This window comes from Adlercreutzia caecimuris B7 (genome assembly GCF_000403355.2).
In the GTDB taxonomy this organism is placed as follows: domain Bacteria; phylum Actinomycetota; class Coriobacteriia; order Coriobacteriales; family Eggerthellaceae; genus Adlercreutzia; species Adlercreutzia caecimuris.
Map to the genome: position 1 here is coordinate 2,893,331 of NZ_KE159646.1, position 46,167 is coordinate 2,939,497.

Consider the following 46,167-nt stretch of genomic DNA (forward strand, 5'->3'; position numbering starts at 1 on the left):
AGGCAGCGTCCACCTGCTCGCCGCTCTTGTTGAGGTTCGCCTGGCCATGCAAGCCCTCGGCGGCCAGCACGTCTACTAGATGCCGCGTCGCCCGCAGGCTCACGAAGCGGCTGGAGACGCCGATGCACAAATCGTTTCCGCAGGTGCACAGGATGAAGTTCAGGCCGGCCGGCGAGGTGAGCGCGCTGATGCCCTCCACGTAGGGAGTCACCGCGTCGTCCAGCTGCACGCGGCCCAGGCTGGATACGGTGCAGGTTACCTCGCGGGCGGCTCGCCAGGCGGCGAAGTCGAGGGCCGCATCCTTTACGATGAGGGGCACCGCGCGTACGAGCGGGTTCTTCTCCAGCTTCACCATGCGCATCATGCGGCGCTTGAGCGAGGCTGGCCGGGTGCCCGCGGCCAGCTGCTCCTGCACGCGGGCGGCCACCTCGGCCAGGGGCTCGTCGGCATCCCCCGGCACGTAGGTGACATAGGCCAGGCCGAAGAAGTTGCGCAGGGTGGTGGAGCCGAAGAGCGCGCGCAGGTCCACGGGCACGTCCATGTGGATGGCGCGCTGCCGTTCGGCCCCGTGCATCTCGCGGCGCAGGGCGCAGACGACCGCCGCCACCAGGTAGCTCGTGACGGTGGCACCGCAGGCCTTGGCGGCGGCGTGCACGGCGTCGGCGGGATAGTGCAGTTCCAGGTAGGTGGGATCCACGTCGGTCTTCCAGCCTGTCAGGCGGAACACTTGCGGCTGTGCATCGGCGCCGGCAGCGGCGCGATCGTAGTGGGCCGAGAAACTGTCCTCGGTCTTGGCGGCCTCGGTGCCGGCGTAGGGCGCCCGGTCGACGGCAACGTTGTAGCGCGCTTCCACGTAGGCCGCGAGCAGCACCCTCACGAATTCCAAGGTGCCGCGGCCGTCCGAGATGATGTGGGACACTTCCACGTTGATACGCCGACGATGGTAGGTGACGCGGAAGAGCACGCTTGCGGGCCCGGTGTGCAGGCTGAAGCACACCGGCAGCGTCTCCGGCTCGACGCGGGGCGGTGCGGGCGCGGGCACCAGGTAGTGCCAGAACAGGCCGTTTCTCAGGCACACGTTGAAGCCGGGGAAGAGCGCCACAGCCGCATCGAGCGCCTGCTGCAGGGCGTGGGCATCCACCTCGTCGGCCATGGTGGCGGCGATGCGGAAGACGGTCTGGGTGCCCCCACCGGCCTGGGCGGCGTAGAACTTGCCGACGTTGTCTAGTCGGTACCAAGCAGGGGCGTCCATGGGAGCTTGCCTTCGGTGGGAATGGGGTCGTCGTCGAGGAAATGCGCGATGAGCCGGTAGGTGTCGCGCACGAGCGAGAGCACCGAGGGGTACAGGAAGTAGCCGTGCACGCCGTCGGTCATGCGGAAGCAGGCCACCTCGCTTCCCTCGGCATCGAGCCGGGCCGCGAAGGCCTCGCCCTCGTCGCGCAGCGGGTCGTACTCGGCGGTGATGACCAGCGTGCGGGGCATGTCGGCCAACGACGTCGCGATGAGCGGCGCGAAACGGGAATCGTGGAAGTCCTCGGGCGTGCGCAGGTACAGCTCGATGTAGTCCACGATGGCCTGGCGGGTGAGGATGTAGTCCTCGCCGTTCTCGCGCACCGAATCGAACAGGGTGCTCTCGCTGTGGTCGTTGTAGGTGAGCGGATACAGCAGGATCTGCGTGCGGGGGCGGAACTCGCCGCGCTCGCGGGCCAGAAGGCCCACCCCGGCCGTGAGGTTGCCGCCGGCCGAGTCGCCCATGAGCACGATGTGCTCGGGATCAGCATCGGGGATGACCTCGCCGGCGAACAGGGCCCGGGCCACGGCGTAGCAGTCCTCCAGCGGTACGGGGAAGCGGCACTCGGGGCTGCGACGGTAGTCAACGGCGATGACTCGGCGCTCCAGCTTCAGGGCCGTACGCATGCAGGCGTCGCTGTAGAAGTCCACGTCGCCGTTGGCCCAGCCGCCGCCGTGCATATACAGGATGGTGCCGCGATGATCCTCGTTCACGTGGAGCCCCGCCTTCAGCGAGAAGTCGATGTCGAGCGGGGTGAACACGCGCAGGGGTATCTCGTAGCCGTCGTCGGCGGTGGCAGTGATCTCATCGATGCGGCAGCGCGGATCGGCGATGGTGAGCTTGCCGGCGGCGTCTTCCACCTTGCGCTGGGCATCCCACGAGGAGGCCACGTCGGGCTGCACGAGCGTGATGGCTTTTATCACGGCCTGGACCACGGGGTTCATGGGCATGGCTGCTCCTTTACTCGTTGACGGTGCGTAAATGATGAGGCCCATGCTAAGCGATAAGGCCTTCCGACGGCTACCGCCGGAAGGCCTTGGCATCAAACGGTTAACGGAGCGACACGCGGCCAGCCTTTCGAGTTCACGACGCGTGAATGTGCAGGGCCCGGTATGCGCTGGTGGAGGCCAGCAGAAGATCCTGCGGCCTTCTGCCGGCAAACCGATGGGCACAGGCGGGAAAACGGGAGTCTGTGAACATCTTGTGGAGGTCGGTGTGCTGCGGCGATGCGGAGCGCAAAAGTGCCGCTAGCATAGCCTCCCCACCTTGACGTCGGTGTTTCTCACGCCTCCGACCTCTCAGGTTTCCCGAACGGGGCCTCCGCGGCCGAGCCGTTCGCACGAGACGAAACCTTGGAAGAGGAAGGAGCGGGACGTGACGGTGCCCACTATGCCCCTGCGGGTCAACGACCATCACCAGGCAAACGATATCGAAGAGGCGGAGCGTGCCCATCTTGCGGCGGTGCTCGGACAGGTGCGCGCCGCCGTGGCGCGGTCCGGGGCCTTGGCGGCGCGCACCGAGGAGAGCCATCGGGAGGCCGGCGCGCAGCTGGCCGCCTCGCGCGGGGAACTTGCCCCGGAGGAGGCGCACCTGTCGGCCTTCGAGCTGAACCGTCTGGACGCCCAGGCCGCCGTGGCCGCCCGTTCGCACCGGCGCTTGGAGAAGCTGCTGGCCTCCCCCTACTTCGCGCGGGTGGACTTCCTCGATGGGGATGACGCGGATGGCGGAGCGTCGGGGGCGAGCGAACAGGGGACCGCCGCGGACTCCGATGCATCGGCCGGCCCCGACGCGGGCGGCACGGTGTCCGCTGGCGGCGCCCCCGAGGTGACCTATATCGGGCGATTCGCCTTCACCTGGGAGAACAAGGCCGTCGTATCCGATTGGCGCAGCCCGGTGGCGGCGCTGTTCTACGATTTCGAGCCGGGCCCCGTGGCCTTTCAGGCGCCGGCGGGCGAGCGGCGCGGAACCCTGGTGCGCAAGCGGCAAGTCGCCGTGGAGGAGGGGCGGCTCGTCTACGCCGTCGATTCCTCGTCGAGCGTGCGCGACGAGGTGCTGGCCCAGGCGCTTTCCCGCTCGTCGGATGCGAAGATGCACGACATCGTGGCCTCCATCCAGCGCGAGCAGAACGCCGTTATCCGCGACGAGGCGCCGGGCACGCTCGTCATCCAGGGGGTGGCGGGCTCCGGCAAGACCTCCATCGCCCTGCACCGGGTGGCCTATCTGCTCTACCGCCAGAAGGAGCGGCTCTCCTCGCAGTCGGTGGCCATCCTGTCGCCGAGCCGGGTGTTCTCCGACTACATCTCGGGCGTGCTCCCGGAGCTCGGCGAGGAGCCGGTGCGCTCGTGGAGCCTGCACGAGCTGGCGAGCCTGCTTCTGGAGGGCATCGCGAAGGTGGCGCCTGCCCGCTCGTTCGCCGACGAGGCCGACGCCGTTCGCGCCGAGCGCGCCCAGGTGAAGGGCACCGAAAAGTTCGCGCAATCGCTCGCTGCGTGGCTCGACGGACAGCTGGCTGCGGGCGGGGCGCTGTTCGAGCCGCACGACCTGCCCGTCGGCGGGGATGTGGCCGAGGCCGCCTGGCTTGCCGAGCGCTTCTCGGCCTACGCGCCCGTGCCCTTCGAGGAGCGGCTCGACCTCGTAGCGGGCGACGCCCTGGAGCTCGCCCATGGCAAGACCTTCGGCCGCTACGCCCACGCGATGCCGACCCGCCGCGAGCTGCGGTCGCGCCTGCTGCGCATGATGCGCGCGAAGAACCCGCTTGCCCTGTACCGGCGCTTTCTGGCCGATACGGGCCGAAGCGCGCTTCTCAAGATGGCGGCGAAGGGCACGGTGGAATGGGAGGATGCCTTCCCGCTCGTGCTATGCGCCTGGGCCTTCCGGGGCTCCGACGGCTTTGCCGCCGCCGCGCCAGTGCGCCACCTGGTGATCGACGAGATGCAGGATCTGTCGCCAGCGGCCCACGAGGCCGTCTCGCGGCTTTTCCGCTGCGACAAGACGCTGCTGGGCGACGCGAACCAGCTCGTGGACGGTCGCGTTGCCGCCCCTCCCGAGACGGTGGCGGCCCATTACCCCGGCGCCCGCGTGGTGCGTCTCATGACGAGCTACCGTTCCACCTTCGAGATTACCGAGCTGGCGCGGCGCGTGCTGCCCGTGGGCGGCTTGGTGGCGGTCGAGCGCCACGGCGATGAGCCCCGCTTCGTGCGCTGCGGGGACACCGCGGGCGTGCTGGGGGCGGTAGATGCGGCGGTGGGGCGGTGGCGTGCGGCCGGGCGGCGCACGCTGGGCATCATCGCGAAGTCCGACTTTCTCGCCGCCCGCTACGCCGAGCTCATCGGCCGCGTCCACGAGGTCGCCCTGATCACCGACGAGACCGACACGTACCCGGGCGGCATCGTGGTCACCTCGGTGCGCCTGGCGAAGGGCCTGGAATTCGACGAGGCGGTGCTGCTGGACGCCGACGGCCGCCAGTACGCCACCGAGGCCGACCGCCACCTCTTGTACGTGGCCGTCACTCGCGCCATGCACGGGCTGACCATCCTCTACCGCGACGAGCCGAGCCCGTTTCTGCGTTGAGGCTCGGGGCCGGCCTACCCTCGCTGCTCGCGCTCGGCGCGGTAACGGGCGAGGGCCGCGTCGAAGCTGCCGACGGTACGACGGTAGTAGACGGTGTAGCCGGCGGTGATGGCGGCGAGCGTGATCAGGTAGATGACGACGAAGGTGACCCAGGCACCGGCGTTGTCCGCCGGGAACCAGCCGCCGAGGGCCGCGCAGAGCGCCAGGGCGGGCAGGGCCGTCAGGCCGTAGCCGGCGATGCGCGCGGGGTAGCTCGGCCGGGCGAACACGGTCTCGGTGAACCACAGGACTTGCAGTGCGACGAGCAGCAGGCAGGCGGCCAGGAGCGAGAGCGTGATGACGATGCCCTCCACGGGGCCGGCGAAGACGAGGCCGAGCGCGCACCACAGGGCCATGGCGGCGGTGAAGGCGACGCAGACGCGGACGAGGGCGCTTTTCAGGATGCGGTTCATAGGGCTTCCTTTCCTTGGGTGGGCGGGGTTCGAGAGGCTGGGTGCGGCGGCTGCCGGTCGACCGGCTACAGGCCGATCTTGCGCTTGATGGCGGGCGCGTACTGGCGGGAGGCGATGAGATGCTCGCCGTTTTCCAGAATGAGCTCGATCCGGGCGTTGGGGTAGGGGCGCAGGCCCCGCACCGCGTCGAAATTCACGAGCAGGGACTTCGACGCCCGAACGAACTCGCTGCCGGCCAGCTCCGCTTCCAGCTCGTAAAGTCGCAGCGGGCTTTCCAGCACGCGGTCGCGCCCATAGAGGAAAGACCTCCCGTCCACCGATTCCGCGTAGAGCACCTGGGCGGGCTCCAGGATGAACGTGCCCTGCTCGTTGGCGCCGAGCAGACGCCGCTCGGCGGCGTTCGCCGCGGCCACGATGGCCTCTACGCGCCGGTCGATGGAGGGGCAGCGGATGTCCACCTCGATATCGGGCAGGCCGGGGTGCTCTTCAACGGTCAGTTTCATGGGGCTTCCTTCGGTATCGCTCAGACATGGTGTTCGAACGATGCCAGTGTGCCCGCTTCACGGCACCGGCGCAAGGCCTGTGGGCCTCAGTTGCACGGGGCGGCCGCTATGTTGCAAGAGGCAGTGGCTGAGGGGAAGCGCGCGGGTTACTCGGCGAGAACGGAGGGGTGTTCGGCGCCCACGGCGGCAGGGCCCGCGTTTCGGTCTGCCGTGCGGACATCGCTCGGCGCGGCGGCGCTCCCGTCCTCTTCGGCAAGGTCGCGCAGGGTGTGGGTGGTAAGCGCCCAGATTGTGGCCACGCCCCAGCAGACGGCGAGGGCGAGCGCCGCTGCGCCTGCGCCCCACGCTTCCACGATCAGCGAGGTGGCGAACACGGCCACCGGCGCCGCGGCCAAGGTGAGCGAGTTCTGGGTGCCCAGGGCGCTGCCGCGGTTGCCCTCGGGAATGCGGTCGAAGATGTAGAAGCCGAGCAAGGCCGACAGGGGACCGGCGAACAGCCCGAGCAGCAGCGCGCCGGCCAGCAGCAAAGGGAAGGAGGGCAGCAGCCCCAAGGCCAGCACGCCGACGGCCATGCCGGCGAGCGAGATGATGAACCAGGTGCGGCGGCGCAGCTTAGAGGCGAGCGCCGCGTAGGCCAGCGAGCTTACCAGCATGCCCGCCGACATGGCCGACAGCACGTAGCCCAGCAGTTCGGGCGTGCCGGCGGCGGTGAAGTGCACGGGCAGCACGAGGCCCTGCAGCGACCCCAGGATCATGACGATGCCGAAGCTTACGAGCATGCAGGAGCGCAGAAGCTCGTCGCGCACGAACAGCACGGCGACCCCCGACTTCAGCGAAGCCCAGGCCTCGGCGACAAGGCCGGGGCCCGCGGTAGCGGTGGCGATGGCGGCTGCCGAGCCGGCCAGGGCGCGCTCGTTGCCGGTACGGCCGACGGTTCGGGGCAGCGTGAGCGTGACGAGGGCCGCCCCCGCTGACATGACGGCGGTGAACCACAGGGCGTTCACCGCTCCGGCCGCGCCCATGAGGAAGGCGGCCAGGGCGGGCCCGACGATGACCACGAGGGAATCGAGGGACTGGGTCAGCCCCATGAACTTCTGCAGGCTGCGCCCGTCGCGCTCGCATACGGCGGGGGCCAGCGCGTCGCGGGCCGTCATGCCGGGAATGTCGCCGACGGCTCCCAGAAGGCCGAGGGCCACAAACCAGCCGAAGGACAATCCCCAGATCATGTCCACGACAGGCAGCAGGGCCACGCTGGCCGCCGACAGCATGTCGGAGACGATGGACACGTTGCGGCGGTTGAAGCGGTCGATGAGCGCGCCGCCGACAAGCCCGATGAGGAACTGGGGCGCCGCGCAGATGAGCGCCAGGGTGCCCGCGGCCAGGGCGTCGCCGGTGGTGGCGAGCAGCACGAGCGGCAGCACGACGCCGGCCACCGAGTTGCCGAGCAGGGAAAGCGCGCAGGAGAGCAGGTAGCGCGGAGCGACCTTGCGAGGACGATGGGGCGGGCGGGGCGTGCGGGCCTGAGGGGCGGCAAGGGACATGGGGGGCCTTTCTCGAAAGTGCGGAACTTCGGGAAGGCAGTTAAAACTATGACGTTGCGTCGGGGTCAAGGGGGGCGGGAAAAGAAATCGGCCGCCCGGCCGCCCGGTCCTCTCCAGGGCGGCCCGTGCTCAGGTCCGGGGTGCCCGCTCGGCTTCCACGCGGGCTTCCATGATGGCCTCGATGCCCGCCTCGATACGGTGGTAGACGTCCTGTTGGGCGGCATTGTGGCCCTCGAAGGCGATGCGGTCGAGGAACTGCTCGCGGTCGGTCGAGGGGCGCAGCCAGTTCGCCGTGTCGAAGCAGGCGATGACGGGCTTCAGGGCCTCCAGGGATTCGGCGGCCAGCTCGGCCCGCTCGGCTTCGGAGGCGTCGGACGGAAGGGCGGTCAGCTGCTGATCGAGGTGCAGCATGGTCTCGGTGAGGTCGTCGCTGGCGATGCGCCTGACGACGCGCTCCAACTCGCCGAGCTCCTCCTCGTCGTAGAGGTGTCCCGCCACGATGAGGGCAGTGCGGTTATCGGGGGAGGCGTCGGCTAGGGTGTCCACGCCGGGCAGCATGCGCAGGATGCGCGCGAAGCGCACGGGGAGGTCGGGGTCGAGGTTTTCCCGGCGCAGCGCGGCGATGATGCGGCGCTGCTCTTCCAAACGCTCGATCTCCAGGGCCAGCTCGCGGTCGAGCTCCTCCAAAGCGCTCGCGCCGGACCGGCCCGGCGCGTCCATCTCGTCGAGGATGGCGCCGATGCGTGCGAGGGGGAAACCGAGGGAGGCCAGCCGCTTTATCCGCAGCACACGGGCCACGTCGGTCGCCGCGTAGTCGCGGTAGCCGTTCTCGGAACGCTCGGGCTCGGCGAGCAGCCCCAGCTGATGATAATGTCGCAAGGTGCGCACCGTCACCCCCGCCAGCTTCGCCACCTCGTTACTGCGCATCGTCCTTCCTTTCGCTTGGGAACTGCTCCCATGCTAGCACGGCTTGCCCCAGTAAAATACCCTCTTGAAAAAGAACATATGTTTGGGTATGATAAAGGAAACAGATGTTCCAAAGGCTGGGTGCGTTCCCTAACTTCCATCGCATGAAGGACAGCCGTCCGAAGTAGAGGAGGCTGTCGTGGGTCGCTATCCCTCACATTTTCTCAGACGATTTCAGCGGGGCAACGCTTGCCGGGAGTTGTTGCCTCGCCTCTCGCCCTGCATTATAATTTCGTTTAACGAAAGTAGGACGCTATGATCGAAATCGTTGTACATGACCATGCTCTGAAGCATGGATTGACCGAAGAAGACGTACTGTATGCGTGGAATAATTTCGTAAGAAAGCAAAGAAGGAAAGTGCCTCGGGAGGATGAAATACTTGTCGTTGGCTTCGATAGCAACATGCGCGCGATGCAGATAGTTGGATGTGACAGAGGGGATAGGGTCATCATTTTTCATGCGTTAACACCACCGACGGAAAAGGCTCTTCGTGAGCTTGGTTTGGCTAGGAGGTAGCTCTATGAAGACCGATAAGGAAATTGAGGAGATGTTCGGGCTAACCCGCGAGGATATCGAGGAGCTTGCTGCTCCCTGGGAGGCGGGGGAGATTCCGGGAGTGCCGGTCGGCGAGGTCATCGTTGGTCGGCCGCTGAAGTTCGGCGAGCATTTGAAGCTCGTGGGCTTCAAGGAGACTGAGCAGAAGATTGAGCGCATGGACAAGCGGGCTGACAGCTTGGGTATGAAGCGCTCCGACTATCTGCGATGGCTTGTCGACAGGGACCTCGCTGCCGCCGGCATCGCCTAGTCTTTTCGAGCAAGGGAAAGAAGGTCGTAATGAACGATGGCGAGCGGTTGGCGCGGTTCGAGGCGGCGTTGGCGGCTTTGGCGGAGGAGCGGGAGTCGGTGATCGCGACCTTGGACGATCTGCGCGCTCACGGCAAGACGCGCACGGCAACCTACCAGCAGCTGGCGGCACGCAAGCTTGTGCTGAAGGCCGCCCTGGCCCCCTTCGAGGAAGCGGGGCTCTTGTGAGAGCGGCTCAGAAATCTGCCGCGCTCGGGATGTTCTCCGAGGCCACGCGAGCTTGGTTCGCCGCTGCACTGGGCGAGCCGACCGAGGTGCAGGCGCGGGCGTGGGAGGCCATCGCGCGGGGCGAGAACGCGCTCGTGATCGCGCCGACGGGCTCGGGCAAGACGCTGGCGGCGTTCCTGTGGGCCATCGACGCCCTCATGGCCGAGAAGGCGCGCGCAGCCGCGGCGGGGGAGAAGTGGGCCCGGGGCGTGCGCGTGCTGTATGTGTCGCCTTTGAAGGCCCTCGGCGCCGACGTGGACCGCAACTTGCAAGGGCCCCTTGCGGCCATAGCGGAGCTGGCGGGGGCCCGGGCGCAGCAGGCGGGCGCGAAGGCGCCCGAGATCCGCACGGCCATGCGCACGGGCGACACCACGCCCGACGAGCGCCGCAAGATCGTGCGCAATCCGCCGGACATCCTCATCACCACGCCCGAGTCGCTCTACCTCATGCTCACCTCGGCGGCGCGCGAGGTGCTGCAAAGCGTGGAGACAGTCATCGTGGACGAGGTGCACGCGCTGGCCGGCGACAAGCGTGGAGCCCATTTGTCACTGTCGCTGGAGCGGCTCGACGATCTGTTGGAAGCACCCGCCCAGCGCATCGGCCTGTCGGCTACGGTGCGGCCGCGCGATGCGGTGGCGCGCTTCCTCGGCGGCGCGCACCCGGTGACGGTGGTAGCCCAGGAGGCGCCCCCGGCGCTGGATCTGGCGGTGCGCGTGCCCGTGCAGGACATGACGGCGGTTCCCGCGTTCGGGGGCTTTTGCGGTGCGGGCGACGGAACGCGCGAGCGGGGCGGCGGCCCCCGGAGAGCGGCCGTCGAGAACGCATGGAAGTCGGATCGGGCGATGCGGGCCGTCATGGCCGCCGAGTCGGGGGCGGCCCCGAAGGCGGCACCTCACCCCGACAGTCGCCTGGGCACGGCATCCATCTGGCCGCACATCGAGGCGGCCATCCTCGACGAGGTGCTCGCCCATACCTCCACCATCGTGTTCGTGAACTCGCGGGGCCTGTCCGAGAAGCTGACGGCACGCCTGAACGAGCTGTACGCCAAACGGCTTGGTCTGGACGGGCCCCGCGCGGAGTCGGCGGGCTACTGGAGCGATGCGGGCAGCGCCGGCGGCGGCAATGGCGCCGAGGCCGCGGCGTCCCCGCGGGCGGCCGCCACCTTGCGCGGGGTGGTCGCGGGGACCGATGCCATGCGTGCGGCTCCGGGCACGGGCTTCCGCTCGGACATCGGCTCCACCACGGCGCTCGTGACCGAGCCGCCGGTGCTCATCGCGAAGGCCCACCATGGTTCGGTCTCCAAGGAGAAGCGCCTGCAGGTGGAGCGCGAGCTGAAGGCCGGCGAGCTGCCCTGTGTGGTGGCCACCTCCAGCCTGGAGCTCGGCATCGACATGGGCTCCATCGATTTGGTGCTGCAGGTGGCCGCGCCCCCTTCGGTGGCAAGCGGCTTGCAGCGGGTGGGCCGGGCGAACCACCAGGTGGGAGGCCGGTCCCAAGGCGTCATCTTCCCGCGCACCCGCGTGGAGGTGATCGACGCGGCCGTCATGGCCGAGGGCATGGAGTCCGGTGCCATCGAGAGCACGAGGCTCGTGGAGAACGCGCTCGATGTGCTGGCCCAGCAGACGGTGGCAGCAGTGTCTGCGGCCCCCGATGGCCTTCCCGCGGATGCGTGGCTGGCCACGGTGCGCCGCTCGGCCTGCTATGCCGATTTAGGTGCGCGCTCCTTCGAGGGCGTGCTCGACATGCTCGCCGGGCGCTACGCCTCGGGCGAGGTGGCCGAGTTCTCGCCCCGCATCCTGTGGGATCGCGAGACGGGGCTCCTGAAGCCGCGCCCTGCGTCTCAGCGGCTCGCGGTGACTGCCTCGGGCGCCATTCCCGACCGCGGCATGTTCTCGGTGGTGTTGCCCGAGGGCGACGCGAGGCAGGGACGCCGCCGCGTGGGCGAGCTCGACGAGGAGATGGTGATGGAATCGCGCGTGGGCGATATCATCGCGCTGGGCACGAGCACGTGGCGCATCAAGGAGATCGGCGCCGACCGCGTCATCGTGGAAGCGGCCCCGGGCCGTGCGGGGCGCCTGCCTTTCTGGCACGGCGACGCTCCCTCGCGTCCCTTCGAGGCCGGGTGCGCCCGCGGTGCCTTCGTGCGGGCCCTCGACGGCGGCGTGGGGCGCGGTGCGTCGGAGGATGATGCGTGCGAGAGCACCGAGCATGCGTCCCGGGTGCAGGCCGCCTCGGACGGGGAGGATCCCCTCTTGTCCACGGCTCTGCGCGAGCGGTTGTGCGCCGACGGGTTGGACGAAAGCGCGCGGCGCAACCTGGCCGCTCTCATCGCTGCCCAGCGGGAGAGCACGGGCGCGGTGCCTACGGACAGACGGCTTGTTGTGGAGCGCTGTGAGGACGAGACGGGCGACTGGCGCCTTATCCTGCACGCGCCCTTCGGCCGGCGCGTGCACGAGCCCTGGGCCCTGGCCGTGGCCCATCGCATAACCACCACGCTGGGCTTCGATCCCCAGGTCTCAGCGGCCGATGACGGCATCCTGATCCGCGTGCCCCTCGATGAAGACTCCCTGCCCGGCCCCGAACTGTTCCTGTTCGATCCCGACGAGCTGGAGGCCATCGTGCGCGAGCGCGTGGGCTTCACGGCGCTGTTCGCTGCGCGCTTTCGCGAGTGCGCGGCCCGTGCCCTGCTTATGTCGCCTACGGCTCCGGGCAAGCGGGCGCCTTTGTGGCAGCAGCGCCTGAAGGGAGGCCAGCTTCTGGAGGCCGCGCGACAGGAAGAGGATTTCCCCATCATCCTGGAGGCCCTGCGGGAATGCCTGCGAGACGTGTTCGACCTGCCGGCGCTGAGGGAGGTGATGGACGGCTTGCGATCAGGCGCCATCAAGATGAGCGAGGCGCGCACGGGCGTGCCGTCGCCCTTCGCGGCGCCGCTTGTGTTCGGCTATCTGGGCGAGCACCTCTACGAGGGAGATTTGCCCCATGCGGAGCGCCAGGCGTCGCTGCTCGCGGTGGATCCCGCGCTGCTCGGCGAGCTGGTGGGCGCCGGGGCAATCGAGGACGTTCTCGATGACGGGGTTGTGGCCCAGGTTCTTGCCGAGCTGCAGCGCACGGCAGCGGGCTGGCAGGTGCGCGGCGCCGAGGGCGTGGTCGACCTTTTGCGCGAGCTGGGGCCGCTGACCGTGGAAGAGGTGGCTGCGCGTCTCGAGCTGCCGGAGGGCGCCGTGGCGCCGGCGGAGGCTGCTGCCCAGATGCTAACCCAGCTGAACGCCGAACGGCGGACCTTCCCGCTTGCCCTCGGCGGGGCGCGAAAGTGGGCGGCGGGCGACGACGGGCCGCGCCTGCGGGCGGTGCTCGGCGTGCCGGTGCCGTCATGGGCTCTTGTTCCCGGAGTTGGGCCACGGGACGGGAAAGCGTGGAAGGATGCCGGCGACAAGCTCCTCGACGGCCTTGTCGCCCGCTTCGCGCGCACCCATACGCTGTTCGGCACCGGGGATGCCGCCGCGGCGTTGGGTCTCGGCCCTGCATTGGCGGCGGAGTCCCTCGAGCGTCTTGCGGCAGCGGGCCGGCTTACGCGGCTGGGAGCGGATCGCTGGGTCGACGGCGGGGTGCTGCGGCGTTTGCGGTCGCGGTCGCTGGCCCGGGCTCGCGAGGCGGTGCGGCCGGTGGATGCGAGCGCCTACGTGCGCTTTTTGCTGGCGCGCCAGGAAGTGGTTCGTCCCGGCGAGCCGGCGCTTTCCGGCATCGACGGCGTGGCTGCGGTGATCGCCCAGTTCGAGGGCGCCGCACTTTCCATGGCGCAGTGGGAAGGCGACGTGTTCCCCGCGCGGGTGCCCGACTACCGGCCCGGCATGCTCGACGAGCTCGTCGCTTCGGGGGAGGTGCTGTGGGCAGCCTCCACGGTGGCAGGGTCGCGCGTCGTCGCATTCTATCCGACCGATTCCCTCTTGGCTCCGCTGCCGGTGGATGGGGAGGCGGGGCTGGCATCGCCCATGATCTCCGAGCCTGGGTGCTCCGAAGGGGGCGCGTCTTCCCTCGATGCGGTCGTGCAGCGCGTGCTGGCAGATGCCGGCCCCGTGCCCTTCCGCCTGCTCGCCGAGCATGTGGCGCGCACTGCGGGCGCGCCGGCCCCGACTGACCGGGAAGTGGCCGAGGCGCTCGAGCGGCTCGTCTGGGCGGGGGAAGCGGCCAGCGATGCCCTCGGCTTCCCGCGAGCCGGCGGTTTGGCGCGCGGGGATGGTTCCGCGTCTTCGCCAGCAGGTCAGGCGCCCCCGCCCTCCCGTCGCCGGGCGAGCAGCCGTCGGGGCCGCTCGCTGTACCGCGAGGCGCGGTCCCAGGCCCGGGCGGCGGTGGTTGCGCGGCAAGGGGCGGCATCGGCCTTCGACGCCGCGCTGGCCGGTCGCTGGTTCGCGCTCGCTCCCTCGGGCCAGAGTCCCACGGTGCAGGCGATGGGGCTCGTGGAGTCGCTGCTCGACCGCTACGGGGTCATCACGCGCGATGTTGCCCTTGCGGCCGGCGTGCCGGGAGGCCTCACGCCGCTCTATCCCGTGCTGCGGGCCATGGAGGACGCCGGCGAGCTGACGCGCGGCATGTTCGTGGAGGACATGGGCCCGGCGCAGTTCGCCGCGCGGGAGACCGTGGAGGCGCTGAGGGCATGGGCTGCCGAGCCCGAAGGTGATCGAGTCTGCACTGGCGAGCCGGAAGGCGCGCACCATCGGGCCGCCGGGCTGGAAGGTGCGCGCGGTGGTCCGGCGGCACCCGCGCCCTGCGTGGTGCTTCCCGCCGATGACCCGGCCTGCCTGTTCGGCGCCGGTATCCCGTGGCCCGAAGTGGCCTGGGAGGCGGCCGGGGCTGCGCCCGCTGTGGACGCCGCCCTCGTGGCCGCCAAGCCGAGCCGTCGAGAAGGGGCGCTTGTGGTCGTTGCCGAGGGGCATGCGGTGCTATGGGCCGCGCCGCGGCTGAAGGCGCTGCTCGCCTTCACCAGCGATGGGGCGCTCCTCGCGGCGGCGGTGAAGGCGCTGGCGGCATTCGTGCGCGCCCAGCTGAAGCGGGAAGGCTCTGCCGCCGCGCGCCGCAAGCTTACGGTGGAGCACTTCAACGGCCGCGACGTGCTGGCCACGCCTCTGGCCGACCTGCTCCAGAAGGAGGGCTTTGCCCGCCTGCCCGACGGTATGCGCTGGTACGCGAGTCCGTTCTAAGGCCTTCTCGTTCGGCTCTGGGAGGCGCTTGCCGCGGGGGGTCGCGGGCGGCGGGAGGGGGGCTGTTGCTCGCAAGCCTGTTCGCCGCAGGGAGACTGCCGTGCAACGTGGCTCGGTTCCGCGACGAAAACAAGAGGGGCGCCGCGTCTCTTTCGTGACGCGGCGCCCTGTTTGCGTGCGGTTGCGCGCTCCCCTGAAGCGCGCAACCTATCCCAGTGAGTGGAAGGAAGCGGGCGGCGGCCAGAAAGGAGAGCCGCCGCCCTCGGGCGTCCGGCGCTGTCGTCCGGGTGCCCGCAAAGCCCTTGACGGAGGCGGAGCGGCCCGACCTCAATGGCCCCAAAAAAGCCGCGCCGCTGGGAGTCCGCCTCCAAAGAGGAACAACGACACTATAGGCCGCCCTGCCACCCTTCGCCATCGCCGCTCTTGGGTAACCGCATCGCGCTTTTTGGGTATTGCCCGCTCAAAGCCTCTGTTGTCGAGTTGTCCACGGGTTATGAGGTGAGCGCTGGGCTCGCAGGTCAGGTGCTAGAATCGAATCGTCAAGGAGGTGCGGGACGCTCGGCGGCGGCGAAGTTTGCCGCGGCACCTGCGCCGCCTATGCGAGAGGAACTACCGGGCCGAGCGGAAGAACAGGGGGGCGAGGGCCCATGGCTAACGTCGAGAAAGACCGAGCTGCGGCGGGAGCGTTCGCGCGGCTCGCGGAGCTGCGCCCTCGTCACGGCGCCCTCTGCGCCTTTGCGACGACCTTGCTCAGCTGCATGCCCGTCATCGTCGTTCTCGGTGGGGTGCCGCGCTACGCTGCCTTGGGTGACTCGTTTTTGCTCTGTCTGCTTTTGGCTGCGGTGGCGTCGGGGGCCTTCCTCTGCGCCCGCGCGCTCCGAGGCGCCCCTCGCGATGGCAATCGTCTCGCGAGGGGCGCGGTGGTCGCCTACTTGGCGGCGGCCCTCGCCTTCATCGTCCTGCTCGTGGCTCCCGACCCGTGGCCTCTCGGGGCCGCCGGCGCGGGTCTCGTGGCCGGAGGCGCCCTGCCGGCGGTGCTGTGCGCGTGGGCGCGGGCGGTGGCCGCTCCCATGGACCGGTCGCTCGCCCTGTGCGCGCTCGTGGGAGGCGGCGCGGCCCTCGCGGGTTGGATTCTCGCACTGCTTCCCTTGCCACTGCTTCTGCCGGCGTTTTGCGTGCTGGTGGTTGCGGGCACCGTGCCCCTGCTGCTCATAGAGTCCGAGGATTCCCCGGATGAGGCGGATGCCCCGCAGGCCGTGCCGGTCGCTTGCGGCAAGGGCGCGCTCGGTCGCCTGCTCTCGGTCACTTGGCTTCCTCTGCTAGGTTTGGCGGCCTATGTGTTCATGACGGGGCTGGTGGCCCACGGCGCGTTCGGAACGATGCCGGCGACGTATCTGGGGTCGCTGCCCGAGGCGGCTCTCGTGCTTCTCGTCTGCGCGCGGTGGGGGCGCCGTCCGCTTCTGCCGTGGTGCTATCGCGTGCTCGTGCCCCTTCTGGCCGCGGTGTTCGTGGTGCTGGGGGCCTTTCCTGCAGGCACCTTCCCCCAGGAGGCGTCGGTGACGGTGCTCTACGGGTTCTACCTCGTGCTGGCCATGATCGGCTGTGCGCTCTTTCTGGCTGTGACGCATAGCCGCGAGGTCGCTCCAGAGCTGACGTGCTCGTTCGCCACGGCGGTGACGGCCGCCGCGGCCCTTCTCGCGCAGGTCCTGTCGGCGGCGATGCCCGGCTCCGACTTCTCCTCGTGGTTGCCGGTTGTCACGGGGCTGTTCGTGGCCGTGCTGTTGCTCTTTCTTGGGCGCACAGCCTGGGATGGGCTCGTTACCCCTCAGGGCGGTGCATTGGGGGCGGAAGGGGCCGCCGGTGGCGAAGGGGTCTCGGCCGGCTGCGCGCCCGCATCGGCGGCCGACGGCGCCCGTGTGCCCGCGCGGGTGGCCGACGGCGTGCCCGCGCCGAAGGCGGTGGGTGCCGCAGGTTTCGGGGCAGTGGCGGCCGCTTCTCCGGCAACGCCGACCGCCCCCGAGCCCTCCCTGCGCGACACGCTCGAGGCCCGCTGCGCTGAAGTGTCGGCCGCCCGGAGCCTCTCGCCCCGCGAGGCCGAGGTGCTCGTGTATCTGGCCCGCGGCTTCACACCGGCCTACATCGCGAAGTCGCTCGTGCTCTCCATCAGCACCGTGCGCACCCACGTGCGCAACATCTACCGCAAGCTCGGTATCAACAAGCGCGAGGAGCTTTTGCACCTCATCGACGAGGGGTGACTGGCGGCACGCTTGTAGGAGTCAACCGCGATGGGGGTTGTCCCGCGCGGGATTGTCCGCTTCCCTCGGAGGTCTCCTTGACGGTTTTTTGCATCTTCTGCAACTTTTGCCAAGGAGTTGGGGGGATGGCTTTGGCTGCCCCCGATACCTCCGCCCATCCATAGGGGACGGCTTCGGCCGTCCCGTCGCAACCGCGTCCGCTTCTACGAGGGCGGTTCTCAGGCTTCTTCCGCGATCTTCTCGTAGAGGGCGTGCAGCTCGGGGAAGGTGCGTTTGAGGCTCACGGGCCTGAACGTGTCGCGCTCCACGACGCAGAGGGTCACGAGCGCGTCCACGAGCGGGGTGGCGCCCTCGCGCAGGAGCGGCTCGCCGGCCTCGTCGGCGCCCGCGGCGTCGTCGGCGCGGAAGACCTGCTGGCGGTATACGGTGCGCATGGGCAGGCTCTTCGCCACCGAGGTGCGCACGAAGGCGGCCTCGCCGTAGCGCAAGGGACTGCGGTAGTGGATTTCCACGTCGTGGATGGGGCTCATGTAGCCCTGCTGCTCGATGCGCTCGTTGTAGGAGAACCCCACCGCGTCCAGGAAGTCGATGCGCGCGTCCTCGAAGTACAGCAGGTAGTTCGCGTGGTAGACCACCCCCATCATGTCCGTCTCGCCGTACCGCACGGTAATGGGGGTGTGCACATGCATGATCTCGCTCGCTTCCGCCGACTCGTTTTCGATTTCAGCGGTCAATTATAGTGAAGATGACGGAGCAGTGCGCCGCTTTGGACAAAACGGCACGGTTCTCGTAGTTTCAGTCGCGATCTTGCGAGAACCGAAAAGCTATGACCTGGGAAAACGCCTGTGATGGGGTGCCCGTTCAAGCGGATGGGCTACGAGAACCGTGTTGTTTTGACCATAGGAGCTAATCCAGGTGGAACAGCACGGGCAGGTCAACCGAGACGGGGGAGTTGTCTTCGTTGGTCTCCATGATGTCGGCCATGAAGTCCCACCATTTGCGGTTGACGGCCGTGTCGGCCCCGGCGGCCCACCGCTCAGGGTCGTCGATCTCGATGTAGCCGAACAGCGTGAGCGTGTCCGGGTCCAACGCGATGGTGTAGTTGCGGCCCCCGTGGGCGTGGATCATATCCACCATCTCGGGCCACAGCTCGTTATGGCGCCGCTCGTATTCCTCTTCCATGCCGGGGTAGAGCTTCATCTTGAACGTCTTGATCATGGGTGCTCCTTCTGCGCTCCTTCGCGATTGCCGGATACACCCAGTATAGGAAGCGGCCCGCCCTCCGAAGGGGGAGGGCGGGCCGTTGGTGCGACGCTGTAGGATTTCGCGGGCTCACGAGCGCCGGAGCCGCAGGCTGGGAAACCAGAGAGATGAAAGGAACGCCTCTAGTTCTTCAGCGAGTTCAAGGGCGCGGGCATGCGTCCGCCGCGGTGGGCGAACACGGTGCCGGCGTGGGGGTTCACGGGCATGACCGGGGCATAGCCCAGAAGACCGCCGAAGTCCAGCTGGTCGCCCACCTGCTTGCCGATGGCGGGAATGAGACGCACGGCGGTGGTCTTGTTGTTGATCATGCCGATGGCGCATTCGTCGGCGATGATGCCGAAGATGGCTTCCTGGGTGGTGTCTCCCGGCACGGCGATCATGTCCAGGCCCACGGAGCACACACACGTCATGGCCTCCAGCTTCTCGATGGAAAGCGCCCCGTCCTCGGCGGCGCGGATCATGCCGGCGTCCTCGGACACGGGGATGAAGGCGCCCGACAGGCCGCCCACGGAAGACGACGCCATGACGCCGCCCTTCTTCACGGCGTCGTTGAGCATGGCCAGCGCCGCCGTGGTGCCGGGGCCGCCGCACTGGCCCACGCCGATGGCCTCCAAGATCTCGGCCACCGAGTCGCCCTCGGCCGGGGTGGGGGCCAGCGACAGGTCCAGAATGCCCTGCTGCACGCCGAGGCGGCGGGAGGCCTCGCGGGCCATGAGCTCGCCGGCGCGGGTGATCTTGAAGGCGGTGGCCTTGATGGCCTCGGCCACGGTGGTAAGGTCGGCCTCCTTCGGCAGGTCGGCCAGCACCGCCCGCACCACGCCGGGGCCCGATACGCCCACGTTCACCACTTCGTCGGCCTCGCCCGAGCCGTGGAAGGCGCCGGCCATGAAGGGGTTGTCCTCCACGGCGTTGCAGAACACTACGAGCTTGCCGGCGCCGATGCACTGGCGGTCGGCGGTGAGCTCGGCGGCGCGCTTCACGATGCCGGCCATCAGATAGGCAGCGTCCATGTTGATGCCGGCCCGCGTGCTGCCCACGTTCACGCTGGCGCACACGCGGTCGGTGGTGGCCAGCGCCTCGGGAATGGAATCCATCAGCTTGTGGTCGGCCCGCGTGGCGCCCTTGTGCACGAGCGCCGAGAAGCCGCCCACGAAATCGACGCCCACCTCGGCTCCGGCGCGGTCCATGGCCCGCGCGATGGGGGAGAGGTCGTCGGTGGTCACGGCGGCGCAGATCTCCGCGATGGGGGTGACCGAAATGCGCTTGTTCACGATGGGAATGCCGAACTCGCGCTCGAGCTGCTCGGCTGTGGGCACCAGGTGTTCGGCGGCGGTGGTCATGCGGTCGTATACCTTGCGGGCCAGCGCGTCCACATCGGCATCCACGCAGCCGCGCAGGTTGATGCCCAACGTGATGGTGCGGATGTCCAGGTTCTGCTTGGACACCATGGCCAGTGTCTCGGCAACTTCAGCGGGGGTAATCTGCATAACGGCTCCTCGCTCGCGATGGCTGACAGGGCGCGGGTTCGCGCCCTTGCGGTTGTTCCGGTTCAGTCTACCAAATCACTTGCATGCTTGCTGCTGTACAGACGTGGACGGCCCTAATCGCTTCTAGTCAAGGAAAGGAGTGCGGGTATTTCTGGAATGAGCTAGTGCTGATTATCTCGATCACGATAACCGTATGGAAAATCCGATAAATTATCGCGCTCGCGATAATAATGGGGAACGGGGAGGCCCATGGCTGTTCGGAACGCGTGGGGTATCGAGGTGTTCGCGCGAGTGCAGATCGGCCGGTTTGGTGCCAGGAGCGCATAGCGGGCGTGCGGACCGCTCGATTTCCAACTGGCTTGTCTTTGGCCCGCTCATGGATGCGCCTCTTTGCTCGGCATGCTTGTTCGGGCCATCATAGGGTTGGTAAGCGAGTTTGGTTGCGAGAGAGGAGAGCTATGGGTGGCGAGGATACCGGGAAGATGGTGGCGGGGCGGCCCGCGGCTGTAACCTACACGGCCGACGACTACGATGTTGACGCCCATGTGCCGGCAGCGGCGGCCCTGGAGCGTTTGCGGGCGGGCAACCGCATCTACGTGGAGGCCCTCGATCACGAGCGCGATCTGTCGCCGGAGCGCATTGCCGATCTGTTCGAGAACGGCCAGCGTCCCTTCGCCTGCGTCATCGCCTGCGCCGACTCCCGGGTGGTGCCCGAGCACATCTTCATGACGGGTTTAGGCGAGCTGTTCGTTATCCGTGTGGCCGGCAACATCGTGGGACCCATCGAGCTGGCCAGCGTGGTGTACGCTTGCGAGCATTTGCACACCCGCCTCGTGCTCGTGCTCGGCCACACCCACTGCGGCGCCATCAAGGCGGCCCTCGATGGGGAAGCGGGTCCTGTGGCCGCCATCACCGAGCGCATCAGCGAGGCCCTGGGAGAGGTGCGCGATCCCTATGGGGCCAGCGTGGTGAATGCTCGGGCCGCGGCCGCCGCGCTCGCGGAAAGCCCCGAGCTCGCCCGCCTTATGGCCGAGCACGACTTGGACATCCGCTGCGCCGTCTACCACACCCACTGCGGCGTGGTGGACTTTTTGGAAGGATGTGACTGATAGGATCAGGGGTATATAAAACTAGAGGGTTTCCCTTTCGAGAAACCCTCGTACAAAACGATCGCTCGTTTTTCGATGCCGCCCCATCATAGCAGAAAAATGATGGGGCGCCCCGGGAAGTTGCAATTGTGCGTATGCTGTTGGTAAGAAGGGGTGTGCCTGGGGCGGCGAGATCGCTCGATGACTATAGCGGCCCGTGCTTGTCGGCCTCTGGAATCGGGTACCATGATTTAACAAGGGCATCGATAAACTTAAATCCAGATCTGATCTGGTTGTTTCCATTGTAGTAATCGATGTTCTTCTTCATCCGCTCAGTGAAGCTGTGCATATCTTCGGCACGGTGTTCTAGGATACCGGCCGAAGCTCTTTCTTTGTGGAGGTATAGCGTCGCGACGATTTGGCGTAGGCGGTCGTTGCTCAGTTTGGAGCGGCGCTGCCCGGAACCGATCGAATCAACGGCGGAAACTGCTTGAGAGATTGCATCGTTGGGGCGCCGTCCGCCCGGCTTCGCACCCATGTCGTTGATAATGCAGTTGTTGTGAGCGCAAGCATTGCGCAGAGATCGGACATCCTGGAGAAGATAAAAATCATTCACAAGGACTTTGTCGCTAAAGCGCTCGGCGCAAAATTTCGTGAAATAGTTGAAGCTGCCGAAGGAGATAACCTCTTGGAAAGCCCAGACGGGGAAGCAATAATCTGGAAAAGCGGCAATAAGGTCTTTTGTGTAGGGACTGTTTTTCCCTCGATCGATTTCTTGTTTCAATCGATTAACTGTTTTGCCGCCCTTCGAATGGTCGTAGCTTGCCACGAAATCTTGAACGAGCTGGTATCCGTCTTCGCGGTGCCCTTCGATGTGAGCGAGGAGCATGACTTTTGAGAAATGTTCGATATCCAAGGTAAGCCGTAGCATCTCATAGCGAAGAAGCATGTCGATAATCGACAGATCGACGAGCATTTTAAAGTCGAGGTTGGCGAATTGTCCTTTGCGCTTGCCTTCTTCCACTTTAGCGAATCCCTGGCGATAGGATCGCAATCGAAAGAAGTTGTTGTTCTTTGCCAGATACGAAGTTGCATCATTCTCGCTCATGAGATCGAATCGGACTCCTTGGTTTCGCAGGTGCTCCACCTGTTCCTGGGGCGTCAACCAAGGTTTCTTTTTGAGACTTGCGCCATTTTCGAAGGGATTGCCATCCAATTGACTCGTGTCTGCTTTGCCCACAGATATGCTCCTCAGCCTAAGTTCTTGAATGGATTCATTATAGAGCTGTCGAAAGGATTATGCTGGAAGCGAGTTGGTGGCCGAGCACGACTTGGACATCCGTTGCGCCGTCTACCACACCCACTGCGGCGTGGTGGACTTTTTGGAAGGATAGGGCCCTGATTCGGGCGAGGCGGTTCGCGTCCGTTTCCGTAGGGTCGCGTTTTCCAACTTATTATCGCTATATCTTGCGATATAGCGACGAAGGGAATACACTGGTGCCGCACTCGATCAGCGTCCCTCGCGGGGAAGGGCGCGGAAAGCAGGGGAGGCGGGTTGTTCAGCGAGTTGGCCATAGCCTATCTGTTCTTCGGGGGAACCGGTGCCGGCGCATGCGTCGTGCTCGGTCTTCTGGAATGCGCCAACATCGGCCGCTACGGCATGCGTCCGGCTCCCTCCATTCTCGGCCTCGGTGCCTCGGCATCGGCTTCGTCTGCTTCCCGCCTCGGCGTCCCGGCGCCCAGTCGCCGCGCAGGCGGCTCCTTTGCGGTGCCCCACGAGCTCATGGCTCGCGGATGGTCCCTGGGCCTGCTGTTCCTGACCACAGGCGCCCTCTGCCTTATGGCCGACCTTGGCCGTCCCGAGCGCATGATCGCTCTGTGGATCGCCCCGCGTCCCACGGTGGTCACTCTGGGCGCTTGGGCGCTTCTGATAACGCTTCTGGCCGCGACCTTCTTCGCCGTGGCCGCGAACGGGGGCTGCTCGCGCATGGCCCCGGGGCTCGTGCTGGCCGTGGCCGCCGTGGCCGTTATCGCCGGAGCGGTCACTACGGCCTACACGGGGGTGCTGCTCGGCTCGCTGCCCTCGGTGGTGGCCTTCGCCTCGCCGCTCGTGCCCGTGCTGTTCTGCCTCTCGTCGCTCTCGTGCGGGGTGGCCGTCGTCTTCGCCGCCGCCTCCTTCGTTAATTCTCGCAGCCCCTTCGGGGGCGCCCTGCGGCGCTTGGCCCGTATCGATGGGGCGCTCATCGGGGCCGAGGGCGCGGCGCTGGCCCTCTACGCCGCCCACCTGTTCGCCCAGCCGGCCACGCTGACCGGGGCCCGGGCCCTCGTGCAGGGGGAGATGGCCGTGCTCTTCTGGGTGGTGCTCGTGGCCGGCGGCCTGGTGGCGCCCCTCATTCTGGAACGGCGCTACCCAGCGGGCGACCGTCGGGTGAAGGGGCTCTGGATCGCCTTCTGCGTGCTGCTCGGCGGCGTGGCCCTGCGCCTGTGCGTGACGGATCTGGCGGCCTTCGACCTGTCCCAGATGCCGGAGCTCGCCTTCGGTTTGGTTGCGCTGCCCGGCACCTAGGGTGCGCGGGCGGAAGGGCAAGGCGGCCGCAGGTCGCATAGGGTAACGGAATCCGGCCGTTCGGGCCGGCGATGAAAGGAAGGGGAGAGGCCATGGCTCTCAATCGAAGGGGCCCGCGCGACCGGGCGCGGCGCGCGGGCGACTTTGCACCGGTCACCGACAACGAGGCCGAGATGTTCGCCGCCACGTCCTATGTGCCGCGTAAGTCGTCGCGCAACGGGGCGCTCGTGTTCAGCGTGGCGGTCTTCCTCGCCGGCGCTGCTGCGGCCCTGACTGCCGGCGTGCTCGTGGAAGGGCGCATCTCGCTCACGGGCATTCTGGCCGCCCTGGCCCTGGGGCTTCTGGCCGCCTCGTCTTTGCACATCGCCCTGGGATGGGAGAAGGTGGTGGTGCTGCGCCTCGGCAAGCTGCACCGCGTGGTGGGGCCCGGCTTCTACGGCACTATCCCCATTCTGGAGTACGGTACCATCCGCGTGGATCAGCGCACCATCGCTACCCCCTTCCGCGCCGAGCGCACGCTCACGGCCGACCTCGTGCCCGTGAACATCGACGCGGTGCTGTTCTGGGTGGTGTGGGATGCCGAGAAGGCTTGCGTGGAGGTGGAAGACTACTACGCGGCCATCTCGTACCTCGCCCAGACGTCCCTGCGCGAGGCCGTGGGCCGCTCCACTGTGGCCGAGGTGGCCTTGCGCCGCGATCAGCTGGACACCGAGATCAAGGCCGACATCGAGAAGGAAGCGGCCAGCTGGGGCGTGGACATCATCTCGGTAAAAGTGCGCGACATCGTCATTCCTCCCGATCTGCAGAACGTCATGTCCCTGGAGGCCCAGGCCGACCGCGAGCGCAACGCTCGCATGACCGTAGCCAGCGCCGAAGCCGACCTGGCTGAGATGCTCACCGAAGCGGCCCAGGTCTATGGTGATCCGGAAGCGGCCCTGAAGCTGCGCACTATGCTCATGCAGTACGAGACCGTGAAGGAATCGGGCAGTGCGGTGGTGACCGTGCCCACGGCCGTGAGCGATGGTTTTGCGGAAGGGGTTTGCCGCGAGAGTGCCAGAGTCTGATAGGATACTGCCGTACCTCCCACTGAAAGAGAAACCATGAGCGCCCTCGAAACCTTTGCCCTCGACCATACGTCCGGCCTGCCCGTCTGGATCCAGATCAAGAACCGCATCGCCTACCTCATCGGCTCCGGTGCCTACGGGCCCGGCGACCGCCTGCCCACGGTGCGGGCGCTGGCGGTGGATCTGGACATCAGCTACAACACGGTGAATCGGGCCTACATGGACTTGGAGCGCGAGGGCTATATCTCCACCCGCAAGGGCCGGGGCACGTTTGTGGCCGAGCGCCACGACCTGGGGGCGCGTACCGCATCGGATTCTCCCATCGAGCTCGTGATCGACGACATGATCCGAGTCTGCGCGAACGCGGGCTTGGCCGATGATGACATCGTGGCCATGGTGGAGGCCCGCCTGGCCCACCGCGACCTTATGCGCTAGGGGGCGGTTATCGCGCAAGGTCCGGGGTCTTGCCAAAGTTCCCTTGGAAAATTGCCAAAAGAATGTAAAGTTCCCTTGAAAAAATGTAAACTCCACTATAAAGTTCCCTTGGAAAATTGCCAAATCAGCCGTAAAGTTCCCTTGAAAAAGAGGGACAGCTCGCTATACTTTGCATTGCAAATAAGAAAAAGGAGCCTATGAGAGGCGGTTTCAATGCATCGCGACATCATGGGGAAACTGTCCCAGTGGGCTACAAGAGCGCACCGCATGCCCCTTGTCCTCTGCGGTGCCCGTCAGGTGGGCAAGACGTATGTCTTGGACCAGCTGGGTGAAACGTTCGAGCATTACGCCTATGTGAATCTCATGGCGGAAGAGGCCCGTGCGCTTTTCGAGCTCGGATACAATGCCCAACGGGTTCTCGAGAATATTTCGATCTATACGGGATCCCCCATTGAACCAGGCAAGACCCTCGTTGTCATCGACGAGATACAGGAGGAGCCCAAAGCCCTCACCTTGATGAAGGCGTTTTGCGAGGAGGTGCCCCGCCTGCATGTTGCAGCGGCCGGCTCGTATCTCGGCATGACCCATCACGCTGGATCCTCCTTTCCGGTGGGCAAGGTGGAGATGGTTGACATGTATCCGATGACGCTCGTCGAATTCATTCGGGCTTCCGGCGAAGAGCAGCTTGCCGACCTCCTTCGCTCGCTTGATTTCGATCGGTTGGCTATTTTCAAGGATCGTCTCGAACGCCTCCTGCGGCGTTACTACTATGTGGGCGGCATGCCGAAAGCCGTTTACGATTTCATCCAAGGTGGCGAAGACTATGATGCTGCCCGTCGGGTTCAGCGTCAGCTGCTTGCCAATTACGACAGCGATTTCTCTAAGCATATCCCGGATGATCGCGAGGTCGAGCGCGTCCGGTTGGCGTTCGATTCCATTCCCGCCCATTTGGGGCGCGAGAACCACAAGTTCGTATTCGGCCATATTGCGAAAGGAGCCCGTGCGAGAGATTTCGAGACGGCCATCCAGTGGATAGTGAACTCGGGGCTCGCAACGCGGGTTCATCGCGTCGACAAGCTGGCTCTTCCGTTGAAGTTCTACCGAGACCTCTCTGCCTTCAAACTGTACCTTTTGGACGTGGGGCTTCTCGGATGCGCTATGGAAACGGAACCGAAAGATGTCATTTTGAGCAATAAGGCTCTCGTGGAATACAAAGGGGCGCTTGCTGAGCAGTACGTGTGCCAGCAGTTGGTGGCCGGGGGCGTTGATCCCTATTACTGGACATCAACCAGCGGCGGTGCGGAACTGGATTTCGTCGTGCGTTACGAGGGGGAGGTTGCTCCTTTAGAAGTGAAAGCGGAAGAGAACCTACGGGCAAAAAGCCTTCGTATGGCATGCGACCATTATCACTTATATGGATATCGCACGTCGATGTCGAGCTACCGTCGTCAGGACTGGATGGCGAACATCCCTCTGTGGGCAGTGGGGGAGTATTTCCGCGCGTAGTTTTCTCGGGAAGGCGCATCGAAATCTGATCTTAAACTCAGGTATGGACAAACTTATCGCAAAAAATTGCGACAATATCTTTATTGTCGCAAGCCATTATGATAATGTGACAGCATGTCAGGAACGCCCGCTGCGGGCGGGTGCTGTGTCCACGTTGTCAGGGGGAATGATGGCGAACGAGATGGCACGGGAAGCGCAAGCCGAGCACGGGGCGCGTCATCGCGCGATTGACAGGTATTGCGCCATCGAAGACGAGTTCATGGCCGGCCTGGAAGCGACGGGCATTGCCTTTGCTGTTCGCGATGAGGAGCGGGCTGAGCGCACACGGCTCCACGTCGCCCTGAAGGAGGCGGGGGCGCGTATCCGCAACGGCGGTGCGTCGGTGGCCCTCGGCCCTCTGAGCGTGGGCTGCGTTGCCTGCACCGGCCCCTGTGTCAGTCGCAGTTTTGCGTTGACGAACAACTGCCATCGTGATTGCTTCTTCTGCTTCAATCCCAACCAGGAGGACTTCGCCTATTGGTGCGAGCACCCCTTTCCCTGGCGCCGGCAGCTGGACGAGCTGGCGGCCGAGCCGGAGGCACCGGCCTGCATCGCGCTGACGGGTGGCGAACCTTTGCTCATGGCCGACGAGGCCGTGGCGTTCTTCGCCCGGGCTGCGGAGCTGTTTCCCCGAGCCCACTTGCGGCTGTACACGTCTGGCGATCTGCTGACGCGGGAGCTGATCGACCGCTTGGCGAAGGCGGGTCTCGATGAGATTCGCTTCTCGGTCAAGCAAGACGACGAGCCTCCCATGCTCGAGAAGGTATGCGAGCGCATGGCCTGGGCTCGGGAGGTTATCCCTACGATCATGGTGGAGATGCCCGTTATTCCCGGTACTGAGATCTTTATGGAGAGACTGCTCGTTCGTCTCGATAGGTTGGGGGTTGACGGCGTCAACCTGTTGGAATTCGCCTACGCCATGTGGAACTGGCCGGTGTTCGAGTCGCTCGGCCTGACCCTGCGCAACCCGCCGCGTCGGGTGCTGTTCGACTACACCTATGCCGGGGCCCTGGCGGTACAAGGCAGCGAGGAGGCCTGTCTGGGCCTGATGCTCTGGGCTCGCCAGCGCGGCCTGAGGTTGTCGCTGCACTACTGCTCGCTGGAGAACAAGCATCGGGCCCAGGTGCGCAACATGAACGAGGCCTCCGCCCGCATCCACCCCTGCTACGGCTTCGATTATGACGACTACTTCCTGAAGACCGCCCTGGCGTTCGGGGCCGGTCGGGAGCCGGTGCGCCGTGCCCTGCGTGCGGCCGGCTGCACGGCCCTGCGCGACGATCCGGAGGAGCAGGCGCTGTCGTTTCATCCGCGCTGGATCCCCGAGGCCCGGCGTGCCTTGGGCTCGGAGGCCGCCCTCTGCCTCTCGACGAACGTGATAGCGCAGCGGGACGGCGTTCCCTATCTGCGCGAGCTCAAGGTAGAGCCGTTGTCCTCAGCGCCGCTTCGGCTCGATCCCGTCACGGATGAAGCCGACGAGGGTGCCCCCTGCCTGGGCGGTTATCCCACAACGGACATATTCTGTTCGATCTCGGCAGCTTCCTCTTCCGCTGAAATCGTTTGCGTTGGCACCCCAGCAAGTAAGCTGAAATAATTTGTCGCAATGTATTGCGACAAGCAGACAAAGAGACTATACTGCGCAGTAAGAGCAGGGAGGGGCCGACCCTGCGAGAGAGGACGGGCGCTCATGCATGGCGTCCAAACCAAGAGGGGGAGGCTCGAGTCTTCCCCGCGGTAAGGAAAGAGGAGGAACAATGGCGGAACTGAAAACCCCGGTCAAGGGCATTTCCCGCAGAAGTTTTCTCAAAACGACGGCGGCGGTAGCCGGCACGGCGGCGGTGGCGGGGACCACGACGGTGGCGCTCGCAGCCAACGATGGAACTGCCGATGTCGACGAGCACGAGGTGGTCTGCGTGTGCGGCTGCAACTGCCAGGGCAACTGCTCCATGGTGGCGACGGTACGCGAGGGCAAGATGGTCAACATCCGATCCAATGAGAATTTGCCCTATCCGTCCTATGAGCGCATCTGCATGCGCGGGTTCAGCCATGCGAATCGCATGTACGACTTCAACCGCGTGCTGTATCCCATGAAGCGGAAGACCTGGAGCTTGGAAGAGCCCCATGTCGAGAATCGCGGCACCGATGAGTGGGAGCGCTTGTCGTGGGACGAGGCGATCCAGCTCGTTGCCGACACCCTCACCTACAACACGGAAAACTACGGCGTGCGCTCGAACTGCGTGCTCGTGTCCGCCGGCAACTCCTTCGCCGCCTACGGCGGCCTGATCGCCGGCCTCGGCTTCGCGAACGCCTTCGGGTTCCAGGGGCTGGACGTGTGCCTCGACTACGGCGACTTGGTCGGCATCGGCGAGGTGACTGGCAGCGGCTGGGACTTCAACCAGCGCAATATGGCCGGCGACTACCGATATGCCAAAACGATTTTAATCTGGGACACGAATCCGCCCAACTCGCAGCCCCATAGCTGGCACTTCTGCATGGAGGCCAAGGATGCGGGCGCCAACCTGGTCGTCATCGACCCCACCTACACCATCGCGGCCCAGCAGGCCACAAAATGGGTGCCCATCAAGCCCGGTACCGACCCGGCCCTCGGCATGGCCATGCTCAACGCCATCATCGATAACGAGTGGTACGATCTGGACTTCATGCGCGAGAAGACGTGCGCGCCCCTTCTCGTGCGCGAGGACAACGGCCACTTCCTTCGGGCGACGGACTTCGACGAGGCAGGTCCGGCGGAGCTTCCCGAGTACCCGTTCTTCGGCACGCTTCTGCTTCAGGGCGTTAAGGCCGGCAAGGTGCCCACGCTGGAAGAGACAGCTCACTATGTGGTGTGGGATGCCGATAAGAATGCTTGGGGCCTCATCAACGAGGTAGCCAATCCCGCCATGGAGGGCAGCTTCGAAGTCAACGGAGTAAAGGTCACGACGGCCTGGTCGCTGTTCAAGGAGCACATGGCCGCCTGCACGCCGGAATGGGCCGAGGGGATCACCGAGGTTCCCGCAGACACTATTGTGGAACTCGCCCGCATGTATGCCCAGGACGCGCCTTCCACCATTTATGCGGGCTATCATCTGTACGACAACTGCGAGGAGATGGGCATGACGTGGGCCTGCCTCGCCGCCCTTACGGGCAACATCGGCAAGCGCGGTGCCTCTATCGGGCATTTGGGGAAGAGCAAGCCGACGATCAATATGGCCGGCCTTGCCTTCCCGGCGGGACTCAGCGGCCTCAACGACGAATTGCCGTGGCTTCATCTGCCCGAGGTTCTGGAAACGGGCAAGCTGAAGGGCGAGGATTTCCCGGTGCGGCTTCTCTACAACATCGGGGCGAACCCCGTCGGCAGCTATGCGGCCCAGAAGAAGACCATCGAAGAGGTGCTTCCCCAGATTCCCTGCATCGTGACCAACGACATGGAGTTCTCCGAAACCTGCGAGTACAGCGACATCGTGCTGCCTTGCGCCCATTACTTCGAGTATGACTGGATTCAGGCCAGCTCGCACACTCCCTTCCTGTATATGGCGAACAAGGTAGCCGATCCCATCGGCGAGGCGAAGGAGGACGTCGAGATTTTCCGGGCCATCGCCGAGCGCATGGACAACGAGGCGGCCAAGGCGTTCTACGCCAAATCCAACGAAGAGATGATGCGCATGGTGGTCGACACCGAGAAGGGCGAGCCTTTGGGCATCAACCTCGACAACCTCAAGGAGAAGGGCGTGCTGGCTGACCGCGATGAGAATTGGATCCACTGGGAGGAGCAGCGCTGGCCTACGCTTTCAGGCCGCTTGGAGTTCTACGTTGAGAACCCTGGGGCTCGCATCGACATCGGCAAGCCCATCGACAAGGAGTTCTATCATATGCCGACGTACCACACGCCGTTCGAGGCCTATGACGAGAGCGAGCAGCACGACAAGTACCCCCTGTACCATTACTGCGAGCGCACGAGGTGGCATCTGCACACCCAGTACAACCACGCTCCCGTGCTGCGCGAGCTCGATCCGGAGCCCTACCTGCGCATGAATCCCGTCGATGCCGAGGCGCGCGGTATCGTCGAGGGCGATTATGTCGAGGCCTACAACGATCGCGGCCATTGCGTGTGCAAGGCGAAGTTCGACATGGGCGTGAGGCCGGGCATGGTCTCCTCGCCTAAGGGATGGCATCGTGGAGCCTATGTGGCGGGCAGCTACCAGGAGCTGACCTGCGACCATTTGAACGTGCTCCATATGAACACATCGTTCGACGACACGCTCGTCGAGGTGCGCAAATACGAGGGAGAGGTGAAGTAAATGACCCGCTACGGAATGGTGATCGACACCAAGAAGTGCATCGGCTGCCACGTGTGCGCCATGGCGTGCAAGACGGAGAACAACCTGCCCAACGATGTGTGGTGGAACCGCATCCTCACGGATAACGGCGGGGAGATGGGATTCGACATGGTAGGCGGCTCCTATCCCGATGATCTGCAATTTGGCTACGTCCCCGTGGCCTGCCAGCATTGCGAGAATCCGGCCTGCGTGAAGGTGTGTCCCGTGGGCGCTACCTACAAGGATCCCGAGACGGGTGTGGTGCGCCAGGATTACGACAAGTGCATCGGCTGCCGTATGTGCATGAGCGCGTGCCCCTACAACGGCGTGCGTTCCTTCAACTGGGAGGAGCCGGCGTTCCATATGGACTACGCCATGGGAAGCAAGGACGCTCCCGAGCACCAGCGCCATGTCGTGGAGAAGTGCACGTTCTGCTATCACCGTACCTCTCAGGGCATTGAGCCGGCGTGCATGCATCTGTGTGTGGGCCGCGCCCGTTTCTGGGGCGATTTGGATGACCCGACGTCCGAGGTGAGCCAGCTTCTCGCGGAGCGGTCCCACAAGCGCCTGCTGGAAGAGCGCGGTACCGAGCCTTCGACCTATTATCTCGTTTAGCAGAGGGGAGTGACATTATGTCTGAGTATATGCAGGGCGGCGCCCTCGCCAACGACGACCTCGATTTCTCGGCGCCCCGTGGGCGGGATCATGCTGCCGAGCGCTCGACGGCTGCGGTGAAGAGCCCGGCGTTGAACGTGGCCATCGGCGTGAGCGCCGTGGCGGTGCTGGCCGGGCTGGCGCTGTGGTTTATGCAGCTGACCGGCGGCATGGTGCAGACCGCCATGCGCAACCTCGACAGCTGGGGCCTCTACATCACGGGATTCATGTTCTTCGTGGGCCTGTCGGCCGGCGGCCTCATCATCTCGTCGGTGCCCAAGGCCCTCGGCATCCGCGGCTTTGGCGGCATCTCGAAGGTGGCCGTGTTCTCGTCCATCGCCTGCACGGTGGTCGCCATCGGTCTTGTGGTAGTGGATATGGGCCAGCCCTTCCGCGTGTGGGAGCTGTTCGTGTACTCCAATCTGGGCAGCCCGCTCATGTGGGACATCATCGTTTTGGCCACCTACCTCATCCTGTCGTGCGTGTACCTGTGGGCGCAGATCCAGACCGAGCGCGGCAAGGTCAGCGCCGTGGCGCTGCGCATCGTCTCGGTGATCGCGCTCGTCACTGCCGTGCTCGTGCACTCGGTGACCGCCTGGATCTTCGGCCTGCAGCAGGGGCATGAGATGTGGCACACCGCCCTTCTGGCCCCCTGGTTCGTGTCCTCGGCCCTGGTGTGCGGCACAGCGCTCGTGATGGCCGTGGTCATCGGGCTGCGCCGTGCGGGCTACCTGGAGGTGGAGCAGGAAAACGTGGTGCGCCTGGCCAAGCTCCTCGGCGCCTTCGTGCTGGTGGACCTGTACTTCTTCGGCTGCGATCTGCTCACCGAGGGTTTCCCGGGCGGTGCCGGCGCTGAAGTGGTGGCCCTGCTGACCCAAGGCCCCCTGGCTCCCTACTTCTGGTTCGAGATCATCGGGTGCGCCGCGTGCGCCGTTATCTGCCTGACCCCGGCTCTGCGCCGCAACGGGCTTTTGGTGGCGGCCTCCTTGCTGGCCATCGCGGGCATCTTCTGCAAGCGCGTGCAGCTGCTGGTGGGCGGCTTCCAGATCACCAACCTCGATCTGCCCTTCGCGATGAACTCCATGAGCGTCACCTATGCCGACGGCACGCTCGCGGATGCCTACGCGAACCTCGTCTACTGGCCCACGCCGCTGGAGTTCGGCGTGACGCTGGGGGTGGTGGCCCTCGGGTTCCTCATCTTCTTCCTGGGCCTGAAGTTCCTTCCCCTGCGACCCACCGAGAAGTAGCGCCCTCTCGGGTACGAACCGGATTCACCCGATTCGGCCCGTATCTCCGGTATACGGGCCGTCTGCCGTGGGGCGGGCGGCCCTTTTCTTTCAAGGGAGGAAGGAGCCCTATGAGGAAGATCGTTGCAACGGTGGCGGTGTTTCTGCTGGCAGGCGCATGCGTCGTCGGTGCAGTGGCTCTCGCGCGGCCCGATGCGCTGAGCGTGCGGCCCGTCACAGCCGAGTCGCCCTGTCCCGTGGCAGGGTGCGCCTCGGGGGCGTGCCACGGCTTCGACGATGTGCCCGAGCCCGACGGCGTGCACGAGATGACCTGTCCGGAGGCCTCGTGCGCATCGGTGGAATGCCATGGCTGGGAGTCGCTCTCGTCGCGCTATCACCAGGCATCGGATGCGAGTCTGAACCTGTGGATTCTCATGCCGGTGGCCCTTGTGGTGGCGCTTATCGGCATCGTGGGAAAGGTGGGCAGGTCATGAGAATGCTCATTGTGGATGCCCTGGCGCTGGCCCTGTACCTCGTGGTGTCGTTGCCGGCGCTGACGGGGATCGGGCTGCACGAGTGGCTGGGACTCGGCGTGGGGCTCGCCCTGCTCGTCCACAGCGCCCAGCACATCGATTTCGTCGGGCGCCTCCTGTCCGGCCGCCGATCCCTGCGCGCCATGGGTCGCGTCCTGCTGGATGCAGCACTCGTGGTCGCCGTGGTGGTTGCGGTGCTCTCGGGCCTCATGGAGTCGGGCGCGGTGCTGCCGGCGCTCGGCCTGTATGCCGAGGGGTACTACTTCTGGGGGCCGCTGCACGCCGCCTCCGCCAAGGCGCTCCTCGCCCTTCTGGTGGTGCACGGGGCGCTCAACATCGGCACGCTGCGCCGCCTTGTCCAGCGCGCCCGCGCAGGGGAGGGGGAATAGGGGGCTGCCGGTTGTTCTCCACGGCTCTTTTACGTGAGCTTTTGCGGATGATCTAACTGAATTTGGAAGCGGGGCCGGGAATAGGAATCCCGGCCCCGCTGCTTGCAGGAGCAAGCATTCTCTCAGACATCATGAAAATCTCTTATAGGAACGTTGCGCTTGTCCGCCCAACTCGCTAGAATACACGTTATTGGACAGTGTGTATATTTTTAGTCGCACTGTTGAAAACGAGCGAAAGGACGAGGCCATAGCCACCGCCGTTTGCGCGCCGCCCGCAGCTCCCTGCGAGGATAGGCGCATCTCGAAATCGAAGCGGGCCCTGCGCGAGGCGCTCATCGCGCTTCTGGAGGAGCGCGGCTTCGACGCCATTACCGTGAACGACTTATGCGAGCGGGCCGACCTGACCCGCGGCACCTTCTACAACCACTTCAGCGACAAGGAGAACCTGCTGGCCGTGCTGGAGGACGAGGTGATGGCCGACATCGGCGCCCTGCAGGGACGCATGCACGACATCACCCTGGCCGACATGCTCGCCTACCGCGTGGCCGGACGCCCCCTGCCGCTTTTGGTGGAGCTGTTCGACTACCTGCGCGAGCAGAGCGCCTTTCTGCATGCGGTGCTGGGCCCTGGGGGCGACGCGCGCTTCGCCCCGCGCCTGCGCGAGGCGATATGCGAGAACCTTGTGCAGAACATCCTTCACGAGAAGTACCGCGATAACCCCACGCCTTTCGTGGAATACTACGTGGCCTTCTACGCCGCCGCCTACCTGGGCATCATCACCTGCTGGATCGAGCGCGGCACACCGGAATCCTCCGAGGACATGGCGCGGATCGCCACGCGCTTGTTCTTCATCAAGCCCGGCGAGTCCATCGAGCTGTAACGGGGAAAGCGAGACCGACCTATGAAAAAGAACAAGTACACCGAGATCATCACCGAGGCCTCCACGTCCGAGAAGGCGCCTGCCGGCACCGCCGCAGATTCCGCGCTGGGCTGCGCCTCCTGCGCCCCGCGCGTGACGGCGACAGAAGAGGCCCGGGCCAATGCCGCCGAGGCGAGTGCTGCCGCCCGCGCCGCGGCCGAGGCGTGCCCCTACCATATCGGCATCGACGTGGGCTCCACCACGGTGAAGCTCGCGGTGCTGGACAACGACCACAACATCCTCTGGGCGGTGTACCGCCGCCACCACGCCGATGTGCGCGCCACCATCATCGAGGTGCTGCGCGAGGCGGCCGAGGCGTACCCTGCCGAGGCCATGACCATCGCCATCACCGGCTCAGGCGGCCTGCTGTTGTCCCAATGGCTGGGCGTCGCCTTCGTCCAGGAGGTCATCGCGTCCAAGACGGCCGTGGAGACCTTCATCCCCGCCACGGACGTGGCCATCGAGCTGGGCGGCGAGGACGCGAAGATCATCTACTTCGACCATGGTATCGAGCAGCGCATGAACGGCACCTGCGCCGGCGGCACCGGGGCCTTCATCGACCAGATGGCGGCGCTTCTGAACACCGACGCCGGCGGCCTCAACGAGCTGGCGGCCGACCACAGCACCATCTACCCCATCGCCAGCCGCTGCGGCGTGTTCGCCAAGACCGACGTGCAGCCGCTGCTGAACGAGGGGGCCCGGCGCGAGGACATCGCCGCCTCCATCTTCCAGTCGGTGGTCACCCAGACCATCTCGGGCCTCGCCTGCGGGCGGCCCATCCGCGGCAACGTGGCCTTCCTGGGCGGTCCTTTGCAGTACCTGCCCGAGCTGCGCAAGCGCTTCTACGAGACGCTGGAGCTGACCGATGAGGCCATCATCGTGCCCGAGAACGCCCACCTGTTCGTGGCCGCGGGCTGCGCCATCGCCGGGGTGGGCGAGGGGGCCGCTCCCGAGAAGCTCGCGGATGTGCTCGTGCGCCTGGAAGGGCTCGGCGACATGCAGGGCTCCGAAGTGGTGCGCCTGGCCCCGCTGTTCGCCAACGACGAGGAGCTGGCCGAGTTTCGCGCCCGCCACGACGGCGAGCGCGTGCGCCGCGCGTCGCTTGCGGACTACCGCGGCGTGGCCTTCCTCGGCATCGATGCCGGCTCCACCACCTTCAAGGCGGCCCTCATCGGCGAGGATGGGGCGCTGCTCTGGTCCACCTACGCCTCCAACAAGGGCGACGTGCTCGGGTGCGCCAAGGCCGCCGTGGCCGAGCTGTACCATGCGCTGCCCAGCGATCCTGCCACGGGTGCGCCGCTTGTGACCATCGGCCACGCCACGGTGACCGGCTACGGCGAGGGGCTTCTGCTGGAGGCCCTGCGGGTCGATTCCGGCGAGATCGAGACCGTGGCCCATCTGCGCGGCGCCCAGGAGATGCTGCCTGGGGTGGAGTTCATCCTGGACATCGGCGGCCAGGATATGAAGTGCCTGCGCGTGAAGGACGGTGTCATCGACCACATCATGCTGAACGAGGCCTGCTCCTCGGGCTGCGGCAGCTTCATCGAGTCCTTCGCGAGCGGTTTGAACCTGGACGTGGCCGAGTTCGCCGCCACGGCCATTTCCGCCGAGAACCCGGTGGATCTGGGCAGCCGCTGCACCGTGTTCATGAACTCCCGCGTGAAGCAGGCTCAGAAGGAGGGGGCCACCGTGGGCGACATCGCTGCGGGCCTGGCTATCTCCGTCATCAAGAACGCCCTGTTCAAGGTCATCAAGATTCGTGATCCGCACGATGTGGGCACCCAGGTCATCGTCCAGGGCGGCACCTTCTTGAACGACGCGGTGCTGCGCGCCTTCGAGCAGCTGTCGGAGGTGAACGCCGTGCGCCCCGACATCGCCGGCAACATGGGAGCCTTCGGCGCGGCGCTTCTGGCCCGCGACCGCTACGAGGATATGCGCCGCCACACCGAGGGCGTGCCCCTGTCGCCGGATGTGGGCCCGAAGGTTTTCACGAGCGGACTGTTGTCCCTCGCCGAGATCGAGGCCCTGGCTCCCACCCATAAGACCGTGCGCTGCAAGGGCTGCTCCAACGCCTGCCTGCTCACGGTGAACGACTTCGGCCGCGATCCGGCCACGGGCGTCCGCCGCCGCTTCATCACCGGCAACCGCTGCGAGAAGGGCGAGAGCCTGGGTACCGGCACCGAGAAGTCCGACGTGCCGAATCTCTTCGAGTGGAAGTCCCGGCGGCTCTTCGACGCCTACGAGCCCATCCCCGCAGAAGACGCCTGCGGCACCGTGGGCATCCCGCGGGCGCTGAACATGTACGAGAACTACCCCTTCTGGTTCACCTTCTTCACCAAGCTCGGCTACCGGGTGGTGCTGTCCGACCCCTCCACGAAGAAGACCTACGAGGCTGGCATCGAGTCTATGCCGTCGGAGTCGGTGTGCTATCCGGCGAAGCTCTCCCACGGCCACATCATGAACTTGCTGGCAAAGGAGGGTGACGACGCTGTGGACTTCATCTGGATGCCCTGCTCCAAGTGGGAGCGCCAGGAGGACGAGACGGCGGGCAACCATTTCAACTGCCCCATCGTGGCCAGCTACCCCGAGGCGCTGCGCCTGAACATCGACGAGCTGCAGGACGCGCCTGCGGCCTTCGTCGCCCCCTGGCTGCCCTACCACGACAAGGACAAGCTGAAAGAGCGCTTATACGTCGAGCTGACCGGCACCTTCCGCGATGAGGTGGGGGCCCACGAGTTCCCCATCACCCAGAAGCAGATCGACGACGCCGTGGACGCTGCCTGGGCCGAGGACGAGGCCTTCAAGCGCGACATCCGGCGCAAGGGCGTGGAAACCCTGGCCTGGATGGAGGAGACCGGTACCCGCGGTATCGTGCTGGCGGGTCGCCCCTACCACCAGGATCCGGAGATCAACCACGCCATCCCCGAGCTGCTCACGAGCTTCGGCCTGGCCGTGCTCACGGAAGATTCCGTGGCGCATCTGGGCCAGCTGGAGCGCCCCATCCGCGTGGTGGACCAGTGGATGTACCACACGCGCCTCTACGCGGCGGCCAAGGTGGTCACCCAGCGCAAGGATCTGGACCTCATCCAGCTGAACTCCTTCGGCTGCGGCCTGGACGCCCTTACCACCGACCAGGTGCAGGAGGTGCTGGAGGCGGCCGGCAAGGTGTACACGGTGCTGAAGATCGACGAGGTGTCGAACCTAGGCGCCGCCCGTATCCGCGTGCGCAGCCTGCTGGCGGCCCTGAAGGACCAGGCCGACCGCGAGGCCGAGGCCGCGGCCGACGAGGCGGCCGAGAGGCGGGGCTGCCCTGCGGCCTGCATCGACCGGGACAACCTGGACAAGCTCGTGCCGGCGTCGTTCACCGAGAAGGCCGACGGCGTGGTGGCCGCCGCCGAGGTGGAGCAACGCGAGGGCGCCTCCACCGAGTTTGAGCGCGTGCAGTTCACCGAGGAAATGCGCGACGCGGGCTACACCATCTTAGCGCCCCAAATGGCCCCCTACCATTTCGAGCTTTTGGTGCCCATTTTCAAGCGCGCCGGCTACAACGCGGTGCTGCTGCCCTCAGTGGACCACGGCGCGGTGGACGCGGGCCTGAAGTACGTGAACAACGACATCTGCTACCCGTCCATCCTGGTCACGGGCCAGATCATGGAAGCGGTGCTGTCGGGCAAGTACGACACCGACAAGCTGGCCGTGCTCATCACCCAGACCGGCGGCGGCTGCCGCGCCACCAACTACATCTCGCTCATCCGCAAGGCGCTGAAATCGGTGGGCCTCGGGCACATCCCCGTCATCGCCATCTCGTTCAAGGACTTAGGCGAGGAGAACCCCGGCTTCAAGATCACGCCGAAGATGCTCTACCAGGCCATCTACGCGCTGCAGTACGGCGACTTGCTCATGATGTGCCTGTACCGCACGCGCCCCTACGAGGTGGAGCCCGGCAGCGCCAACCGCTTGTTCGACTATTGGATGGACGCCTGCAAGCACCAGCTTCAGCGCGGCGTGCGCCAGTCGGAGTTCCGCCGCACGGTGCGCCGTATCGTGGAGGATTTCGACACCCTGCCGCTGGCCGGCGAGGGCACCAAGCCCCGCGTGGGCGTGGTGGGGGAGATCCTCGTGAAGTTCCATCCCACGGCCAACAACCAGATTGTGGACGTCATCGAGCGCGAGGGCTGCGAGGCCGTGGTTCCCGGGCTCATCGAGTTCTTCCTGTTCGGCATCGCCGGCGGCATCTTCCAGCAGCCCATCGGCAAGTCGAAGAAGAGCGCGCTGGGCAGCCGCATCGGCCTGGCCGCGGTGAAGAAGCTGCGCAAGCCGGTGAACGATGCCCTGGAGAAGAGCGCCCGCTTCCATCCGCCGGCGGACATCTACGAGCTGGCCGAGTACGCCGAGGAGATTCTGTCTCTGTGCAACTCCATGGGCGAGGGGTGGCTGCTCACCGCCGAGATGGTGGAGCTCATTCGCAGCGGCTGCCCGAACGTGGTGTGCACCCAGCCCTTCGCGTGCCTGCCGAACCACGTGGTGGGCAAGGCCACCATCAAGGAGCTGCGCCGCCGCTACCCCGAGAGCAACATCGTGGCCGTGGACTACGACCCCGGCGCAAGTGAGGTGAACCAGCTCAACCGCATCAAGCTCATGATCGCCGTGGCCAAGGCGAACCTGGCCGAGAAGGAGGCCGAGGCCCGCGCCGTGCGCAATGCCGCCCGCGACGGGGCGCCTGAGGCCCCCGAGCCCGTGGCCGAGGCCGTGGAAGTGGAGACCACCGAGGTGGCGCGGTAGTGGCTGGTTTTTCGCGGAGATGGGGCTGCAGGGCGTTTCGATCCGTGTGAGCCCCGCCCTTGGTTCAAATTCGCTCGATGGGCGCAGCATCCTTTCGATGCTGCGCCCATTCTGCAGATTGAGACTCTCGCTGAGTGATGCTATAATCCGTAGAGTTATACGGATTATAAGTAGATTTAAGTGCGTATAAGGAGCAGAATCATGGTCGTTGTGGCTGATGGAAAACTTACTTTTAGCCGCGAGCAGGTAATCAGCTCGACTCAGGCTTCGAAAAACTTCGGTGAATGCCGGCGTCGCGCAAGGCGGGAACCCCTTTTTGTCACCGATCGCAATGCGAGCATTGAAACGGTTATTGTCGACTACGATGAGTTCGAAGCTATGGCTGTGGAACTCGAGCGGTTAAGGCACGAGAGGCTGTATGCAACGGCGGCCGAGCGCTTGGCCGAAGCGGACGCGCATCCTCGTGACGCGCTGATTACCTTCGAGGAAATGCTGGGTGAAGATGGCTACCGGTCGTTTCTCGAAATCGACCCCGATGACATGCCTGATGAGGAGCTCTTTGCATGAGCGTATACGAGCTTGTCTTTACGCGTGGTGCGCAGAGTGAGTATGCGGCGCTTGACGGATCGGTTCGGAATATGGTCGACAAGGGACTGGCGCGGCTGCGTGTTCGGCCCGATGAGATAGGGAAACAGCTGTCTGGTCCGCTTGCTTCCTGCCGTGAGCTCAAGTTCCGGGCTGACGGCCTTCGCGTGATCTACCGTATTCGCAACGGCCAGGTGTGCATTGTGGACATTCTTGCCATCGGCCAGCGGGATCGCGGCAAGGTTTTTACCGATGCCCAGCGGCGTCTTTGAGGACGCAGGTTGTCGGATAGTGCGGAGCAGTCGCAGGGAGAAACCATGAATGCCAGCATTGCGGGAAAACTTATCATCGTGCCGACCCCCATTGGGAACTTGGGGGATATGACGCTGCGCTCGCTCGAGGCGCTGCGCGCGGCCGATACGGTGTGCGCGGAAGACACCCGGGTGACGGGGAAGCTGCTCGCGCACTTCGATATCCGCAAGCCCTTGGAACGGCTCGACGAGGCGATGATCGGCGCGAAGGCGGCGTCCGTGATGGAGCGCGTGGCGGCGGGAGAGGTGGTAGCCTACTGCTCGGACGCCGGGATGCCCGGGGTGTCGGACCCGGGGCTGCGCCTGGTGGCCGCGGCCCATGAGGCCGGTGTGCCCGCGGAGGTGCTGCCGGGGGCTTCGGCGGCGGCCTGCGCCTACGTGGCCTCGGGTACCGTGTGCCCCCGCTTCTACTTCGGCGGCTTCTTCCCGCGCAAGGCGGGTGAGCAGCGCACGGTGCTGGAAGAGCTGCGCGGGCTGGATGCGGCGCTCGTGTTCTACGAGAGCCCGAACCGCCTGGTGGCGGCACTGGCGGCCATCGCCGAGGTGCTGCCGTGGCGCGAGGTGGCCGTCTGCCGTGAGCTCACGAAGCTGCACGAGGAGGTGGCCCGCGGCACGGCAGCCGAGCTGGCCGAGCGCTTCGCCGCCCGGGCCGAAAAGCCCGGCGGCGTCCGCGGCGAGATCGCGCTTGTGATCGATGCGCCGGGCGAGGACGAGACGGCAGCCGATGCCGCCGAGGCGGCCGCGAGCGCCGAGGCCCGCGCCGCCGAGCTTGCCGCCGAGGGCCTGCGCACCAAGCAGATCGCCAAGCAGCTCGCTGCCGAGTTCGGCATTGCCCGCAACGACGCCTACGATCTGGCCATGGCCGCCGCCCGATGACCCCGGTGTCGTGCTGAGCGAGCGAAGCGAGTCGAAGAATCCCATGGCAACGCGAGGAAGACGCCCTGAAAAGACGATGCCGCCCGAGATCGTTCCCATCGATGATCTGGAAATCGTGCTCACGCGCAAGGCCATCAAGAACATGCACCTGCGCGTGAAGCCGCCCGACGGGCGTATCGAGGTGTCGGCCCCGCTGCGCTTGCCGCTTTCTACCATTCGGGGGTTCGTGCGGGAGAAACGCGCCTGGATCGAGGTCCAGCAGCAGGCCATCGCCGCATCGCCCCGGGCCGAGGCCGCGGCGGCAACGCCGGAGGAGGTGGCGGCCTGGAAGGCGGTGGTCGCGGCCTGCGTGCCGCCGCTCATCGCGGCCTGGGAGCCCATCATGGGCGTGAGGGCGGGTGCGATCGCCTACCGCAACATGAAGAGCCGCTGGGGAAGCTGCCAGCCGGCTACGGGGCGCATCTGCATCAACGTGCGCCTGGCGCTGTATCCGCCGGAATGCCTGGAATACGTGGTCGTCCACGAGCTGTGTCATCTGCTGGAACGTGGTCACGGCCCGCGGTTCCATGCACTCATGGATCATTTCATGCCCGATTGGAAGGCTCGCCGCGCCAAGCTGCGGTAGGGGATTGGCGGGGGCCCGGCGGCGCGATGCCGCCGGGCCCCTCTGCGTGCCGGGGGGATGCGCGCCCTACCGAGCCGCGCGCTCCCGGCGGCGGGCGGCGAGCAGGGCGGTCCCTGCCGCCAGGGCGGCGGCCGCGGGCAGGAGCGCCGCGGCGGCCAGGGCGTCGCCGGTCCGGGGGAGGCGGTGGACGATCGTGCCCCTCTCCTTCGAGGGGAGGGAGCCCGGGTCGTCGGGGGGCAGCACGCCGCCGAGCTTGTCCGCGCCGGGCGGGTAGGCCGGGTCGCTCTCGACGCGGGGGTGCGACTCCTCGTAGGCGTCCCAGCCGCCGGGCGGGTCGAAGGGGGCGCCGGGCCCGGGGCGCTCGCCGTCGGGGTCCCACGCGGAGGGCGGCGTGCCCAGGCCGACCGCCACGTTGCCGATGTCGGCGCCTACCGCCTCCCCGGTCACGAGCGCGTCGAACACGAGCACGGCCTCCTGCCCGCCGTGGAGGTGCCCGCAGGCGACGGCCAGCACGCGGGCGGCCGGGTCGTAGGCCTCATCGTCCACGGCCACCTCGCTCCCGTCGGGCAGCGCGAGCTTGATCGTGCCCGCCACGGGCTCCAGCCCCTCGGGCACGTCGTCGCGGATCACCGCGTCCATCCAGCTCGTGCCCGCCCCGTCGTTGCGCAGGGTTATCTCGTAGCGCACGGTGTCGCCCACGCGGGTGGTCCCGTCGTCGCGGGAGAGGTTCTCGGCGGTCTTCCCGATGGCGACGTCGCCCTCGGCCGGGTCGCCGCCCACCACGACGGGCGGGACCGCCGGCGGCGAGGACGCCTCGGGCTCGCCCGCGGGCGGCTCGGCCGGCTCGCCGGGATCGGGGCCCTCGGGGCGCGACCCCGGGCTCTCGGAGGGCACGGTGCCGTGGGCGTGGGCGATGTTCGCGTTGTCGGCCCCGAGCGCCGCCTCGCCCACGGTCGCGTCGAAGACGAGCACGGCCCTGTGCCCGCCCCACACATCGCCGCAGACCACGGCGACGGTGCGGCTGGCCCTGTCGTAGGCCTCGTCGGGCACGGCTACGGGCTCTCCTCCGTCCACGGAAAGCCGCAGGGTGCCGGGCACCGGCTCGATGCCCGCCGGCAGCGGGTCGGACACGACGGCGCCCATGAGGCAGCTGTCGGGGGCGCCCGCGTTCTCCAGCGTGACGGTGTAGCGCAGGCGGTCCCCCAGGTGCGTGACCTTGCCGTCGGGCGCGGTCAGGTTCTCCACCGCCTTCTCTATGTGCGGGATCGGATCGGCGGGCACCACCGCGGAGCCCCCGGGAGGCGTGGCGGGGTCGGTGGGATCGGGGTTCTCGGGCAGCTTCGCATCTGGGTCGTCGGGGCGGTCCGGGTCGGGTCGCGTGCCCGTCGCCGAGGCGACGTTGCCGAGGCCCACCGCCGTCGGGTCGGAGTAGTCGAGCCCCCCGCGCACGGTGCACTCGAAGGTCACGGTCGCCGAGGAGCCCCCGGCGACGTCGCCGACGGGCACCGTCATCACGGGCCTCCCGCCGGCGCCGGGGGCCGACAGCGAGAACCTGCCGACGTCGCCGGCCGCCACCGACGGCGCCTTCGAAAGCTGCTTGCCCGCGGCGCCCGCCGAAGGGTTGTCCAGCCGCACGGATTTCTCGTCAAGCTCCAGGCACGCCGGCAGCGGGTCGGACACCACCACGTCCGTCCAAAGCGACCCCGGCGCCCCGTTCGACGCTTCGATGGTGTAGCGGATGCGGTCGCCGGGCTGGGTGGGGCCGCCCGGGTGCGTCAGGTTCTCGGCCCTCTTCGACACCGAGGTCTCGGGCGCTATCTTGGAGTTGGGCCTCACCGTCACGTCGTAGATCCAGGTGCTGCCCGTGTAGGCGCCGTTGGGCTCCTGCCTGAAGGTGAGCTCGCCGCGCCCGACGGCCGTCGGGTCCAGCACCAGGGTGTAGGAGCCGTCCTCGCCCCGCACCGGGTTGCCCTCGGCGTCGCGCAGGAAGTCCGCCTCGAACACGTTGCCCTTCGCGTCGGTCACGCTGATCGGCCCCGACGAGGGCGTCGTCACCTTCAGCAGCACGCGCCCCGGGTGCGGGTCGGCATCATCCGGCTCGCCCCAGGTGGTCACGATGGTGCCGCGGAACACCTTGTCGCCGGGCTTGGCCGGGTCGGCGCCCGGGTCGGCGGGCTGCCCCGGCCCCGTCGACACCTCGGGCTCGGGCGCGTCGGGGTCGGTGCAGTCGGGGTCGGGCTCGGGCGTCACCGCGGGGTTCGGGTCGATGGGGTCGATGGCCACCTCCGCCCGCGGCACGGTTTCGTCCGCATCCGGCGCGGCGCTGGCCAGGTAGTTGGCCGGCTGGCCCGCCGCGGCCTGGGCGGCCGAAGGCGGCAGGAACCGGAGCGCTATCTCGTGGCGCCCCTCCTGGCCCTGGGTGGGGACGAGGAAGTCGGAGGTGGACGCGGCCCGCGCGAGGGAGAACCGGGCCGTCGATCCTCCCTGGCCGTTCTCCACTCTCTCGGCCGTCACGCGCGGGTCGCCCGCTGGGATGGGGTTGCCCTCCTCGTCGAGGTCGCCGGCATACACCAGCTCGACGGGGTCTCCCACCGGCTCGCCGTCCACGTAGATCTGCACCTGGCCGCGCGGGGCCTGGCAGGTGGGCTTCGTAGCCTCCGACCCGGGCTTCCCATCCACGGTCTCCGCTCGCCCGATGGTGGCGCTCACCTTGAGCACCTGGTCGGAGGGGTGGGCCACGTCCCCCGGCTTCCCGTCGTCCACCCACTCGGCCGCGATGCCGCTCACCTGCGAGGCGATGGGCCTGATCGTGCAGGTGCCGGTGGCGCGGTGGCCCCAGTAGCTCTCCGAGAAGTTCCCCTCGGTGTCGTCGGAGTACTGCGTGGAGATGGCCGTAAACTTCATGGTGCCCGCGTCCGCCCCGTTGCCGCTCTCGGCGCCGACGGGGTTGCCCGACGAATCGAGCCGCTGGTACTTGTAGGTGATCTTGTCGGCCTGGGTCAGGTCGCGCCCGTCGGGCGTGCGCAGCGGCAGAGGGAACACGGGGAAGGGCTTGCCGTCGTAGTACTTGTCCAGGCTGGCGAGGTAGTCGGCGCCGAGCTCGAAGTCAACGTAGCGCCGCAGCTTGCCGTCGTTGGTCACGCCGGGCGGCAGCGAGCTGTCGGCGGGGCGGAACAGCGGCAGCGGCGTGACGGGGGTGGGGTTGCCGCTCTCGTCCAGCTTGTCGGTGTCCAGGTAGGTGAACTGCACGGTCACCTCGCTGCTCTGCTTCACTGTTTCGGGCAGCCATAGGTACAGGTGTCCCTTGTCGAACTCGGCGGGCGCCCCGTAGTCGTAGGGCTCGCCGTCCACGAGCAGCTGCCACTCGGTGATGGGGTAGGCGCTTGTGCCCACATCCGAGGTGAGGTCGATCTCCACCATAGCGACACTTTCACCTCGATCGTTGCTGGCGGTGCCGGAGAATCGGAACGCGTCGGCGCCCCTGTCGTTGCCGAGCGAGCCGCCAGTGATGATAACCTGCAGATTTGGGGCGCCGACGTCTTGAATGAAGTCATATCCCGTTGCGCCGGAGGGGAGAAGCGTTCCGCCTGTGAGTACAATCTGGAATGCTGAGCTGTCCTGCGGATTGCAGGCTCCTCCGAAGCCGCTGCCGTGGGTGCCGCCGAAAGATTTGACGAACCCACCGTTGATGCGAATGTTGCCCGATGACGCAAAGGCTCCGGCGCCAATGCCCGCACCGTGACCTCCGCCCTTCGCCGTGATGCGTCCGCCATTGACGGTAATCCATTCGTCAGGCCCTGTGCCGTCTCCGCCACCTCCGCCACCAATGCCAGCGCCGTAATTTGAGTAGGTGTCGGCGTCGGCTCCACTGGAGACGATAATGACCCCGCCGTTAAAGGTCATGTTGCCCCCGGCCTCACCGCTGCGCGGCGTGCAGAAGTCGGCTGCGGCGGGGAGCGTGTAGTCGCCCCCGATGGCGGCGGCGCTGGAGTCCGATACTGTCCAGGCGTGGAGTTCTCCAGGGTTGCTGCTGTCCAACTTGGAGAGCGGGTCTCCCTCAGTTACGGAAGTGCCGTTGGCGAGCGAGCAGCTAAAGGGGATTTTTCCATCCTTTGGAACGATGCTATCGCCGTCATCGGTGCGGTTGAGCACCCCGTCGTCGATGGAGAGGCTCGCGCCCGCCGGACAATGCAGGGCGGCTTTTGATAAGTTGGACGAAACGATCTCGTTCTTTGTGCCATCGCCCAAGATGAGTGTGAGTGCGCCGGTGGGTTTTATGTCGACGGGCTGTGCGCTTCTGATACTCACGTTTTCCATGCGTATGAAGGCGCTGGCGCCAGCGGGGATGACAAGGCTCGTTGACGTCGGGTTGGTGAGATAGCCTTCGTCGGCGCCGGACTCTACTTTCGTCTGATCGGCGTTCTGGATGGCGAAGTGCTTGTCGGTGTTCACCGTGAGGGTCTTGGCCGCCTCGTCGTAGGCGAAGTCGGCGGCGGTCACCGCATCGCCGTCGATGCCCCAGATGGTGAAATCGCCAAGGGTGAAGGAGTCTGCGCTCGGGGCTGTAGTGGGCTGAGCGGTGCGGGGGCTTGCGGCCGTCGGGGCCGGCTTGGCGCATCGGAACGCCCTGCCCACGGTCCTCGCGGCGAGGTCGGCCGTCGT

General features: G+C 66.5%; 34 protein-coding genes (1 of these 34 running past the window's edge). 23 read left to right on the forward strand and 11 right to left on the reverse strand.

Annotation, left to right across the window (positions count from 1 at the left end):
* Both C811_RS15355 and C811_RS15360 read right to left on the reverse strand, forming a co-directional pair.
* Positions 1–1,252, reverse strand: partial view of a phthiocerol/phthiodiolone dimycocerosyl transferase family protein gene (locus C811_RS15355; protein WP_016310636.1) — the 5' portion only. 125 nt of this gene lie to the left of the window's left edge; 1,252 of the gene's 1,377 nt are visible here — the first part of the coding sequence; it begins with the start codon at positions 1,250–1,252; its stop codon lies off the left edge, out of view.
* Positions 1,225–2,241, reverse strand: a complete 1,017-nt coding sequence (locus tag C811_RS15360) for an alpha/beta hydrolase (protein ID WP_016310637.1) — start codon at positions 2,239–2,241, stop codon at positions 1,225–1,227. The genes C811_RS15355 and C811_RS15360 overlap by 28 nt, the downstream gene beginning before the upstream one ends.
* Positions 2,242–2,665: 424 nt before the next feature.
* On the opposite strand from C811_RS15360, the gene C811_RS0104340 reads away from it, so the two are divergent.
* Complete coding sequence (locus C811_RS0104340) at positions 2,666–4,861, forward strand: HelD family protein (RefSeq protein WP_016310639.1); 2,196 nt, start codon at positions 2,666–2,668, stop codon at positions 4,859–4,861.
* Positions 4,862–4,875: 14 nt separating this feature from the next.
* On the opposite strand, the gene C811_RS15365 is transcribed toward C811_RS0104340, so the two are convergent.
* The 4 genes from C811_RS15365 to C811_RS15380 form a co-directional block, all read right to left on the reverse strand.
* Entirely contained in the window at positions 4,876–5,313 is a 438-nt protein-coding gene (locus tag C811_RS15365; RefSeq protein WP_016310640.1) for a hypothetical protein, read from the reverse strand.
* 65 nt (positions 5,314–5,378) lie between these two features.
* Complete coding sequence (locus tag C811_RS15370) at positions 5,379–5,816, reverse strand: LytTR family DNA-binding domain-containing protein (RefSeq protein WP_016310641.1); 438 nt, start codon at positions 5,814–5,816, stop codon at positions 5,379–5,381.
* A 146-nt stretch (positions 5,817–5,962) separates the two neighbouring features.
* Positions 5,963–7,357, reverse strand: a complete 1,395-nt coding sequence (locus tag C811_RS15375; protein ID WP_016310642.1) for an MFS transporter — start codon at positions 7,355–7,357, stop codon at positions 5,963–5,965.
* 129 nt (positions 7,358–7,486) lie between these two features.
* Positions 7,487–8,284, reverse strand: a complete 798-nt coding sequence (locus C811_RS15380; RefSeq protein ID WP_016310643.1) for a MerR family transcriptional regulator — start codon at positions 8,282–8,284, stop codon at positions 7,487–7,489.
* Positions 8,285–8,578: 294 nt separating this feature from the next.
* Between C811_RS15380 and C811_RS16800 the strand changes: the two genes are divergently transcribed.
* From C811_RS16800 to C811_RS15400, 5 genes are all read left to right on the forward strand, one after another.
* Positions 8,579–8,839, forward strand: coding sequence for a hypothetical protein (locus C811_RS16800; protein ID WP_156997117.1), 261 nt, complete (start codon positions 8,579–8,581; stop codon positions 8,837–8,839).
* Between the two features lie 4 nt (positions 8,840–8,843).
* Complete coding sequence (locus C811_RS15385; protein WP_016310644.1) at positions 8,844–9,128, forward strand: hypothetical protein; 285 nt, start codon at positions 8,844–8,846, stop codon at positions 9,126–9,128.
* A gap of 29 nt (positions 9,129–9,157) precedes the next feature.
* Positions 9,158–9,355, forward strand: a complete 198-nt coding sequence (locus C811_RS15390; RefSeq protein WP_016310645.1) for a hypothetical protein — start codon at positions 9,158–9,160, stop codon at positions 9,353–9,355.
* Positions 9,352–14,589: a DEAD/DEAH box helicase gene (locus C811_RS15395; protein ID WP_016310646.1), complete on the forward strand. Its 5,238-nt coding sequence runs from the start codon at positions 9,352–9,354 to the stop codon at positions 14,587–14,589. The genes C811_RS15390 and C811_RS15395 overlap by 4 nt, the downstream gene beginning before the upstream one ends.
* Positions 14,590–15,236: 647 nt before the next feature.
* Positions 15,237–16,844: a response regulator transcription factor gene (locus C811_RS15400; RefSeq protein WP_016310647.1), complete on the forward strand. Its 1,608-nt coding sequence runs from the start codon at positions 15,237–15,239 to the stop codon at positions 16,842–16,844.
* A 218-nt stretch (positions 16,845–17,062) separates the two neighbouring features.
* On the opposite strand, the gene C811_RS15405 is transcribed toward C811_RS15400, so the two are convergent.
* The 3 genes from C811_RS15405 to C811_RS15415 form a co-directional block, all read right to left on the reverse strand.
* Complete coding sequence (locus tag C811_RS15405; protein ID WP_016310648.1) at positions 17,063–17,533, reverse strand: acyl-CoA thioesterase; 471 nt, start codon at positions 17,531–17,533, stop codon at positions 17,063–17,065.
* Positions 17,534–17,750: 217 nt separating this feature from the next.
* A complete protein-coding gene (gene rhaM, locus C811_RS15410) occupies positions 17,751–18,062 on the reverse strand; it encodes an L-rhamnose mutarotase (RefSeq protein WP_016310649.1) in 312 nt (103 codons plus the stop codon).
* A 167-nt stretch (positions 18,063–18,229) separates the two neighbouring features.
* Positions 18,230–19,594 (reverse strand): PFL family protein, encoded by a 1,365-nt coding sequence (locus C811_RS15415; RefSeq protein WP_016310650.1) that lies wholly within the window; start codon positions 19,592–19,594, stop codon positions 18,230–18,232.
* A 458-nt stretch (positions 19,595–20,052) separates the two neighbouring features.
* On the opposite strand from C811_RS15415, the gene C811_RS15420 reads away from it, so the two are divergent.
* A complete protein-coding gene (locus tag C811_RS15420) occupies positions 20,053–20,703 on the forward strand; it encodes a carbonic anhydrase (RefSeq protein ID WP_016310651.1) in 651 nt (216 codons plus the stop codon).
* A 184-nt stretch (positions 20,704–20,887) separates the two neighbouring features.
* Here the strand turns inward: C811_RS15420 and C811_RS15425 are convergent, their stop codons facing one another.
* Positions 20,888–21,922, reverse strand: a complete 1,035-nt coding sequence (locus C811_RS15425) for an Abi family protein (protein ID WP_016310652.1) — start codon at positions 21,920–21,922, stop codon at positions 20,888–20,890.
* Positions 21,923–22,237: 315 nt separating this feature from the next.
* Here C811_RS15425 and nrfD (C811_RS15430) point away from each other — a divergent pair, with 315 nt between their 5' ends.
* From nrfD (C811_RS15430) to C811_RS15500, 16 genes are all read left to right on the forward strand, one after another.
* Entirely contained in the window at positions 22,238–23,248 is a 1,011-nt protein-coding gene (nrfD, locus tag C811_RS15430) for an NrfD/PsrC family molybdoenzyme membrane anchor subunit (protein ID WP_016310653.1), read from the forward strand.
* 92 nt (positions 23,249–23,340) lie between these two features.
* Positions 23,341–24,312: a slipin family protein gene (locus tag C811_RS15435; protein ID WP_016310654.1), complete on the forward strand. Its 972-nt coding sequence runs from the start codon at positions 23,341–23,343 to the stop codon at positions 24,310–24,312.
* Positions 24,313–24,348: 36 nt separating this feature from the next.
* The gene (locus C811_RS15440) at positions 24,349–24,747 is read left to right on the forward strand and encodes a GntR family transcriptional regulator (RefSeq protein ID WP_016310655.1); all 399 of its coding nucleotides are present in this window, start codon (positions 24,349–24,351) and stop codon (positions 24,745–24,747) included.
* 213 nt (positions 24,748–24,960) lie between these two features.
* Positions 24,961–26,253, forward strand: coding sequence for an ATP-binding protein (locus C811_RS15445; RefSeq protein WP_016310656.1), 1,293 nt, complete (start codon positions 24,961–24,963; stop codon positions 26,251–26,253).
* 169 nt (positions 26,254–26,422) lie between these two features.
* On the forward strand, positions 26,423–27,883 hold the full coding sequence (locus C811_RS15450) for a radical SAM protein (RefSeq protein WP_016310657.1): 1,461 nt from the start codon (positions 26,423–26,425) through the stop codon (positions 27,881–27,883).
* A gap of 160 nt (positions 27,884–28,043) precedes the next feature.
* The gene (locus C811_RS15455) at positions 28,044–30,587 is read left to right on the forward strand and encodes a molybdopterin-containing oxidoreductase family protein (RefSeq protein WP_016310658.1); all 2,544 of its coding nucleotides are present in this window, start codon (positions 28,044–28,046) and stop codon (positions 30,585–30,587) included.
* On the forward strand, positions 30,588–31,220 hold the full coding sequence (locus C811_RS15460; protein WP_016310659.1) for a 4Fe-4S dicluster domain-containing protein: 633 nt from the start codon (positions 30,588–30,590) through the stop codon (positions 31,218–31,220).
* A gap of 17 nt (positions 31,221–31,237) precedes the next feature.
* Positions 31,238–32,506, forward strand: coding sequence for an NrfD/PsrC family molybdoenzyme membrane anchor subunit (gene nrfD / locus C811_RS15465; RefSeq protein ID WP_016310660.1), 1,269 nt, complete (start codon positions 31,238–31,240; stop codon positions 32,504–32,506).
* Positions 32,507–32,616: 110 nt separating this feature from the next.
* Complete coding sequence (locus C811_RS15470; protein WP_016310661.1) at positions 32,617–32,979, forward strand: hypothetical protein; 363 nt, start codon at positions 32,617–32,619, stop codon at positions 32,977–32,979.
* The gene (locus C811_RS15475; protein ID WP_016310662.1) at positions 32,976–33,407 is read left to right on the forward strand and encodes a DUF4405 domain-containing protein; all 432 of its coding nucleotides are present in this window, start codon (positions 32,976–32,978) and stop codon (positions 33,405–33,407) included. The genes C811_RS15470 and C811_RS15475 overlap by 4 nt, the downstream gene beginning before the upstream one ends.
* 247 nt (positions 33,408–33,654) lie before the next feature.
* The gene (locus C811_RS15480) at positions 33,655–34,287 is read left to right on the forward strand and encodes a TetR/AcrR family transcriptional regulator (protein ID WP_031325599.1); all 633 of its coding nucleotides are present in this window, start codon (positions 33,655–33,657) and stop codon (positions 34,285–34,287) included.
* Between the two features lie 21 nt (positions 34,288–34,308).
* Entirely contained in the window at positions 34,309–39,108 is a 4,800-nt protein-coding gene (locus tag C811_RS15485; RefSeq protein WP_016310664.1) for a 2-hydroxyacyl-CoA dehydratase, read from the forward strand.
* Positions 39,109–39,309: 201 nt separating this feature from the next.
* A complete protein-coding gene (locus tag C811_RS16120) occupies positions 39,310–39,675 on the forward strand; it encodes a type II toxin-antitoxin system Phd/YefM family antitoxin (RefSeq protein WP_016310665.1) in 366 nt (121 codons plus the stop codon).
* Positions 39,672–39,965, forward strand: a complete 294-nt coding sequence (locus tag C811_RS15490; protein ID WP_016310666.1) for a type II toxin-antitoxin system RelE family toxin — start codon at positions 39,672–39,674, stop codon at positions 39,963–39,965. The genes C811_RS16120 and C811_RS15490 overlap by 4 nt, the downstream gene beginning before the upstream one ends.
* Positions 39,966–40,010: 45 nt before the next feature.
* Positions 40,011–40,880, forward strand: coding sequence for a 16S rRNA (cytidine(1402)-2'-O)-methyltransferase (rsmI, locus tag C811_RS15495; protein WP_016310667.1), 870 nt, complete (start codon positions 40,011–40,013; stop codon positions 40,878–40,880).
* Between the two features lie 43 nt (positions 40,881–40,923).
* A complete protein-coding gene (locus C811_RS15500; RefSeq protein WP_031325602.1) occupies positions 40,924–41,505 on the forward strand; it encodes a M48 family metallopeptidase in 582 nt (193 codons plus the stop codon).
* A gap of 66 nt (positions 41,506–41,571) precedes the next feature.
* Here the strand turns inward: C811_RS15500 and C811_RS15505 are convergent, their stop codons facing one another.
* Positions 41,572–46,140 (reverse strand): DUF11 domain-containing protein, encoded by a 4,569-nt coding sequence (locus C811_RS15505; protein ID WP_156997118.1) that lies wholly within the window; start codon positions 46,138–46,140, stop codon positions 41,572–41,574.
* Between the last annotated feature and the right edge of the window lie 27 nt (positions 46,141–46,167).

Bases quoted from the DNA above. Each gene is read 5' to 3' on its own strand.
- C811_RS15360 (WP_016310637.1), bottom strand. From the start codon at position 2,241: ATGCCCATGAACCCCGTGGTCCAGGCCGTGATAAAAGCCATCACGCTC.
- C811_RS15365 (WP_016310640.1), bottom strand. From the start codon at position 5,313: ATGAACCGCATCCTGAAAAGCGCCCTCGTCCGCGTCTGCGTCGCCTTC.
- C811_RS15370 (WP_016310641.1), bottom strand. From the start codon at position 5,816: ATGAAACTGACCGTTGAAGAGCACCCCGGCCTGCCCGATATCGAGGTG.
- C811_RS15375 (WP_016310642.1), bottom strand. From the start codon at position 7,357: ATGTCCCTTGCCGCCCCTCAGGCCCGCACGCCCCGCCCGCCCCATCGT.
- C811_RS15380 (WP_016310643.1), bottom strand. From the start codon at position 8,284: ATGCGCAGTAACGAGGTGGCGAAGCTGGCGGGGGTGACGGTGCGCACC.
- C811_RS16800 (WP_156997117.1), top strand. From the start codon at position 8,579: ATGATCGAAATCGTTGTACATGACCATGCTCTGAAGCATGGATTGACC.
- C811_RS15385 (WP_016310644.1), top strand. From the start codon at position 8,844: ATGAAGACCGATAAGGAAATTGAGGAGATGTTCGGGCTAACCCGCGAG.
- C811_RS15390 (WP_016310645.1), top strand. From the start codon at position 9,158: ATGAACGATGGCGAGCGGTTGGCGCGGTTCGAGGCGGCGTTGGCGGCT.
- C811_RS15400 (WP_016310647.1), top strand. From the start codon at position 15,237: ATGGCTAACGTCGAGAAAGACCGAGCTGCGGCGGGAGCGTTCGCGCGG.
- C811_RS15405 (WP_016310648.1), bottom strand. From the start codon at position 17,533: ATGCATGTGCACACCCCCATTACCGTGCGGTACGGCGAGACGGACATG.
- rhaM (WP_016310649.1), bottom strand. From the start codon at position 18,062: ATGATCAAGACGTTCAAGATGAAGCTCTACCCCGGCATGGAAGAGGAA.
- C811_RS15415 (WP_016310650.1), bottom strand. From the start codon at position 19,594: ATGCAGATTACCCCCGCTGAAGTTGCCGAGACACTGGCCATGGTGTCC.
- C811_RS15420 (WP_016310651.1), top strand. From the start codon at position 20,053: ATGGGTGGCGAGGATACCGGGAAGATGGTGGCGGGGCGGCCCGCGGCT.
- C811_RS15435 (WP_016310654.1), top strand. From the start codon at position 23,341: ATGGCTCTCAATCGAAGGGGCCCGCGCGACCGGGCGCGGCGCGCGGGC.
- C811_RS15440 (WP_016310655.1), top strand. From the start codon at position 24,349: ATGAGCGCCCTCGAAACCTTTGCCCTCGACCATACGTCCGGCCTGCCC.
- C811_RS15445 (WP_016310656.1), top strand. From the start codon at position 24,961: ATGCATCGCGACATCATGGGGAAACTGTCCCAGTGGGCTACAAGAGCG.
- C811_RS15450 (WP_016310657.1), top strand. From the start codon at position 26,423: ATGGCGAACGAGATGGCACGGGAAGCGCAAGCCGAGCACGGGGCGCGT.
- C811_RS15455 (WP_016310658.1), top strand. From the start codon at position 28,044: ATGGCGGAACTGAAAACCCCGGTCAAGGGCATTTCCCGCAGAAGTTTT.
- C811_RS15460 (WP_016310659.1), top strand. From the start codon at position 30,588: ATGACCCGCTACGGAATGGTGATCGACACCAAGAAGTGCATCGGCTGC.
- nrfD (WP_016310660.1), top strand. From the start codon at position 31,238: ATGTCTGAGTATATGCAGGGCGGCGCCCTCGCCAACGACGACCTCGAT.
- C811_RS15470 (WP_016310661.1), top strand. From the start codon at position 32,617: ATGAGGAAGATCGTTGCAACGGTGGCGGTGTTTCTGCTGGCAGGCGCA.
- C811_RS15475 (WP_016310662.1), top strand. From the start codon at position 32,976: ATGAGAATGCTCATTGTGGATGCCCTGGCGCTGGCCCTGTACCTCGTG.
- C811_RS15485 (WP_016310664.1), top strand. From the start codon at position 34,309: ATGAAAAAGAACAAGTACACCGAGATCATCACCGAGGCCTCCACGTCC.
- C811_RS16120 (WP_016310665.1), top strand. From the start codon at position 39,310: ATGGTCGTTGTGGCTGATGGAAAACTTACTTTTAGCCGCGAGCAGGTA.
- C811_RS15490 (WP_016310666.1), top strand. From the start codon at position 39,672: ATGAGCGTATACGAGCTTGTCTTTACGCGTGGTGCGCAGAGTGAGTAT.
- rsmI (WP_016310667.1), top strand. From the start codon at position 40,011: ATGAATGCCAGCATTGCGGGAAAACTTATCATCGTGCCGACCCCCATT.
- C811_RS15500 (WP_031325602.1), top strand. From the start codon at position 40,924: ATGGCAACGCGAGGAAGACGCCCTGAAAAGACGATGCCGCCCGAGATC.